The sequence below is a fragment of the Stieleria varia genome, from assembly GCF_038443385.1.
Classification (GTDB): domain Bacteria; phylum Planctomycetota; class Planctomycetia; order Pirellulales; family Pirellulaceae; genus Stieleria; species Stieleria varia.
Genome location: NZ_CP151726.1, coordinates 7785338 through 7843008 on the forward strand (window position 1 = coordinate 7785338; position 57671 = coordinate 7843008).

The window sequence follows — 57671 nt, forward strand, 5'->3', positions numbered from 1 at the left end:
AACACCATCGTGGTGCTGTGGGGCGATCATGGGTTTCACCTTGGTGATTTGGGGATATGGACCAAGCACACCAACTACGAACAAGCCAATCGAATTCCGATCATCATCTCTGCTCCTGGGGTGACAAAGCCGGGGACGTCTACCAAGCAGCTTGCCGAGACAGTCGATTTGTTCCCCACTCTTGCTGAGCTAGCCGGACTGCCAGCCCCCAGCGGGCCGCAGCCGATCGACGGTCAAAGCCTCGTCCCCGTGTTGAAAGATCCTGCCGCGCGAGTTCGCGACCACGCCTACCACGCCTATCCCAAGCAGAAACTAGGTCGTGCGATTCGTACCGAACGCTACAGAATGGTCCAGTGGCTTTCCCAAGGCGAAGACCCATCCAACGCCGTGTACGAGCTATACGATTACGTCAACGACCCCAACGAGACGCAAAACATTGCGGCTAAGGAACCTGAAATACTTGCCCGACTCCAGGAAATGCTCGAAACGCATCGCCCACCCGTCGGCAAGAACCAGAACCGCCGCTAGCCCGGATTATTCATTAGCCGGCACGCGATAGCGTCCGGTTCCCGAGTATAGGCGTGAGAACCGGACGCTATCGCGTGGCGGCTGATGTGCGCAGACTGTTTTCGTGCCAATCCGCGCAAGCCGTTTCATGCAAACGTGTTGCGATGACCGTATTGAGTCGCGTGAATAATCCGGGCTAGTGGTCTGAAACAACTTAACTTCAGGGTAGTGGATCTTGTTAAAGATCCTGCAGCGGTGGGATCTTTGACAAGATCCACTACAGCCAACCCTAACTTAGATACCAGCACGACGCGTCAGCGAGTGATTCACGGCGAACAAGACCTTCCTGATGAGATTTCCAAATAGCTCTGCACGCCAAATCTTCGTTGCCCATTTGTCGCTGGGGTTGGCACTTCTGCTTGCCGTGAACGTCGATGCGCAGGAAAGTAAAGACCAGACGACTCGGCACACGTTGATCTCGGAAAGCCGCGAGCGGACTTACAACGTTTACGTGCCTACCACGCTAGATCGTGACAAACCCGCCCCGCTACTGTTGTGTTTTCATGGAGCTGGCGGAAGCGGACTCGCAGAGATGATCCCGTTTCGTCGACTCGCAAAACAACATGGGTTTCTACTGGTGGGACCGGACGGAATCAACGGCCGCTGGAACGCCGGTTGTGATGACGAAATCAAAGCGACTGCTGGGGCAGATGACGTGGGATTCGTCCGTGACTTGGTGCAGGAGATTCGAAACGACTTCAAGGTGGACTCGCGACGCATCTATGCTTATGGATTTTCGAATGGTGCTGCAATCGGACATCGGCTAGCAGCGGAACTTCCAGATACCTTTGCTGCCGTTGCCGCTGTTGGAGGAACGCTTGCACGCAACAGTCGTGACGCCATCGTCCCCGGGCCAGCAGTGTCGATGCTGATCATGGTGGGCAGCGAAGATTCCATGTTCGGAACGAACGGGGATCTGCGTAAAGGCACGTTTTTCACGGCAACCGAAACGGCTCGCATCTGGAGTGAACGCAACGAATGCAGCGTGTCGGTTGACGTAGAGACGCCGGTTCCCTTCACTCGCTGGACGAATCCGACCGACAATGTGGAAGTGGAGCTTTGGATCGTGCAAGGTGCTGGCCACACTCCGAACATGAGCAAAGCGTTTGATACCGCAGAGGAAAGCTGGAAGTTTCTCTCTCGCGAAAGATGAAAGACGAGAAATAGCGGCGAGGGGTTTTAAACGGGTTCCACCGCATCCAACGAAACCACTTATGTTGGAGTCCAGGCTTTAGCCGCTCGAACCTGAACTGTACCAGTGCTCAATCGCCTAAAGGCTAGACTCCAACTTGCGCGCGAGAAAATGGGACGGCGCGAGAAAATGGGACGGGGGTAGTTTTGAATCCTATCGCATGATAAACGGCCTGCTTTGGAGTTGCCATGCCACGACAGAAGCGGGCCGATGAAGTTGGCGTTATTGATCACGCGATCAATCGTGGGAACGCTCGTCAGAAGATTTTCCTGAAGCAGGACGGAATCAGAAAAGGTGTCGGACACCGATTTGGTGGACTCAGCAACTCTCTTTCGGCTTGGCCGGTCCCTCGAACACGCGCCTGGATCGACCGTGTGGCTCAAGCGTTTAGCCAATCGAAGCAGGAGGAATTGCGGTGGAGCATGCGCCGCAGGGTTCCTTTTGGTGAGGAGACCTGGGTAGAGTCGACTGCGAGAAAGTTCGATCTCGAATCGACGATGCGTCCCCAGGGCCGTCCACGAAAGCTACCGCGCCCTTCTTGATCTTTGCCCATCCTTCCAATTCGGTGTCCGACACCTGGTATGTCCCCTAGATAAAAAAATCTTTTCTCCACCGCGAGTTGATCTTTGATACCTTTCCTGGGGCGCATTGTTGCCCCGGCTGTACCGCACACATTGGTTTCGACGGCATGCCCTCTCACTCGGGATTTCAGTTCTTAACAGCTCCTTTTCCTAGCTCACCTGCATCCGTGTTATCCTAGCCAAAGCTTGTGTTTCGTTTGTAAATCGGAAAGAGAGTGCTACATGATTTTTTCGCGCGTGGCCGTCTTGCTGTTTGCTGTTCATGCCTTCACGGGTCACGTGACTGCGCAAGATAGCAAGCAAGAATCAAAAGTAGATTCGCTCGTTCAAACACTCAGGGGGCGGAATGGTGAAATTCAGGTTCACAAAATATCGCTATCGGGCAATGCTAAGAACGAGCAGGGTGCGCCTGTTGCGGGCGCAACGATCATTGTCGGCTACGCGGATTTAAATCGTGCAGTTGGAAAGGATGAAACAGGCGAACAGCAGGAATTTCCGTTTGCACTGGCACGCGTAAAAACTGACCAGCAGGGACGCTTTGAAGCTGACAATCTGATCGTGCCTGCAAAGAAACGAGTTGGGAATACTCCTGAGAGTGTCCCACTGCATGGAACGCTGACCGATCAAGCGGGCAGCCCAATCCCAGGTGCCGTTGTCCGTGCAGGCCAAGTCAACGATGCGAACGATGCGCCAGACGCCAAGCCACGCATGACGATTTTCAATTTCCTGGATAGCTCCCCAAACGCTGGAGTGGGCTATCCCCGGATGCATTTGATCCCCGAAGAGATTCGAACCACCACGACGAACGCAAAGGGTGAATACCGATTTGACTACATTCCTTATGGCGTTCGTATGGCTGTTAGCTTTTCACATTCCAGCTTTCTGTCGCACGTGCTGAGGAGTTTCAACACATCGCCCGGCGAAAAACAGGGCAAGTTCATTGGTCCTGACTGCGAATTGAGTGCGACGGTTGATCGTGGGCAAACGATTGCGTTGCAGGCGGTTGACCCCAAGACGGGGAAACCAGTGCCAGGAACCAAGTTTGAGCTTCCCTACTCACGTAACATTCAGCAAGGCTCGGTGGCTACGGCAAACGAGGACGGTATCGCCAGCCTGCGAATCTTGGCTGGAAGTTACACGCTGCGAATCATTCCGCCGCCTGGCAATGACTACTGGGTAACGACCGACGTTTTGAACATAGAAGAGAGTCACGCGGGCGGAGATCCGTTGGCTTGGGAGTTGATGCCAGCTATCGGAATCCGATGCAAGGCTGTTGCCGGTGACAAGCCTGTCGCTGGCATTTCTTTTGAATACAGCACAGACGGTGTAAATTGGAGGACGGCCGCGACGCAGGGCAGCTACACCGAGTATGCGACGACCGACAATGGCGGGGTCATGAATTTGGTCGTTCCGGCGGAAACTCAATCGATCCGCATCAAAGGCGACGATCTGAATCAGACGGCACAGAAGATTGACGGAAAAAGCGAACTGCTCTTCAGCGTGAATGCTAAGACAACAGATGCCGATTCTCGAAAACTGGCTTACCTGAATTCAGTGACTCCACTGAACGGTGTCTATCGATATCGATCCAACAATCATCTGATGAAAGAGGTGTCATCCGAAGACTTTCGCGACAAAATCGAATCGCTCCTCGACATGAATGCGGCGCAGATCGAAGATGAACTTCACGCCTATTTTGGCGAGTTACCGATGTCGGAGATCGTGTTGACGCAATTCGGCGACCGGCGGCGAGAAGAACGCACACACACCTATGGCGATAAAAAGACGACCGACTGGACGGTTTCTGATGGTCAAAATCGAATCCGATTCGACGCTGCCAATCGACAGTGCAACGTCGAGCAGGAGATCAACTCGCGAATGCACATGGCAAGCATCTCCAGCCTGATTCTGTTGCCGATGGAATTGGAATCGCAAGGGGCGATCCGAGAAGGAAATCGCATGGTGTTAACGAAAGAGGAAGCAGGTCAATCTATGCGTGTCGAGCAAGATGCTAAGTCTGGATTCGTCTACGTGCGAGATTTTTCATCCAGCAGATACGGGAAGAGTTCATGGCAAATCGGAAAGCGAGAAATCAATGGCCAAGTCTTACCCAGGATCAAGGTGGAAGCACGCTATCGTGACGAACAGTTGGACTACGCGGGAGTGATCTTCCTGGACGACGTTCAACTGAACGACGAGTTGCCCATCGAAACTTTTGCGATGGATTTGCCAGCGGGTACGAATGTGTTTGACGAACGCTCAATCGATTCCAATGCCGTCTCACGTCGTGGTAAGTTTACGGGAATCAAAACCGACTGCGTCGACTTGATTGCTCGATTGGGAGAACCAGATCGAGCAGAGGTCGCGATGAAACATGGCGACCCCGCACCTGAGCTGGAAATACAAAACTGGGTTCGTGGCGGGCGAGTGATTGAGGCCCCTGATTTGAGGGGCAAACGTTTATTGCTTTTCTTCATGGGGTCCGATCCAGACGATTTTGTCACCGAGTTACCAGCTCTCAGACGCGCCTGTGAAGCGTTTGCAGGCAGAGATGACCTTGCAGTAATCGCTCTGTTTTCCCCACCCCAAACAGCATCCTCCCTTGCGAAGCTATCGATTGTTCGGGACCTGACTTGCTTGGTCGCCGTCGACAGCCAAGCCGAAGAAGGCCGGCACAAGGGAAAGACACGTGCCGCGTACCCAGGATATTCCAATCAAATCAGCGTCGTTGTGGACCCACAAGGCAACGTGCAGATGCTCGCCAGCTACAACGACAACATCGATTCGACGATCTACTGGATCAAACGATCCACGAAATAGTCCGGACTGCCCCTAGCCGGATGCTGACACCTTTTTCTCGACGCTCCGCTTGCCTTACGACTTTACGACAACAGGGAATACACGCCAAATCGAGTGTCCATCACTGTGGGTCCCCCCTTATCACCGAGCCGAGCACTGCACCGAATACTGCGCGATCCTCATTTTTTTGCCCGACAATCCGCTAGCCCGGATTATTCATCAGCCGGCACGCGATAGCGTCCGGTTCCCGAGTAGAGGCGTGAGAACCGGACGCTATCGCGTGGCGGCTGATATGCGCAGCCTGTTTTCGTACCAATACGCGCAAACCGTTTCGTGCAAACGTATTGCGAAGACCGTAGTGGGTCGCGTGAATAATCCGGGCGAGCGGTCTGTCAAGGTTTGTGATGGGTGTTTCCCCCGTCTACAATCGTGATTGCTGGATCTGCTTCACAATTCGTCAGGCGGCGGATCGCCACCGATTCTGATTGTTGCGACTTTGTGTCGTTTTTCCAACCATTCCCCCCAAGACTCAACCTTTACTCCTCATTGAACGGCCATGAAACGAATTCTCCTTCTTACTTTTGCTTGCCTCTGTCTTGCTGCGCCTGGCATCTCCTCGGCTGATACGCCGGCAAAGCCGACGGCCGAGGACTTTGGCAAGACAGCCGATGGCACTCCCGTGGAACTCTACACCCTCAAGAGTTCCAAGGGGCTGGTGGCAAAAATCATGACTCGCGGCGCGACGTTGGTGCAGTTGCATGTCCCGGATTCCGACGGAAAGTCTGCCGATGTGATCTTCGGATTCGACGACGTTGCCGGCTATGAAAGCGAAGACAACCAGTACTTTGGATGCACCACGGGACGAGTTTGCAACCGAATCGCCAAAGGCAAGTTTTCATTGGATGGCAAAGACTACACGCTGGCGATCAACAATGAACCGAACCATCTCCACGGTGGCGTCGAGCGGAGCTTGGACAAAGTTGTGTGGAAGGCCAAGCCGTTTGCCAACGAAAAGGGAACCGGTGTGACGTTCAGCTACACCAGCCCCGATGGCGAAGAAGGCTATCCTGGAAACTTGGACGTTACCGTTCGTTTCTTCGTGCCTACGGATGCCAATCGGGTTTCGATCACGTACACCGCAAAGACCGACAAAGCGACGCCAGTGAACCTGACCAACCACGCTTATTTCAATCTCGGCGGAGCGGGCAGTGAAACGGTGCTCAACCACAAGCTCATGTTGAATGCGCCTCAATACACGCCCGTGGACGATACCCTGATCCCAACTGGTGAAATCAAAGACGTGGAGGGCACCGTGCTTGATTTCCGCAAACCAACCCGCATCGGCAAAGGCATCGAAGAGCTCACCGACACGGCAGCACTGGGCTATGACCACAACTTTGTGTTGGCCGAGATCCCCGAGGGCAAGAGCATGCGGATGGCCGCTCGTTTGGTGGACCCCGATTCGGGGCGAACGCTGACCATCTCCACCGATCAGCCAGGAATCCAGTTCTACTCGGGCAATTTCCTGATGGGACAAACCGGCAAAGATGGCAAAACGTATCCTCACCGCAGCGCCGTGTGCCTGGAAACGCAGCATTATCCTGACAGCATCAACCAGCCAAAGTTTCCCTCCACCGTGCTAAAACCAGGAGAAGAGTTCAAATCGACGACCGTTTTGAATTTTGGCAATTGATTTATTTTTTGTCGGAAACATTTCCAGAAACGCCCCGCTTGGCTAGGTAAGAAGTTGACTTTCATTACCAAGCCACGGGGAGTCTGGGTCGATGTGTCTCAAAAAATCACTGTTTTCACTCGCGTTTTGCGTCCTCTGCCTCACAGCCATCGCCAACGGGCAGTCCACCGAGAGCGGGTTCTATCGTCCGTCGCACCACTGTGACCGACACGCAAATCACGATTGGCGATCTCACGGTCACGCTGTTCGGGTTGTCGGCTATCGATATGCCAGCCCCTATTACGGGTATCGGACCACTGGATTCGAACTGGCGTCGGTGATTCGTGCTCAAGGCGAATTCAATTTGCTGACGGCGCAGGCAAGATCCGAGAATGCCGCTGCGGTCCAACTCGAGCTGCAAAACAGCGTTGATGCTTTGGCCGCCCGATTGGAACGACGACGCATCAACACGGAGTCCCGTTTCGGACACTTGCATGCCGCAGCGGAGGAGCGTCGTTTGGCAAGCGAACTGCGAAAAGCAGAGCAGCCAGTGGCGGTCGCCCCTGCAGACGGCAGCGTTCAGTGGCCGCTGATTCTCGCCACCACTCACTTTGCCAGAGCTCGCAGACCGGTTGATCTGGTTTTTGCTCAGCGAGCCCACGATGGGGCGATCAATCCAGATCACTACCAACCGCTGTGCGACTGGATCGAACAGATTCGCTGCGAACTGAAGGATCACATCCACGAGTATTCCATGGACGACTATGTTCAAGCCCAGTCGTTCCTGCGAAACCTGGTCGATGAAGCGAGGCAGCCGATTTCACCGATGAGCCAGTCCACGCAGTTGGTCAATATCAGCCGCTGAAACGTCCGGTATCCAGCGGATTCCAGGCGATCGCTGGTCGTCGACTTTCTCAGACGCACGTTGACTTTTCGCAACAGACGATGCACCCGGGCACCGTGTCCCATTTCAAAAAGAGCCGAATTGACGAAAAAAAAGCGTGTTCGTGTGATTGGCACTCGGATTGCGATGTTCGCGTCGGATGCCAACCAAAAAACATCATCACGGATTCAACGCACCTCTGGTGACTGTGTCCTGCAGCCTGATCTTACTGGGTTCTGTCTCAGCGAATTTTGCCGTGGACACGGACCGGTCATCGGTCAGCAGTAGCGTTCAACTCGCTTCGGCAGAAGCGACCGAGCAGTTGCCGGCAGGCGAAATCCCCTCAGGTTGGCGTCGGACGGCACATGGCTGGGAGGATGCTTCGAAATGGCGAGTCCCAGCAGGCGGCAGGCAGCAGAGTCTGGACGAATGGATCTCAGCAACACAAAAGCAAGAAATCCCGTGGACCCGGGCGTTGTTTTCCCGCTTGCGGCGAATTCCTCCCTTGATGATCGCAACGATTCAGATCTCGCTCGTTGCCGTGATTTATCGCATCTCTCTGGGCTCCAAGTGGAATCAGGAATCAGCGACGTCGTGACGTTGAATCGGTGATCCGTTAGAGTGCTGCCAGAATCATCTCAAGGAGTTCGAGCCAGCAGCCGGGTTCCTTGGATTCACTTGGACGTTGAACGAAACATCACGACGGTGGGATTTGAATCGAATGTTACATGCAGTGATCATGGCTGGTGGCAGCGGGACGAGGTTTTGGCCGGCGAGTCGAAATGCTTTGCCGAAGCAACTGCTTGCCTTGTCGGGTGAGCGTACGATGATCCAGGCAACCAGCGACCGCTTGGAGGGACTGGTTCCCGCCGAGCGACGGATGGTGTTGACCAATCAGGCATTGGTCTCAGCGGTGCTGGAACAACTGCCTGAGTTCCCCAACCAGAATGTTGTCGGAGAGCCATGCAAACGTGACACCGCACCATGCGTGGGTCTGGCAGCGGCCATGATTGCGAGAAAGGATCCCGAGGGCATCATGGCCGTGATGCCCTCGGATCACGTGATCGGAACTCCCGATCGATTTCGTGACGCTATTCGAGCGGGTGAAAAACTGGTGCAGGAAGATGCCAGTCGCATCGTGACCTTTGGGATCAAGCCGTCCTATCCGGCCGAGTCGTTCGGCTACATCGAGCGTGCCGAGCCATTGCAAGCCGCTGGCGTGGCAGCCTTTCAGGTCGCGAGATTTCGAGAAAAACCCGATCGTTTGACCGCTCAGCAGTACCTTTCCAGCGGCAGTTTTTACTGGAACAGTGGCATCTTTCTCTGGAGAGCCTCGACCATCTTGGACGCGTTGAAGTCCCATCAGTTGGAGATGTACGAGCACCTGGATCGCATTGCCCAAGCAATGGAAACGGACAAGTTCCAAGAGACGTTGGCGGTTGAGTTTGCGGCGATCAAGGGAACATCCATCGACTACGCCGTCATGGAAAGTTACCCCAATGTCGCCGTGATCGAAGCTCCCTTTGAATGGGACGATGTGGGCAGTTGGCAGGCCTTGGAGCGTCTCAATCCATCGGATGAACATGGAAACACCGTTGTGGGTTCGCACTATGCCATCGATACGAAAGGCTCGATCATCTTTGGCCAGCCCGGCCATGCGATTGTAACCATCGGGATTGAGGACATGATTGTAGTCCAAACACCTGATGCCACGCTGGTTGCTCCCAAATCGGCGGAGGAGCGTGTGCGTGAGGCGGTCCGGTTGTTGCTCGAAAGCAACCGAAACGATTGTCTGTAGCGAAAAGACAACGTTCTTTCCCTCAAGAGGGTTGAATTGTCCGCAAAAACGCGGCGACACGCACCGCGTTTTCTTGAATTCAGTGCGCACACATGGCATTCCTGAGCTAGGTTTCCTTTCATAGGGGGATCTCCGTCAGACTCAGGAACCAATGCCCATCACCATGTTCACCCGCACATCCAAGCGACACAAACATCACTCAGCCAAAGGCCGGCGACGCGATCGTCGCGCAGCCGCGACGGTGGAGTTTGCTTTCTGCTTGCCGGCTCTCGTGATGTTGACCATCGGGACCATCGACATCTGCTCGATGTTGTTCTTGAAGGAATCCATCAAGCTGGCCGCCTACGAGGGTGCTCGTCGAGGCGTCAATCGTGGCCGCACCAACGCCGAAGTCGTTCAGCGTGTGGAGCAGTTCTTGGCGGAACGCGATATCCAGTTCACCCCCGGGGCTGCGGTGACGTTCAGCAACCCGGACTTCACCAGCGCCGCAACTTTGGACAACGTCACGACGACGGTAACCGTTCCGTGCGCAGGCAACCTGCTGATTCCTTCTGCCATGTTCAGTGACATGATGATGTCCGCAGATGTCACTCTGCGCAAGGAATACCAAAATCTCGATACGGGCCCTTAACGTGTCGAGCAACCAACAAGCGATCGATCGCAACGAAATCACATCTCACGTGGCTTTCCGAGACAGACAAACCCAACCTCAGGCATTCAAGATGCTTCACCGACAACCGCGATCAAATCGCAAGAACCGAAAATGCAAGCAGCGTCTGGGCGCTGCGGCGGTGGAGTTCGCAATCGTCGCAAACATCATGTTCATGATGATGTTCACCTGCATGGAATTTGCGCGGATGAACATGATCCGAAACTTGGCTCAAGACGCGGCCTACTTTGCCGCCCGTCACGCAATCGTACCCGGTGCCACGGCCGACGAGGCCATCCAAGTCGCGTCGGACTTGATGGATTCAATGGTCACGACGGGGTACACCGTCGATGTGTCGCCGCTGGGCAATGATTCCGAGAACGTCGTGGTCACGGTCACGGTTGACTTCGACGAAGTTGCGTTGTTTGCGCCTCGATTCATGCCCAACGCCACCATCACGACGACTGCCAACGTGAAAACCGAACGCTACGACGGTTTCTTTGAGCAGTAAACAACAAACCTTTTTGCTTCTGACCAACCATTTCAACGAGTCTCTCATCCGCGTCTGTGATCAACACCATGAATACCTCACTACCATTGGGCATGAAAAGCCAACGTTCACGACGACGTGGCTCTGTGATGGCCATGATGGCGATGCTCCTGCCCTTGCTCGCGATCTTGGCTGCCTTTGCCGTCAACACGGCGCACATGCAATTGACCCGAACGGAATTGTCGATTGCGACCGACGCGGCAGCCCGGGCGGGCGGCCGTGCCTTCAGTGAATACCAGGAAGTCGATGCGGCCAAACAGGCCGTTCGAGTGACGGCGGCGCTGAACACGGTCAATGGCGACCCCTTGCGCATCCGTGAAGACGACGGTTCAAACGAAATTGAGTTTGGACGCACTCAGCAGTATGACGGATCTGAAAGTCGATACCACTTCATCAAAATCCCCACCTCGGATGTGTCGTCTGGTAATATCGTGGCCAGTGCCATTCGTGTGAAAGGCAATCGCAACGCAGGCTCGCTTTCAGGACGAGTTCCACTGATCATCCCAGGACTGCTGGATGCCAACGATTTCGAAACGACGCAAGACTCTGTCGCCATGCAAGTCGACCGTGACATCTCGCTGATCCTGGATCGCAGTGGTTCAATGGCTGAACTGGACATTGATTTCCCATGGAACAAGGACCCCTATTCGAGCAGCGCGATCTACGCGGGCTACCAAGCCGGTCTGTTGGGGCGGTACTACAGCAACGGTTGGCGGTACTACTACAATCCCGGTGTCGATGCGACCACTTATCAACAATGGGCGTATGAAGACTACTACGGGCTCGGTGAAGCCCCTCACACCCCGTGGCAAGACTTGTTGCTAGCAGTCGACGCCTTCTTGGACGTTCTGGAAGGCACCAGCCAGGAAGAACAGGTCTCACTGGCAAGCTACGCATCGTATGGTTCGCTGGATACCAACCTGGAAAAGAATCACCAGATCGTTCGCAATACGGTCATGAATTTGTCCCCCACTGGAGCCACCGCGATCGGACGAGGCATGCAAGAGGGAATCCAAGCGTTGCTGGATAGCTCGGCACGCCCCTTTGCGGCCAAGACCATGGTGGTGCTGACCGACGGCATCCACAACACGGGAGTCAGCCCTGTCAGCGTCGCGCAAGGATTCATGAATTCGTACAACCTGACGATTCACACCGTGACGTTTGGTGAGGGTGCCGATCAAAACCGAATGCAGCAAGTTGCGGCAATCGGTGGTGGCAAACACTATCACGCTGCTGATGGCGACCAACTGGTCAGCATCTTTGAAGAGATCGCCAACAACCTGCCCACCATCCTGACAGAGTAGGCAGCATCGTCGGTGCAAATCGCAAAACATTTCGATCGTCCGGGATACGCAATGTGTCCCGGATGATTTTCGTATCAGAAACATAACTTCCAAAGTTTACAAATTCGCTCAACGGGGAATCATCCATGGCTGCTCCACTGCCACCGTCCAATTCAAATCCAGAACCCATCTCGTCACCCCCAGAAACGGAAACACTCAATCGCCGAGAAAGCGATCGTGGTGGTGACGAAACAGGGATTCGATCCGGAGGTCGGCGAACATCGGATCGCAGGCCTTTGGCAAGACAGTCCAAGTGGGTGACTTACGCCATCATCGGTTCCTTTGTTTTCTCCGGCGGGGTGCTTACTTGGGCATTCACACTCCCCTTTCGCCACGCCAATCGTCCCGTCACGGTTGATTCCGTGACCACGGGGGCTGACGATCGGCACCCCGAGGCCAGCATGACCAACGAGCAGTTTGTGGCCATGATGGTGCGAGAAGAGCAGGAGTTGAAAACAAAGCTCCAGCGAAAGTACGAGCCACCCAGAAATCTCCCTGATCTCTCCGATTCCAAGCGACACTGGGAAGAATCACGGCAACGGAAAGAGCGGATGGTGAAGAAACTGCTCGCCAACGTCGAGGGTGTTCCCGAGGAAGGGTCATTGGAGTGGGAAACAGCAAAGCAACTGGAAGCCGTGCTGGAGGACGCCCCGCCAGAGCGTTACCGAAACCGGTGATCCAACGGCGGAAGCATCATGTTCCCGCGTCCCGGCCAGCGATTATGATGGGTGCAAGCCCGTTTGAGCGTTTTGGCTCCTCTCGACTCTTTGATTCCCGGCCATGCTGATGCGACCTCGTTTCTTTACGTGTTCTCTGCCCGCGACCATTCTCTGTTTGGGAATGTTGTTGATCCCGGTTCTGCCAAGACACGCGTCCGCTCAAGGGCTGTTGGCCCCGGCCCCTGCGACGCCCGATCCCGTCGACACCAGAAACAGCGATCTGCTCGAAAAAGCGGATCCTTTGGTCGACCAATTGAACGACCGGGCTGCGCTAGGTGGAACGGACCTCGCCGTCGCGATCGCCTCACTGGTACGCATCGGAGAGTGGCCGGCGGCACTGAGATGGCTTGCGAAAGTAGACGGCGTCCAGGACCAAAATCAGCTTGCCCAGATGGCGAAAGTCATCGGCCCAAACGTCTTGCTCAAACTTTCATCGCGAAGGGAACTAGGGGACGCGGAACGTTCTACCATCAAGAAACTTTTCGATGCGGCGAAGTCCAGCGCAGAGGACAAAGGCAAGATCGCAGCGGCCATTACCGACATTGCCTCCCCGTCGGTCGATAAGCGTCTTGCTGCAATCCGGACGCTGCTGCAGGGAGGCAATGCATCGGTTGCCGCGTTGGCTGCCGCCGCTGCAAAGAACCAGTCGCCCGAAGCGAGAGATGAAATCCTCCGCACTCTGCTGGCGATTGATCCGCGGGGAATCAACGCGATTGAGCAGTTGGCGATGTACGGACCGCCAGCGGCACGTGAAAATGCACTACTGAGCCTGATTCGTTTGGGCGCATCAGAATCACAATCGCATTGCGTCTCAGCGTTGTACGCCCAAGAAGCGACGAACAGAGAACGTCAGATCGCAGCCGACGCCCTTCGCGAGGCTGGCGTTTCCGTGGGACGTCAGCAAGCGGTCACGTTCTTACTGCATGAACTGGAACGACTGTCTGGGATCGCAGAACAAACCCCCAATGATCCGCAACAAACCATGCTTTGGAGCTTGGCCGAGAACCGCACAGAAGTCGTCGTCCAGCGTTGTCAGCAAATGCTGGCGGCTTATCGAGATGTTTACGACGCCGCGGCGAGACTCAATCGGCTCGGCGGTCTGCCGATCGATGTCGCTCGCCGAGCCTTGCTGGGGGAACTGAGCTACCAAGTCGTGATCGACGCGGACTGGGGGATGCCGGATCAGATCGCAGCGATTTCGGCCAAGTACCCTGAAAACACCTCCGCAGCAGAATTGCTGACGGGCTTGGCAATGGCAAACGCTCAACAGAACGTTCCCGTCGCAGTCGGGATGCTGCGTCTGCTCTCAAATCCTGCCGGTGGACTGTCGCCGGACGAGTTGCTGCGAGCGGACGGTGCTTCGATGACACCGCTCGTCCAGTCCGTCCAAAACCCTATCCCTAGGGTCCGCTACGAAGCAGGCGAGGTCATCGCCGGATTGGACGACAGCCTGCCCTACGCAGGCAGCAGCTACGTGCGGCAATGTTGGGCGGAAATGAGCCGATTGGGAGATCGCCCCGTCGCGATTTTGGTCGAAACCCGACCGGACGTGATTTTGCAACAGAGCAGCATTCTAGCGCAGATGGGCTTCCGTACCGAGCCTGTTCAGAGCGTTCGAGAGCTGGAGAGGGAAGTGGCATTAGGGGGCGACCTGCGGATGATATTGGCCAAAACGGAACTGTGGGACATGCCGCCGGTCGAGCTGATCGATCGCGTTCGCAGACTTCCTGAAGGTCGCCGTTTGCCCGTCGTGTTTTATGGGCAAGAGTTCGATGGGATCGACACGGGACGATGGGACGCCGAGAGTATCTTGGTCGAAATGCCGGCCACACCATCGGCGTTTGCAGAGATTCGCAGCCGGATTTCCACGCTCCAGCGTTTGCCGGACCTGACCGTTCTGGACAGGCAGCACTATCGCCAAGTCGCCACAGAGGCCATTAAGGCCTCAGCAAAGTGATCGCGGATACCGTTGCATGCCGGTAGCGTCGTCGCGTGAACTGAAATCGAACCGGCCGGACTTTTCGACCACGGATCATTTGGCGAAAATGGCGGGCGTGATCCCGTTTTCAGACAGCATCTCAGGTATTCGGCCAGCGATTTTACGGGTATCGTTTTAGGACTTGCTCAGAGTCAGGCGGAATGAGCGGGGACGATTGCTTTCACCACGCGTCACGAGTTTTGCGTCGACGTAATCATTCAGGAACGGTGCTCCAACCACCGCTTAGCGGAGCGAGATGGCGATTCTCGGCAACTCACAATCCATCGATCATCCACCGCCACCGGGAATCATTGGTAATTCACCGGCGATGCAGGAAGTCTATCGCGTCACCCGATTGGTTGCCGGCAGCAATGCGTCGGTCCTGATCCTCGGGGAAACGGGCGTGGGCAAGGAGTTGATCGCCAGTGCGGTACACCAGTTGAGCCATCGCAGTGGTGGCCCCTTCGTCCGAGTCAACTGCGGAGCACTGAGCGAGAGCTTGCTGGAAAGCGAACTCTTTGGCCACGTCCGTGGGGCTTTCACGGGTGCCGTTGCCAACCGCACCGGCCGATTCGAGGCCGCCGATGGAGGATCAATCTTCCTCGACGAGATCAACAGCACGTCACTGACATTGCAAGTCAAACTGCTGAGGGTTCTGCAAGAAAAGGAGTTTGAACGCGTTGGTGATACCAGCACCTTGAATGCGGATGTGCGAGTCATCGCGGCGAGCAATCGTGACCTGATGGGCCAAGTCAAACAAGACCTATTTCGCGAGGACCTCTATTGGCGTTTGAACGTCGTTCCCATCGAGATTCCTCCGCTACGAAAACGCAGGGAAGACATCCCATCTTTGGTGTCGTACTTTTTGGAATACTACAACGAAATCAATGATCGCTACGTCGTTCACATCGGCCCGGGAACCATGGAAGCATTGCAGCAGTATCATTGGCCGGGAAACGTCCGTGAGCTGCAAAACTACATTGAACGCGCCGTGGTAATGGCGGATAACGATGAATTGACGCTCGACCTGTTGCCGCGGTGCGTGACAAGCGACTCACCCGATCACCGTGACTTGGGCATCACCGGAAATGATGCCGCCTCGCTGACGCGACAGGTTGTGATGCAAGGACTCGGAGAAGTAGGCAGCGAATCCACCGACGTTCACAGCAAGATCGTCGATCGTGTCGAAAAGGAATTGATCGCTCAAGTACTGGAGGCCTGCGGAGGGGTGCAGACGAAAGCGGCTGTTCGGCTCGGAATGAATCGCAACACCCTGCACAAGAAGATCAGGGACTATGGACTGGGCGACTGAGCCATGCGGCAATGATCATCAATGCAATGATCATCAACGCAATGCTGGTGAACAAAGATTGACCATGCTGCTTCATTTCCTTTCATTGCAGATTATTTTTCCGATTCTGGTGCGGGAATACGGCAAAAACACGCGTGTTCATTTGCGGGGGCACTTGATTTGGCGGTACTCTCTGACAGACGACCATTTGATCTCATGTGGATCTCAAGATCGCCCTTGGCCTCAAAATCATTTCCTAGCTTGGGACTTAAAAATGAGACTGGCGAGTTACCGACTAGAGCTTCCTGACGGAACGTTTGTCGATGTCCGTGCTTCCACGCAATCCGGCTACCCCGATGTGAAGGTTACTGATGTCCCGGTGGGAAAGATTGCTCCGTTCTCCTTGTCCAATCCTCCCAAGGGAGTTGGCAACACGAGACCACAGGTGAGCGACCTGTCCCGCACCGCTTGACGAAGCAGGGACCCTATTTCGCGATGTGCTCTACCAACATCGCGATCGCCGCACTGCACATGGGTGTGCTCATGCTGGCCAAGCGGCTGCCATCCCTGGCGACCTGTCCCGGCGTCAACGGCAGGTGGATGAACAGGCTCTTGGTAGGTAGTCCCATTTCGCTGCAATAATGCTGGCTGAGATACATCGCAGCATTACAGAGATAGGTGCCCGCGTGATGGGATACTTCGCTGGGGATTCCGGCATCAGCAAGAATGGACGAGCATTCAGCAAGATTGAGTGAAGAACGATAGGCTTGAGGCCCTCCACCGATCAGCGGGCTGCCATCGGTTCTGACGTTGAGTCCCATCGATTCGAGCTTGATCACGGTCGCCCCCGGGGACTGTCCCAAATGGATGGCAAAATCATAACCCGACCTCAGCTCATCCCTGAGCATCTGGCTCATCCGGGTCAAGTCGACCGGGTAACGGCGAGTCACCAAGTCCAAATCACCGTCGTACCAGCTCGTCAAATCGATCAGCGACAACCAACTGGAGTTGTCTGGCCACCGATCATAGGCCTCGAAGGCGGTCAGCAATATTCGAGTCACAGCGGATCGGCGTGATGAATGGAAGTGGTCGGAGAATTTTGAATCTCTAGATCATAGTCCATAGAAAACGACGCGTCGCAAATGACGGCCGCTCCCGCTTGCCTATTTGGCGGCCGCCCCCTTTGCCGATTTTTTGGGGTTCGCTTTTGGCTTCAGACGAGACTTGTATTCCCAACGATCGGCCCACTGCTCCAAATAGGGCTGATACTCCTCGGTCTGCGTCCAAAATCGAGGCTCAGGCTCACCTGCGTCGACCTTTCCAGAGGGATAGTCACGACCGCTCACGCTGGCATCCACACCTTCGCTCCATTGAGTGAAGGCGTGCACCATATCGCCGGCCAAATCCGAGCGATCCGAGAACAGGTCCTTTGTCTCATTGGGGTCTGACTCCAGATCATACAACTCGTATTTGCCTGAATCCATTTTCGTGGTGAGCAGTTTGTACCGATTGTCCACCCAAGCCGCTTTGCCCCCCTGACGAAACGGAATCGGCTTTTCACGGCGTGCCGGCTCCTGGTCGAAAACCGTCACCAAGCTGAGACCATCCAAGGGTCGTTGAGGATATGGATATGGCGTCTGCGTCAGTTCCAGTACGGTGGGCAAGATATCCAAGACACTCGCCGGATAGCGGCTGATTCGAGGATCGATCCTGCCTTCCCATTCGATGATCCCGGGGACCCGCAAGCCGCCTTCGTAGACTGTGCCTTTGTTCCCTCGCAAACCGCCGACGGTGTCTGGCTTGATCTTTGGCAGCCCACCATTGTCACTGCAGAACCAAACCAATGTTTCCTTTTGGATACCTAACTCACGCAAGTTTTTCCTCAGCGTTCCGACGCTGCGATCCATCGCGACCAGTTCGCCGTAATGATGCTGTGACGGAGGGTCAAGCTCGGAAAACTCTCCACGGTCATCATCCGCGGCCAAGAACGGATCGTGCGGAGAACCGAACCACAGCACCGCCAAAAACGGCTTGCCAGATCGAGCTTGCCGCGTGATGAACTTGGACGCTTCGCTGACAACGATCTCAGACGAGTCTCCTTGAAACTCTTCGAATTTCCCTTTGCGACTCATGATCGGATCACGATCAAAAAAATTGGTGACGGACAGCCAGTCGTCAAAACCAAACTCACCAGGGTTGTGGTCATCACTGTGCAGAATCGGCGCACCGGGACCGCGATATCCATTCAAGTGCCACTTGCCGAAATGCCCCGTGGTGTAGCCGTGCTGGCGTAGGATCTGAGGCAACGTGATTTCTTGACGTCGCAACGCGTAGCCATGACTGAGAACACCCGTGCGATCGTTCGCTCTGCCCGTCAGTACGCAGGCGCGTGTCGGAGAGCATACCGGAGCACCGGCATAGAAGCGATCAAAGCGAAGACCGCTCGCTGCCATCGCATCCAAGTTAGGTGTCTTGAGTACCGGGTGGTTGTAGTAACCCGTCTGCCCCCAACCCTGATCATCCGTCATCACCAAAACGATGTTAGGGCGTTGGACGGACTCGGCACTCGCAGAGAGCGCGAGCGGAGACTGCAGCACCAGGGATTGGAACAACAAAGCGGCAACGACGACGGATGCGTTTGTGCTTGTTGTCAGCCGCAAATGAAGCAGAAACGACCGAAGGCAATCGGTACTCGTCCAAGCAGGGAACTGAATCATATTGACTCCAATTGATGGGGATGCAGTCCAGAGGGTGATGGTCGTGAGACGATGGGCAAGACACACTCGGATCATTTCAGCGATCACTGATGAATTCTACATGCCCAGCATTTCGCCATGCACAGTATGACCTACGATTGCTGTCAACGCGTCTCTGGGGGCTTGCTTGCTCCGATGCTTTTCGCTTGATATCTTGCTCAATCGGGCACTGTTTCGAACCTGGCTCTATTTGCCGAGGACTGGCGGGATGGACGGTAAAGATTGGAAATGGTGGTACTTCGTCGTCGCCGGTTTCCTGATCATTGCTTTCGGATGCTATCAGGTTTACGAGTTGCGAATTGGAAAATCGATCGGCTCTTTCTTGCTCGGTTTCCTGGCGATATTTGTGGGTTTTGCGTCGCGTCCCGATGGGCATGAACCCGCAGAAGTAGATGATAATGATGAAGTGATTCCGGTTGAGGTCATCGAGGAATAGTTTGATGCAGAACATGGTGGAAATGGAATTCTGTTGGGACGATGGCGGTCGTGCCTCTTGTGGGTTCGTCGGGCTTACGGGCGACTGTGTGGCACGGTCGATCGCTATCGCGACGGGCTTGGTTTATCGAGATGTCTATCGTGATCTCGGGCAGGCTGCGGAGAAATCGCCCAGGGACGGCGTGCGGATTGATATCGCCGATCGTTTTCTCAGTGGTCATGGATGGCGTCGCCACCGAGTTGCCGGCAGCTACCTGCCATGGTGTGACTTGCCGTCGGGCGTCGTCATCTTGCACGTGGGTTCGCCCAATCATCGATCCACTCACATGTGCACCGTCGTCGATCACACGATCCGTGACACTTGGAATCCCAGTGACGATTCCGACATCGAGATCATGGACTACTGGAGCCCGGATCCAAACATCGCGGTCACGATTCGACGAGACGTTCAAAGTGTTTCTGGTGTCAATGCGGGCATCGATGGTGCCACGGACGAGACGCTGACTCAGTCGCAATTCGACAAAATTCTGAAGCGATTGGTTGCCCTGGACAAAACGGCTCAGAACGATGCAAGCACCGAAGGCGAAAAGCGAAACGCCTTGCGGATGATGCAGACTCTGATGCTTCGTCACAACTTGACCCGTCAGGACATTCATGAGGATGACAATGTCGATTCGGTTCAGTTCACGCGGATTGCGTGCCCTGTCAATGGGAGCCGGGCGTGCAACTGGGAGAAAGACTTGGCGTCCTACGTGACGCACGAGATTTTTCCGACGGTACAGTGGTACTTTGACCGCAAGGGTCACCGGACTTGGTTTTGGTTCTTTGGTCCCAAAGACGATGTGCAGAACAGCATTGCATTGTTTCGTGAATTGTTAGTGACGATCGCAACGGCCGCTCACTTGCAGTACGGAGGCTATGCTCGAGGGAGCGGTGCATCGTACGCGGAGGGCTACGTCAGGGGATTGCCCAAGTCGGGCGATCAGCAAGCCGAAGGTGTCGACCAAGTTGGCAACGCCATCGTTAGCGAGCAAGCGTTGATTCACGTTCGGACTCTGGCGATCCAAAACGCATCATCGCAGTGGTTGGACATGGAATGTGGGATGCGGTTGGTCACCGTGCGCGGCAGTGGGCGTTACAAACATGATCCAGACGCTGCGGACCGCGGCAAGCAGCACGGTTCGCAGCATGAATTGCCCCAGGGCGGCAAACGTCAGTTGCGAATCGGCAACTGACGCAAAGAGATCCTGTCGTCCTTGGTTCAAGCTATGGCCTAACAAGGGCTCATCCAGAATCATCAGTCGTCCGAAAGTCCTCGTCGGCTTCTCAATCGCAACACCATGGCGATGGCCGATAGAACCAGCAGGGTTGCGCTAAACGCAAAGTAGCCCAGGACGATGGGGAGATTGCCTTGGTTGACCGCCGGGTTGTCTTTGACCAGATTCGTGTCCAAGGGCAATGAGAACAACGCGGCGAACGGACTGGCAACGCCGGTCCAGCCGAGCATCTCGGAAGTGGGCTCAGTGAAATCAAGTGTCTTGGCCAGTGTGCTCAATGCCACGGGGACGACGTACAGAAACAGCAGCACCGCGTACGTCGTCAACAAGGCGATCGATGTCTTGCGTTGAAACAGCGAGCAGGTCAAGGCAACGACCGCATTGACCAAGCAGACCATCAGCACGATCGCAAACATCGCCGCGACAGCCGCCAGATTGGTCCAAAACATGTGATTCAGTGCGCTGCCCAGCAGCAGCGGCCACAACAGGAACCCTGTCAGCACGGCGGAAACTCGGAACCCCACAACGAACTTGCCCCACAAAATCTGCGTCGGCGTCAGAGTGGTGGTCAGCAACAGGTCGAGTGTTTGTCGCTCGCGTTCGCTCGTCATACTGCTGGCCAAGAACACCGGACCGACCAACATGTTGAAAACGATCACGTAGACGGAAAACCAAGGTGCTTGCTCGGCACGGAAAAACAGAAAAACGCCCATCAGGGGAATTGCGAGCACCATGCTGATCTGAATGACCAGCCGCAGCATCAACGTTCCTTGGCTAAAGATCTCGCTATGGATTTCTTTGTCGTAGACCGGGTTGGCACCGTCTGGCATCAATTCTTGCTTCTTCGGAGGCGCGAACAAGCGATCGGGGAACTGATCCGGCTGGATCACCAAGCCGACTGCCTCCTCGGCTTCTTTCTCCAAATCGATCACTTCCTTGCCTTCGCTGCCCACATCCGGTGGATACAACATTCGCCCGGCGGCTGCGGCCCCCATCAGGATCACACCTGAAAGTCCGAACGCTGGAAAAACAAGCACGGCAAGTTTCAACCGCAAGTCTCCGTCGGCCGAGAGTGAGTTCCAAAACAAAACAGCCAGCATCACCAGCGGCAAGATCGCCAGGTAACTCACCACAAGCGAACTGGCGGTGCGTGTGAAATAGCTGCTGGAAAGCACACCGATCGCGCCGAACAGGATCACCGACACGATCAATCCCAGATACGCGGCCAAGACCTCATAAACACTGACGCCGCCCAGCGGCAGGCAGAGCACGATGATCGGCAGCGACCCGACGATCAGCATGCCGATGTGTGTCAGAGAAGCAATCATCTTGCCCAGCACGATCGCTCCAGGCCGCAACGGACTGGCCAACAACATCTCATAAGTCTTGCGTTCTTTTTCGCCCGTGATCGTCCCGGCGGCAAAGCTGGGGGCCATCAGTGACGCGATCACGTACTGGCCGAGAAAGAACAGGTTGACCAGTTTGGTTGCCGAGGGCGGGCTGCTGGACAAGTCCAGTCGTTCGTCGGTCGGCCACGCGATCAAGACGACGGCGGCAAGCAGGATTTGGTAGATCGCCAACAAAAAGAAAGCACGCTTGGTGCGTAAGTTGACCAGCAGCTCGCGTTGCAGAACGGGATTTTCAAAGAGATACATAGAGCGAAACGCACCGTGGCTTGGCAATGTTTGACGACTCAGGGATTGGCCATTTGAGTTTTGGCCACTCAGGGGCGAGCGGTCTCGCGTATAGAGTCTAGCGACTGGCGCGTCAGCGGTGTTTTCGAAGGCTGGCCTTTGTGTTCGGCGACAAAAGTCGGCACAGCGTAGCCGGGCAGGACGCTTCTGAGATGCTCGATCAACCGAATTCCCATGTCCGGCGGCACCCAAAAATGACTGGCCCCACGGACTTGGTCCAACTGGTGCAAGTAATACGGCTGGATCCGATGGTCGATCAGTCGACGCGACAAGGATTCCAGGGTCTCCGCATCGTCATTGACACCGGCCAACAGCACGGACTGGTTCAGTACCGGAATGCCGCCATCGATCAAACGGTCGGTGGCGGCGAAAACCGCTTCGTCCAACTCGGCGGGATGGTTGCTGTGAATCACGGTCCAGACCGTCAGTCGGCTGTCACGCAAACGTTCGACGAGCGGCGGCGTGATGCGTTGGGGAATGGCGATGGGTAGTCGCGTATGGATCCGCAGACGTTGGACATGATGGATCGACTCGATTTCCCCGATCAAACCAAACAGAGCGTCGTCCTGCAGTGTCAGCGGGTCGCCGCCACTGAGCAGGACTTCCGTGATGTCCTCGTGCTCTGTCAGGTACTGCAATGAGGGTTGCCAGCTCAGAGCACGCGACCCGGCGTCAGAGTAAGGGAATTCGCGTCGAAAACAGTAACGGCAGTGAACCGCACACGCTCCGGTCGTGATGATAAGAGCCCGGCCGTCGTACTTGTGTAGGATGCCTTGGGCGGCCAAGGCTGGCAGGTCGCCGACGGGGTCACTGACGAAACCTGCCGCTGGGGCCATTTCCTGTGACACCGGCAAGACCTGACGAAGGATGGGGTCGTCGGGATCACCGGGGCGGATTCGCCTGGCCAGTTCCAACGGCACAAAGGTCGGAAATGCTTCGCAGCCTGACGGCAGATCATCCTCCCTCAAGCCGACATAGCGTTGCAATTCGCCGGCAGTACGAATGGCGCGTTTCATCGCGGTTTGCCAAGAAACCGATTCGCCCGGTGGCGACGGGAGCGAATTATCACCGTGCGAGAGCGCTCCGGCGGCGAGTGAGCGCGGTGCCCCGGCGGCGAGTGAGCGCGGTGCCCCGGCGGCGAGGGCGTTGGACGAACTTTGGTGGACGGGCAAATTCATTGATTTCTTGCTGCGAACAAATGCGACTTACCGGTCGGGACAAAAACGATGGCGGTCGTTAAACTTGCCGTTTTCCCCGCTTTCCTCCTCATTCCCACCGCAAACACACTGACGGAGCTGAGGCCACTATGGCAACTTACAACACCAGCGATTTCCGAAAAGGCCTGAAGGTTCAAATTGATGGCGAACCATACCTGATGTCGGAGATGCAGTTCGTCAAACCCGGCAAGGGTAACGCGCTGTACAAGTGCAAGCTCAAGAACCTGATCCGCGGCACGACATTGGACCGAACCTACAAGGGTGGCGATTCGCTGGAATCAGCTGACGTCGAGACCACCGACGTGTCGTTCCTGTATCGTCAAGGCGAAGACTACGTGTTCATGCATCAAGAAACCTTTGAGCAGTACGAAGTCCCTGAAAAGATCGCCGGCGACATCTGGAAATACCTCAAGGACGGGATGATCTGCTCGATGACGTTGTACAACGGCAACGCCATCATCGTCGAACCGCCCACCATGGTCGAGCTGGAAATCACCGAATGCGCCCCCGGCACCAAAGGCGACACGGCGACCAATGTGACCAAGCCCGCGATCGTCGAAACGGGGGCTGAGTTCATTGTCCCCGGTTTCATCAAACCCGGTAACGTGATCAAGATCGACACGCGAACGGGCGAGTACAGCGAACGCGTCAGCAACTGACGTTTTCGTTACTCCGCACGAACCCGATCGGACACCACGCAACGCTTGATGGTCAACACGCTCTTTTTGCCTGAACTTCGCGAGATGCTGGCCGAGAACAATCGGGCCGAGCTGGAGGAGTTCTGCGTCACGCTCAACCCGGGACGCACGGCGGAGTTCATGGAAGGGCTCAGCAATGACGAAGCGTGGCAGGTGCTGCAGTTCGCTGAAGCGGATCGTCGCGCGGAGATCTTTAGCTATTTCGAGGAAGACCGGCAGCTTGAGTTGCTGGAACTCCAGTCGGCCAAACAGGTCGCCAAACTTGTTGAGGAAATCCCTCCCGACGACCGCATCGACCTGATTCAACAACTCGGCGACGAGCGTGTCGCCGAGATCATGCCGCTGCTGCCGATCGAGGACCGTCGCAACATCCAACGACTGGGTTGCTACGAAGACGAATCGGCCGGGGGTCTGATGACGACCGACGTGGCCATGTTGACCGAGTCCCTGACGGTGCGTCAGGCGCTCGACGAATTGGCCAAACAAGCGAGTGACTTGGAGACGATTTATTACCTCTACGTTGTCGACAACGACCGCTCGCTGCGAGGAATCGTATCTACCAGACAGTTGATTTCATCGCTCAATCATCCCGAGCGGACACTCGGCGAGATGATGGAATCGGATGTCGTCGTCGCATTGGTCACGGAAGACCAGGAGTCGGTTGCAGAGAAAGTCGAGCGATACAATCTGTTGGCGATTCCTGTCGTCGACTCTCGCCACAAGTTGCTGGGAATCATCACTCACGACGATGTGATCGATGTCCTCCGTGAGGAATACACGGAAGACGCCCAGCGGATCGCGGCGGTCGCACCACTGGAAGAAAACTATCTGCAGATCGCCCTGTTCACACTTTCGTGGAAACGCGGACTTTGGCTGACGATTCTATTCTTTGCCGCCATCTTGACCGCCGTCGCGTTGGAGCATTACCACCAAGAGACTGAGAAGTACGGTTGGCTGGTTGCCTTCATTCCGCTGATCATCAGCGCAGGCGGCAACTCGGGCAGCCAGAGTGCGACCCTCGTCATCACCGCCATGACCAGCGGTCAGCTTGCCCTGAAAGACTGGCGAACCGTGATGCGACGCGAAGTCATCGTGTCGCTGATGCTGGGAGGATTTCTGGCGTTGATCGGATTCATCGTTGCCACGTTGTTGGCACCGAGTCTGTACGCATCGCTGGTGATCCCGCTGACGCTGCTCGCGGTGATCATGGTCGGCTGCTTCTTTGGCGCATTGCTGCCGATGATGTTTCAGCGTCTGGGGCTCGATCCGGCGATGATGAGCAATCCGTTCGTGGCTGGAATCGTCGATATTCTCGGCATCGTGATCTACATCAACATCGCTCGTCTGATGCTCGGGTAGAATGCAATCAGCCGCACAACCGCGTCGCTTTTCGATTTGATCGATTGCATGTCTCGAACCAACCGCGTCAAGGATCCTGAGTCGTGAAGCTGCTTTTCCAGGCCATCCAAGAAGGAAGCTGTCTGCTGAATCTGGACGCGCGCAGCATGCGCGAGATCGTCTCGGAGACGGTCGAGTTCTTGGTGCAGACCGGGCGTCTGCCGGAAAATCAGGCCAGCCAGGTCATCGAAGGCATCCTGGAACGCGAGCGAGTGGTCCCCACCGTGATCGGGCACGCGTGTGCCGTGCCTCATTTGTACACCGATTTCATCGACGAGCCGGCGATGGTCTTTGTGCGGCTCAAGAACGCGGTGAACTTGGGGGCACCCGACGGGATAGCGACTCGCTACGTTTTTTTGCTGATCGGATCGCTAGAGGATTCCGGACGTCATCTCGACACGCTGGCATCGGTTGCCCGGTTGATGTCGGACAACGTGTTTCATTTCGAAGTCACCTACGCGGCCAATCAACAAGACGTGTTGGACGCGATGGAGCGTCACGTCAATCGCAATGTGCTCGCCAAGCCGCCCAAGCCTCGTGAGGTCAGCGAAGGTTTGCGGAGTGGCAGCAAGCCGTTTGCCGGAATACGCCGAGACCTGGCTCGCAAGCTGCCGCACTACATCCTGGATTACAAGAACGGGTTGCGTACCAAGAGCATCGCGTCGATCGTGTTCATGTTCTTTGCCTGCGTCGCCCCTGCGGTGACTTTCGGCGGCTTGATGGGGCGAGAGACGGGCGGATTGATCGGCGCGCCCGAGATGCTGCTTTCCACGGCGGTGTGCGGGATCCTGTACGCAATGTTTGCCGGCGGTCCTTTGATCATTCTCGGCGGCATCGGGCCACTGCTGATCTTTACGATCATCCTGTACAAGCTCTGTCAGGACATGGAACTGGGCGGACAGTTCCTCGGCGTCTATGCATGGGTCGGACTTTGGACGGCATTGATGACGGTGGCTCTGGCGATCACCAACGCCAGCAACCTGATGAAGTACTTCACGCGGTTCACCGACGAAATCTTTTCCGCCTTGATGTCATTGATCTTTATCTACAAAGCCGTCGAAGCATTGATCGAAACATTCCGAAACGGTAACGCGGACAGTTCCGGTGAAAAAGCGCTGCTGGCTTTGGTGCTGGCGGTGGGCACGTTTTACATCGCGATGACACTGGCCGGATTTCGACGCAGCCAGTATCTGTTGCCCTGGATGCGTGAGTTCCTCGCGGACTTTGGTCCCTCCATTGCGCTCGGGGCCATGATCGTCGTGGCTTGGACGCTCGGTGACCGAACGACCCTGGACACGCTCAAGGTATCCACCGACGTTGCGGCGTCGGCGACCGATTCGGCAGACTCATCTTGGATGGTCGATCTGTGGGCCGTCCCCAATTGGGTCAAGCTGGCCGCAGCCGGGCCGGCTGTTTTGGCGACCGTCCTCGTGTTCTTGTCGCAAAACATCACCGCGAGGCTGGTCAACAGTCCGCAAAACAAAATCGAAAGCGGGGAATCCTACCACTGGGATTTGGCAGTGGTCGGCTTACTGATCGGCCTGGCATCCTTGTTCGGCTGGCCGTGGATGGTTGCGGCGACCGTCCGCTCCCTAGCCCACCTAAGGGCATTGTCCGAATTCGAGGACGTCACCGCCAACAGCAAAAGCCCCGAGAAGATCATCCACATGAATGAGAATCGCGTCACCGGGATCGCGATTCACGTTTTGATTGCCGGCACGCTGCTGGTGATGCCCTATTTGGAATATGTGCCGATGGCGACGCTGTACGGAATTTTTTTGTACATGGGCTTCGTTTCGCTCAGGGGCATTCAATTCATCGATCGCCTGGGGCTATGGTTGAAAGATTCGGCACTGTATCCGATCAATCACTACACTCGACGCGTTCCGACCCGAACCATTCACCTATTCACACTTGTCCAACTGGTGTGCTTGATCGTACTGTGTGTCATCAATGTATTCCCCTCCCAACCCGTCCGGATTCTTTTCCCCATCTTCGTGGCATTGCTGGTCCCCGTTCGAGCAATCATGTCGCGATTCTTTGATGACGACCACTTGGCATTCTTGGATGCCGACGAAGACCCCGATTCCGAAGAATTGCACTGGGTGTGACGTTCGCATCCCCTCTGCCACCACTGACGTTCAAACTGATCATGAAATTCATCAAGATGCACGGCGCGGGCAACGACTACGTCTACGTCGATTGTTTCTCCCAGCCCGTTCCGGAGAACCTGCCGGAGCTGGCTCGCGACATCTCGCATCGTCACTTCGGTGTCGGCGCCGACGGGTTGATTTTGGTTCGACCCAGTGAAGTCGCTGATGCTCGAATGCAGATGTTCAACGCCGACGGATCGGAAAGCGAAATGTGTGGCAACGGCATCCGCTGTGTCGCCAAATTGGTCCACGATCACGGCATCGCGGTGAAAGATCGACTCAAGATTGAGTCCGGCGCTGGCGTTTTGGACTTGCAGTTGTCCGTCGGCCAAGATGGCAAAGTCGATCGAGTGACGGTCGACATGGGAGCACCCATCTTGAACGCTCCCGACATCCCCACGACGTTGGCACCATCGGGTCCTGTCATCAACGTTCCATTCATGGTGACCCTGCCGACCAACCACCATTTGGGAAACGCGAAGATGACCGTCGAGGCCACATGCGTTTCGATGGGCAACCCCCACTGTGTCATCTTCGTCGATCGGGCAACCGACGAATTGGTTCTGGAGCTGGGACCATTGATCGAAAACGATGCCAGATTTCCCAGACGGGTCAACGTGGAGTTTGTGGAGATCATCTCGCCAACGGAAGTCCGCCAGCGAACTTGGGAACGAGGCAGCGGTGAAACATGGGCGTGCGGCACGGGCGCCTCGGCCGTTTGCGTTGCAGGCGTTTTGACAGGCAAAACCGAGCGACGCATTCTGAACCACTTGCTCGGCGGCGATCTGATCCTGGACTGGGACGCGGAGACGGAGCACGTGATGATGACGGGCCCTGCCACGGAAGTCTTTCAGGGTGAGTGGGGGATGTCGTGAGTGATGCATCGGGGCGCGCCGTCTCCGTCTCCGAGCTGACCGGACACATCAAAGCCGTCATGGAGGCGACGTTTCCTCCGTTGTGGGTGGCGGGGGAAGCGACCGATGTGGCCAAACCTCGTAGCGGCCACATCTACTTCACGCTCAAAGACGACGATGCACAGATCCGCGCCGTGATCTGGCGCGGTGTCGCCACCCGATTGCCGTTCGACATCGAGAACGGTCAAGCCATCCTGTGCTACGGCCAGTTGGAAGTCTATTCCGTACGCGGCACTTACCAGCTGGTCGTTCGCAAAGCGCAGCCTCAAGGCATCGGTACGCTGCAGCAAGCTTTTTTGAAACTGCAGAACAAGCTCAACGCGGAAGGACTGTTCGACGCGGACCGCAAGAAACCATTGCCCTCGCACCCGAAACGCATCGCCCTGGTGACCAGCCCCAGCGGCGCAGCCGTGCATGACTTTTTGGTGGCCGCCCAGAATCGCTGGGTGGACGCCGAGATCCTTGTGATCCCGGCACAAGTCCAAGGCAACACGGCGGCCAAGACGATCGTCCGAGCCATCGCGGCGGCGCAGCGTCTCAGGCCGGCACCGGATGTCGTGGTGGTCACACGCGGCGGCGGAAGTCTGGAGGATCTGTGGTGCTTTAACGAAGAGCCCGTGGTCCGCGCGGTTGCCCAATGTACGATCCCGACGGTCTCCGCGATCGGGCACGAAGTCGACATCACGCTTTGCGACCTCGCTGCCGACCTGCGAGCGTTGACGCCCACCGACGCGGCAACTCGCGTGTTTCCCGACAAATCGTCATTGCGTCGCCGCGTCGACGATCTCGGGCAACGACTGCATCGTTCGATTCGACAGTCGATCGCGCAGCGTCAAATGCAACTGCACGCACTGTCGTCGCGGCCGATCATTCGCAAACCGCTGGAAATCATCCACCTGCGTTCGCGTCACCTCGACGAGTTGGATCAACGAGCCCTGCGAGCCATGACGTCTTGCATGCAACGCAGCGAGGCGAAACTGGCTACCGTCGCGGCCAGCCTCTCTGGACTCTCGCCCCTGGACACGCTCAGTCGTGGCTACAGCGTCACGGTGGACGAGCAAGGACGTGCGATCACCGATGCTCAGGTGGTGCAATCCGGCGACGTCATCACCACACGTTTGCACCAAGGATCCGTCCGTTCTCGCGTGCTGGATTGATCGACGAATGAACTTTTGGGCATCGCATTTTGTCATTTTTGCCGATCAAGTTCCGCGTTGTCCCGAAACGCTGAGCGTCTGAAAATATTTCAAATCGTGTTTCACGCAACGCGACACGTGTTAACCGGCTGTGTTTCACGCAACATGCGTATCGTCTCGGCACCGATCTTGCACTGAGTTGCTCTCACGAGCTAATGAGACGACGGGGCAGTCGCGCCGTCGTCATTGATTCGGCTCCACGAATGCCCTCTATCGTACTTGCTTGCCCAAGGTTGGATATTGCCATGAACTCTCCACATCCACGTCATCTGCCCCGTAGGGGATCGTTGACCCGTTGGAAAACTCTGCACAGCAGGCTGGTCAGCGCCGTTGGCGTTTCGGCATTGCTTGTTTCCTGTGGCGTGATCGGATCAGCCTCCTCCGCGTGCGGGCAATCGTACGGCGGGCAATCGTACGGGCAATCGTACGGGCAATCGTACGGGCAATCGTACGGGCAATCATTGAGCCAGCCTCAAACACGATTACGACCATTAGGTGCACCCAGCGCAGTGGATCAGTATCGAACGTCATCAGCGCAAAGGACATCACCGGACGCTGCGTCTGGAATCATGCGAACCGCTAGCACTTCAGGGGATGCGCCGACGATTCGCCGTACAGTGTGGATGCAGAACACCATGCCGGAGGCAGGCGGGTTCGGTCTACCGGCAGAGTTGCCAATGCCACCTGCAAGCAATGCTCCGATGAACAGTCCGCCGATGACCAGTGCGCCGATGAACAGTCCGCCGATCAATTCCGCTCCTCGTGGATTACCCTCACCCAATTCGGTCGCTCCCAATTCCTTCCCCAGCAACGCAGCGCAGGTTGGCATCTCCGGGCCAAACAACTCGACGATTGTCAGCCCGAGTGACATGACGCAAATTCCGCAGCCTCAGTTGGGCGGCTTTGCGACGGCCAGCAATTGCAATCTTGTGACGGGGCCGAGTTCCTACTCCGCAGCCAGTGGCATCGGATACGGTTGTGGCCAAGTCATGCCCACCGGCTACTATGCTCAACCCGTCCAGTACGTCGCGCCTCCGGCACAGATCGCCGCTCCCGCTGTGATGCCACCGGTGGGAGCACCGATTTCACAATACCAAACCGGCACGGGTGGCTGTCTGTCAAATCCTACAACCGGAGCCCCTGCGCCGTCGCTGTTCACCTTGGGGCAAGAAAGATTTCCGGTCCAAGTCGGGCAAGGCCTGTGGGGACAACCCGTTGCCTACGTTCCAGGCCAAGGCCTGCGAAACTGGATTCGCTACATGTTCCCTTGATCGCATCTTTGATCACTCGCGATGTCGATTTTTGCGATGTCGATTTTTGCGACGGGAATTCTGGTGAGTCCCATTACCTTGAGTAGCAAGACCGCGGGTAGTTTTTCTAGCCGTCTCGACGGCGGAAAGCACGGGCGAACGCCGAGACGGTGATCAGCAAGCCTGCTGCCGGTATCGCTGCAATCGCAAGCCGAGGGTTGGCAGCGATCACAATCAATGCGACAACGCCTATCATGGCCGCTCCTGCAGGCAGCCATTGCGAGGGGCGACGAAGCGACGGCCACGCTAAGAACAATGCGAACATCACGATCCCCACTCGTCCCAACCCCGCTGCAGCAAAGCCCGCGCTGTTGCCTGAACCAAACAGGTACGCCATCAAGGCACCCACGAGCATCAAGATTGAAAATCCCAACGCCAACAGGCGACGGGGATCGGCATCAAAAGCGGTGGGTGGTTTCGCCATGTCGTGTGGGGTGTTCTTGTTCGTGGTGACTGCTGTGGGTTCGCAGACGTATTAGACTAGTCTCTCCAACGCTTTCGACCGATCCCCCACTCTTGTCTTGATGCACCGACATGCCCCCCCGTTTCACGATGCTGCTGTCACTTTTTGCCGTAATTTCGATCGCGACGAAAACCTTGGCGGACGATTCTCCGTCTGTGGGTCGACCGAACATCGTGTTTCTATTGAGCGATGACCAGTGTACCTACTCGGTCGGATGTTATGGCAATCCCGATGTTCAAACGCCACACATGGACCGCTTGGCTGCCGATGGCATCGTGTTCGATCGACACTACGTCACGACCGCGATCTGCATGGCCAGTCGTGCCACGATCATGACCGGCAAATACGAATACAAAACCGGGTGCAACTTTGAACACGGTGCCTTGATGCAACCATTGTGGAACGACAGCTATCCGATGTTGCTGCGCAAGGCAGGCTATGTGACAGCGATGGCCGGCAAGATCGGTTTGGAGGTGACTCAGACGCCGGGAAAAAAAGGCGAGCTACCCGAAGACGATTTCGATGCGTGGGGCGCCGGTCCGGGACAAACCAGCTACAAAACCGCCCAGAACAAATCGATGCAGAAATACGCCGAGCAATACCCACATAGCACGCTGTCCTACGCCGCGTTCGCGGACGACTTCATCGCGTCTGCCGCAAACGGCGACAAGCCATTCTGTCTCTCGATCAGCTTCAAAGCGCCCCATCAGCCCGAGACGCCTGACGAACGCTTTGATCACGTCTACCAAAACAAGACCTTCACCAAACCAGCAAACTTTGGTCGCGAATTCGGACAACATTTCTCACTGCAAAGCCAGCAAGGGCGTCAGTTCGAGCGTTTTCATTCCTGGCACTACAGCGACCAGTACGATCAAGTCATGCGGAGATACCATCAGCAGGTGTACGCGGTGGACGTCGCCTTGGGAAAGATCCGCCAGTCATTGGTCGATCACGGCGTCGACAAAAACACGATCGTGATCTTCACCTCCGACAACGGTTTCTTGTGTGGCTCGCACGGCTACGGCAGCAAAGTGTTGCCGTACGAAGAAAGCTCCCGCGTGCCGTTGATGATCTACGACCCTCGGCATCCCAACAGTGGCAAGGGAATCCGGTGTAAAGAATTGACCGGCAACATCGATTTCCTGCCGACGATTCTTTCGCTCGCCGGCGTGGAGTTGCCCAAGGACATCGACGGACGTTCGCTGACGATGCTCTACGATGAACCGGAGACGCCGATCCACAAGTCACTGGCGTTGATCAATGTTTGGGGACCGAAGAAAGTGCACAGCCTGTCCGTTGTCACTCGTGACTGGAAGTACATTCGCTGGCCTTACGCGGCTGGCGAATTCAAAGCGACGGACGAACTGTACCACATCGCCGCCGACCCGATGGAGCTACAAAACATGATCGATTCGGCGGCATCCGCCGCGCAGTTGACGCACATGAGGGCGATTTATGATTCCGCCGTCGCCAAGTGGAAAGCCGACGCGGTTCCGTTTCATGGCTACCAACCCTTCGGCGAAATCTTTTCACGCTAGCGCTTGACCGACTCGTTTAACGACAAGCCGCAGGCGATCGCGTGTCATGCAATAGGACACGAGGTCGCCTGCGGCTTGTCGTTAAACGATGGGTGACGAGGTCGCCTGCGGCTTGTCGTTAAACGAGTTGGTCGCGTGTAACTTAGTGCTCCGTATCGACCAACTCGTTCAACGGTGGGGCGACTTTTCCCCATGCCAACAGCGTCACGGCGGTCACCGCGTAGGCGGCGGCGAACTCGAACACTTTGGCGCGATGTTCAATTGGCAACACGAGGTGCTCCCATTGTTGTGGCCCGAATGGTAGGAACATTTGATTGCCGTCCAGAGGCGAATGAATCAGCCCCAGCAACGTCAAACCCGCGCAGGCTGCCAACACTGCTGCGGACACGCCCAGTCGACGATCGATGGCTGCCGCCAAAGCCCAAGCCCAAAACAGACTGACCAGGATGAAACCGTTGCTGAGCATCGTGGTCGTGTGATAAGTGTCTTGCAGCACGGGAGAGAACGACTGGACCGTCATGCCGGCGTCACGCACCGCGTCCTCATTGATCACTTGATTGGTCAGGATCAACGCGAGGTAGGCCAACGCGGGCAAACAAGCAAAGGCGACCGCCGCGTAATGTCGTCGCGGTGTCGCAAAGAAACTTTGTGCGGTGATCTCCAAACCGACGAAGACAAGAATCGGCATCACGACCGGCTTAGGGATCAACGCGTTGATCCACGCGAAGTAGCCGATCAGTCCGGCCGAACCGATTAGCAACGCGGTGCCCAGAGTGTATCCCGCACGTCCCCCCATCGCCTTGTATGCCGGATGACCGATGTAAGGCGTCGTTTGGATCACGCCGCCCGATAGCCCCGCGATCAATGTCGCAACGGCTTCCACACCGATCACCGTTCGCGTGTCATAGTCGTCACCCGCCGCCGCCGCGCTCTCGGTGCAATCGATCCCGCCGACGACGGTGGCAATGGCAAAGGGCAAGGCGATGGGAAAGTACGGCAGGGCATCATCGAGCGACGCGACCCAGGCAAAGTTCCAGCTTTCCAACCATCGCGTCGGAAACCATTGAATGGTGGGCACCTCGGGAAAGTGATACCCGGGCACTCCCGCACCACACATTAGATAATACGCCAGTCCTGCGATCAGCAACGCGCCCAGCGTGCCGGGCATATTCCCGGGCAACGGGACCCGGGCGATCAATGTGGTCAAGACGATCACCAGTGCGAGCAACCCAGGCAACGGATGGGCAAAGATCTCGCTGAGTGGCAAGTAGCTGATCAACACCAACGCGATCGCGGCGAGTGATCCGAGAAGTCCGGCGCGGGGCACGACGCGCCGAACCCATTGCGTCATCGGCGCCATGACGAGCTTGACGCAGCCGCTGAGCACCGTGCACCAGATCCCGATGTGCCACGCCCGATAGGCGGCCGCCGTCGGATCCAGTTCCATCACATTGACACCGTGCGCGTAGGCCGGCCCCAAAATCAGCAGCGTGACACCAAAGACCGACGGCGTATCGAGCCCCAGCGGCATCGCAGTGACGTCAGAACGTCCGGTACGCCGCGAGAGCCGAAAGGCAAAGTAAACGAATGCCAAGTCGCCGATCAGGACCCCCAACGCCGTGCCCGGCACCATCGCAGAAACGATGAAATCACCCGGAAAACCGAATTTCAAGCTGAGCAACAAGAACAGCAGAAACAGACCCGTCAGGTTGTCCAGCATCAGGCCAAAGAAAGCATTGACGTCGCCCTTCCGCAGCCAGTCGTAACGGGAGCCGCACAGCGGTTTTGAATCATTCAACGGATCTGGCTCTCTGTATGGGGACGACGGACAACGTCAATGATGACGCGTTTATTTCTCAACGGGGCATCGCATCGCCGGGGGATCAAGATCTTGATGCAATCATCATCTGCTCGGAAATCACTCGGCGATCGCGAATTTAATGGTGTAAAATCGGTTTCACCAGACACCCCCGATTTGGGTTGTTCGCTTGGAATGCCAAAAATCGCTTTGACGAATGGCCCGAGTTACGTGACAATACGTATCAGTGAGCCCAATAATGGTTTTCTTGGCGGGATTTTCTTCCCGTCCACGCATGGTTGGTTGTTCACTGATCCCTTATTCAAACTCTATTTCTTTCATCACCGGCCCATCCGATGACCCATTCAACCGCCTTGGATCATTCCATTGATGACGTTTCGTCGGAGATCGGCGACGAAGAGTTGTTGTGCCAGTACCGCGAAACGGGCGATCGCAAGCTGTTTGAGCAGTTGATGCGTCGTTACCAGCGCGAGGTCTACAGCTACTTGCGCCGCTACATCGGCAACACCGAGATGGCGGAAGACGCGTTTCAGGGGACTTTCTTGCAGGTTCACCTGAAATGCCGCCAATTCGATTCGTCACGCCGATTTCGGCCCTGGATGTACGCGATTGCCACCAATCAGGCCATCGACGTTCAACGTCGAAACAAGCGGCACCGTATGGTCAGCTTGGATCGCACGCCCAATGACGCCGAAGGGCGCAATGTGAGTTGGTCGGAAAAACTGGTCGGCGGCACCCCCGATCCATTGGCGGTGGCCTCCCAACAGGAAAACGGCCGCTGGATCAGCGAGGCGGTGGAGACCCTGGGCGAGTCGATGCAGCAGGTCATCCACCTGGTCTATTACCAGGGACTCAAGTATCGCGAAGCCGCCGAAGCGCTCGGCATCCCGGTCGGAACGGTCAAAAGCCGTTTGCACGCGGCGGTCCAACGCTTGGGGCTGATTTGGGACGAAACCCACGAATCCGCCGCCGAGTGATCGCGTCCTGGATTCCCGCAACCTGGTTGGTAGCGTTGAAATATACTGACCGGCGGCGAACTGTCTCGAGACCAGCCTCGTATCAAAACCAGGACTTAGGTGTGTGAGACGTCCGAGGCCGCTGAAAACGTTTTTTGGCAGACGTCTTGGTTCGATTTTGACGTGGCGATGCACAAAGATTTGCTCGGATATTTGCTGGGAGCGTTGGAGCCCGACGAAATGCGTCGTGTGGCCCAATGGGTTCGTGAGAACCCCGCCGCTCAGCAGCAACTGCGTGAAATCGAACAGATGCTCCGTCCGTTGGACGAATTGGACGCCGACATTGAGCCTCCCAGTCACGAGGCCGAGGAAGACCTCATCGCGCGGACCATGGCCAGTTTGCCTCCGCTGCCGCCCGTGCATGAGCCTCTTGAGGCACTGCAGGAAATCGATGAAGCGGCACTCACCGATGACCAACACCACTCATCACGAACCTTCGAACTGAATTCGCGTTTGACACCGGTCGGTATGACGGAAGGACGCAAGAGCCATCGCGTCGGCTGGATGGATTGGGTCGGTGGCTCGGTCGCCGTAGCGATTTTGTTGGGGCTGCTCGTTCCTTCACTAGCCGAAGGACGTTTCGAGGCACGCAAGATCGCTTGCCAAGATAACTTGCGTGAGTTCGGAACCGCCTTGATTCAGTACGTGACCCGCGGTGGTGGAGAACGATTGCCGGCGGTTCGTCGCGAAGGCCCGGAAGCCTTTGCAGGGGTCTACGCAATCCGTTTGGCCGATGCCGGTTTGATCGAGTCTCCCCAGATCCGCTGGTGCCCCTCGGTGGGCAACCCCATTGACTTTCAACCGGTTACCCGACGCTCGACGAAATCGGTCGACGCGCCAATCCAGCCCGCGCAGCAAGTGCAATCAGTGGTGGTGAACAAGCTCGTGTCACTGGAGCAGCTTCGATCGGCACCCGTCAATGAACTGCACGAGATCCAACGCTATTCCGGTGGCCACTACGCCTACAGCCTGGGCGTCGTCGATCACCAGCAGTACACGTCACCCAAGTTCGAATCACGAAGCTCGTTTGCGGTGATGTCGGACGCGCCGCTGATGATATTGACCGGCGGTGATCTGTCCAACGAGTTCGTCGGTCACAGTGGACGTGGCATGAACGTCCTGTACGAAGACGGTCGTGTTCAATTCATTGACATCGATTCTCTCGATGCGTTGCCCGATCATCCGATGATGAACCACGCCGGACAGAGCGAAGCCGGAGTGCACCGCGACGACGCATCCTTGGCCCCCAGTTGGAGCCCACCGTTCGCAAATTCTCCGCAGCGCTGAACCCGGATTATTCACGCGACTCACTGCGGTTTTCGCTATGCGTTTGCACGAAACGGTTTGCGCATATTGGTACGAAAACAGTCTGCGCATATGAGCCGCCACGCGATAGCGTCCGGTTCTCACGCCTATACTCGGGAACCGGACGCTATCGCGTGCCGGCTGATGAATAATCCGGGCTAGCGGTCTGGGACAGCTCGATGTTCGGGTTTGCCGTAGTGGATCTTGTTAAAGATCCCACCGCTACAGGATCTTTAACAAGATCCACTACTCTAAAAATAAGTTGTCACAGACCACTAGTGTGACAGCGAACGCAACAGTTTCGGTACTTCGATCGATGCTTTTCCACGAATCGTCTGATCAAAGATACTGCTTTGAGGCGTGTCATCCAAATTGATTTCGATGCGTCGGCAATCGGCACGCGTAGCCGTCACAATACCAGCCGCGGGGTAAACGACGGCGGAGGTTCCGATCGCGAGAAACAAATCGGCTTCGGCTGCCGCGTCGGCGATTTGCTCCAAACCAATCGGGATTTCGCCAAACCAGACCACGTGTGGTCTCAAGCATCCCAGCCATTGAGGGTTTTTGGGATGAGGCGTGGACGTGGAAAGGTCATCCGTCCAGGGAAAAATCTCGTCCGTCTTGGTGCAGCGGACCTTGAGCAGCTCGCCGTGCATCGGCAAGACGTTCCTACTGCCTGCTCGCTGATGCAAGTTGTCGATGTTTTGAGTGACCAACAAGATGTCATCGTTGTGTTGCTGCTCGAACTCGGCCAAGGCGAGGTGTGCCGCGTTGGGCTGGATGTCGCTTTCCTGCAAGCGGGCACGACGCGCGTTGTAGAACTTGTGAACCAGCGACGGGTTTCGAGCGAAACCCTGAGGCGTGGCCACTTCTTCGATCGCGTGGCCTTCCCACAATCCATCGTCACCACGAAAGGTCGGGATCCCAGACTCGGCCGAGATTCCCGCACCGGTCAGCACGAGTATTTTCATCGTATCGATTTCATTGATCGGTTTAGCGAACGACGCTCATGTAGAAGCTAAAGATTCGCTTGTCGTCGGTGTCCGCCATCGCAACGGGGAATGCAAAGTCGAATGCGAGCGGCGCGGGGCCGAGAGCGGGAATGGCGACCCGCAAACCGGCACCGGGTGCGACTCGGAACGAATCACTGTTCAGCTCGATGTCTTGCTCGACGGTTCCAAAGTCAACAAACGTGACTCCACGGAACGCGTCGTCCGCGGTGATCGGGAACATGTACTCGACGGAGTTGAGCCATTGAAAACGACCACCCGCTTCGATCCCGTCGACCACCGGGCTGGCACCCCGAAAATCGAAACCTCGGATCGTCGCGTAGCCACCGGCAAAGAAATTTTCGAAAATGGGTGTGTCGTTGCCACTGAAACCGAGCTGCGTGGAATACGACAAGGTTTGCTTGCCCGAGTTGTCGGCTCGTGAAGTCAGCAACCAATACTTGCGATACTCGGCTTCGATCTTGGAGTAGTCAAAGTCACCAAAGACTTCTTCGAAACTGAGCTGAAAGTAGTGACCGCTGCTGGGCTGGATCGGGCTGTCACGCGTGTTGTGCGTCAAGCTGATCAGGCCGCTGTAGAGTTCGTTGCGACCGACGGCATCAGCCAGAATGGGTGTTTGAGTCAATCCGCCGCCGCCATCGGGAACGGTTGCACGTGCATCGTCGAGCTTGACCCGTTGTCCACTGATGCCGACCGAAAGCGAAAGGTCAGGTGTGATTCGATAGCCCAAGCTCGTTCGCATCCCCAACCGGTTTTCGTCCCAGTCGCGGAACCGTCGATCATACAAGAACCCGCTGACCGAGAAACTCAGTGGCAAGTAACCCAACAGATTGGGAGTCGCCCATTGAGCTGAGTAGCGGTCGAACTGACTACCGGGCGCCATTTCCAATCGGAATGTTTCACCTGCGCCACGAAACGCAGTGCCGCCCAGCAGGTCTCGGAAAGATCGAGGCCATCGGGTGATGTCAAAGTTCCGCTCATCGACCGTGATTTGGCCGGTGACGCCGGCGTCGCTGTTGACCGCTGCACCAAACATGATCCGACCGGTACGTGCCGGAAACCCGTTGACGATCAAATCGGCGACGCGAACATTGGGCGAGTACACAGGGTCGGTCCCGATCGGCGGGAATGCCGGCCCGAGTCCAGGGATGGTGGACGGTTGAGGCTGGACCGTTCGTGGTCCGAATTGAGTGGGAGGGAATGTCGTCGTGCTGTTGACCACCGGCGGCGGTGGCTCGGCTAAGTATCCACCCTGCGGGTACTGCTCGGATGGATATTGCTCAGCGGAATACGGATTCCCTCCCGCGTTGGGCTGGACGGCGTATCCATTGCTATCGACCAATGGAACGGGGGCCGGCTGAGTGTAGGGTTGGTTGGTGCCCAAAGTGTAGCCCGGCTGTGGTGGCTGCGGGACGGATTGTCCGGAATATTGATTGGGGTATTGGCGAGCTACATACGGCTCATCAATAGCTGCCGTTTGAGCGACCAAACCGTTGATTGCGTTCTGTCCGTCCAGTGGTGCCGAGTGAATGGCGTGAGAAACGCCTCCGGGCATTGGGTATCCACTCTGCTGCACTGCTTGGGTGACAGGGTTCACGGTGGTCGCATCAGCTACCGTCGCCACCGCCCCGCTACCTGGAGCGGCATTGCTGGCGGACATGCCGCCTGATTGGACTGCGGGGAATCTCGGATTCAACTGGGCGCACCCCGTCAGCGTCGCGGTGAACGCCATGACGATCACGCAAGCCAAGTATCCGCAGCGTCGGTATGTGAAAAGTTCCATTCGGTCCGTTGCACGTGAAAGGGAGCGAAAGAGTGATCGGTAAAAGTGCCCGAGGATGAGCAACACGGTTCTGAACGACAAGTGATTCATCAGCGGTACCTGCTTTCAGCCGGCTCGACAATGATGTCCGGCGGATCGGCGACTTGGGGGTTCGTCTCCAGCAGGTTGCTGCCGACCACACGTCGTCGAGCCGTCTCGAGGAACTTGCGATTGATCCAATCGCCCTCACGCATGTCGAGCATGTTCAGCATCACGGTCTCACGCATCAGGTGCGGTTCGCCTTCGATGTTGACTCGGATCTTGCCGATCTTCCAACGATCGCCTTCGGTGATTTCGTAAACGAGATCGACCGACTGATCGTCGTCACGCATGATCGTCCGCGGATTGACTTCGGCGTAGATGAACCCGAGTTCGCCGTAGCCGTAGACGAGTTCACCGACGTCTTTGCGAAGCGTGGTGCCGTCAAACATGTCGCCTGATTTGAGTGTCAGTCGTTTGAACAGTGATTCTTCTTTGACAAACTGGGTGCCGGTGATTTGGACGCTGTTGATTTTGAATCGTTTGCCTTCGTTGATCACAAATTTGACCGTCAGCCACTTGCCCGTCTCGTCGTAGAAAATTTGTCGGCCGACTGTGGCGGTCAAATATCCCAGGTTGTGATAGGTGGAGGCCAGGATGTCCACGTCGGCATCGATCTTGTTCATGTCGGCGATGTTGAACGACCAACGTCCGACGTACATGAACGGCCCTCGGCTCTTGATGATTTTTTTCAAGCGAGCTTCACTGAGCAGTTGGTTGCCGACGATCTGAATGTCGTGGATGCGTTCCAGTGGTCCTTCATTGATCCGAAAGACAACCGCGCCAGGGTCGTCTTTGAATCCGATGACCGAGGTGATGGCGATCTGATTGAAACCTTTTTCTTTGTAGAAATCGATCAGCCGTCGGCGTGCCGATTCGATCGCAAACTCGCTCAGCGGGTCGTTCACGCTCAAGCCGGTGCGTCCAGATAGTTCGCGATCGTTCAAGCCGCGTCGTCCGTGGAATTGGATGCTGGTGATCAGGGGACGCTCGTGGACGAAGAACGTGATCGCCATGCCCTCGTCGGTTTCGGTTTCTTTGAACGTGACGTGGTCAAACGAACCCATGTCTTGCAAACGTCGCACGTCACCGAGCACTGTTTCGTAATCGTAGAAACGTCCTTTGCGGGTTTGCAGTTGCTGAGAGATGGCCGCCGTGGTCAGCTTGCGATTGCCCGAGACTCGAACCGTGGCGACGAGCTTTTCGCCTTTTTCGCGAGCGATCGGTAGGGAATCGAGTGTGTGAATATGGTCACGAAACTTAGGACGCTCGGCCGGTCCCGGCACACCGCCGCCACCGCCCGCGCCGCCAAACCCGCCGCCACCGAACTGTGCAGAGGCGCGGGGCGATAGGGCTGCAAAAATGCACCCGAGGGCCAACGCCGCCAGTATTGTCAGGAAGGCTGCGTGTCGTTGGCGAGGCCGGGCCAGTTCTGAAGTGGCCAGTTCTGAAGTGGCCAGTTCTGAAGTGGCCAGTGCCGAAGTGGCCAGTGCCGAAGTGGCCAGTGCCGAAGTGGCGTGGGCCGAAGTGGCATGGGCCGTAGTGGCATGGGCACACATCGCCAGACCTGCTGGTTTGCTCGCTGGCAATCGTTCGAAACGAGTTTCCACCCTGGGATCCTCCTGGAACGCTTCTGTTCGCGGTATCTTGGTTGACGTCATGCCGTGCCGTTGACCGTAGTTACTGACCGTGGTTGCTGATCGTTTGTTGCATTTTCAATGGCCTGGACACAGAATCCGCTGCGTGCGAGGCCAATCAACCCGATACGTACCAACGCTGGCTTCATCGACACAAGGTAGATTCGCCCCTGCGGCTTGAACAAAAGCGCGTCTTTTTGACAACCTTTTCCGCAAGACGTAACCGTCTGCCGCCTGGCGGGCTCTGACGTCCTTGTCCCGCATTTGCCGATCCCACCAAGTCGCTTCCTCTTGCCGCGTCGTTGTCCATGGACGAAGTCATCATTGTGTCGAGCCCGAAAGCGGGCAGTGGAGCAGGTCGGGAACAGATTCCTCGCTTGGTCGAAATGCTGACCGAGTCGGAAATCCATCATCATTTGACCGTCTCCATCGACGAGATGATCGATCATGTTGCTCGCATTCGCAGCACGGGTGAGGCGGAGCCACTGGTCATTGCCGCCGGTGGCGATGGCACCGTCAGCTTGGTTGCGAAGCACTTGGACTGCGAAACTCGAATTCTGCCCTTGCCGTTGGGGACCGAGAATTTGCTGGCAAAATATTTTGGGCACAGTTGCAACGCGGCTCACGTCATGCAAACCATTCGGACCGGAACCGAGTTCAGACTGGACGCTGGCTTGGCGAACGGGCAGTTGTTTCTCGTGATGGTCTCGTGCGGCTTCGACGCTGACGTCGTTCGACGACTCCACCTCAAGCGGCGTGGTCACATACGCAAGTTCAGCTACGCCAAGCCGATTTGGCAGTCGTTGATGAGATATTCATTCCCAAGAATCCGGGTGAGCTTAGGTTTCAATGGAATTGACCCGCCCACTGGCACAGCCGTGGGGGACGGTGACGAAGTCGCGTGGGCGATGGTGTTCAATCTGCCCAAGTATGGTGGTGGCCTGCATATCATCCCTGATTCGGTGGGCAACGACGGCAAACTGGACTTGATCACCATGAAGAATGGTTCCGTGTTTCACGGCTTGCGATATGTCATGGGGATCGCAACTGGTCGCCACCAAACCTTTTCGGACGTGAAACGTTGCCAGGCGACCAAGCTGCGTCTGGAATCGGAGAGGCGAGTGCCTTACCAAGTCGATGGCGACTATGCGGGACGCCTACCGCTGGAAATCGAGATCTTGCCCTCACGTGTTCGTTTGCTGGTACCGGTCGAGTTCGCAAATGCACACGGTTCCTTGACGACCTAGTCAATCTTGGCGATCTGATCTCAAATGAGAGGAAACGATCATGGCACGTTTCTTTCCACCCAGCCCGAGCATCACATGCTTCCTATCGACATCGTTTCACGCGTTTTGCACGTCTTGACCGCCATCATGTTGCTCGGCGGCAGCATTTTCACGCTGCTGGTGCTACTGCCGTCGGCCAAGACATTGTCCGACGAATCTCATCAGCAACTTGCCTCTGCGGTCGGCGGTCGCTGGAAACGTCTGGTCCACGTCGGAATCCTGTTGTTGCTGGCGACGGGACTCTACAACTACGTGCGAGCCGTATCCCTGCACAAAGGGGACTCGCTCTACCATGCCCTGTTGGGAACAAAAATGCTGTTGGCGTTGGCCGTGTTCTTTCTCGCCTCAGCGCTGGTGGGACGCAGCAAGAAACTGCAGCCGATCCGAGATCAACGCAAACGGTGGATCACTGTTGTGGTCCTGATGGGCATTGCAATCGTTGCCATCTCGGGGTTTGTCAAAGTCCGCGGGGTGCCGGCAGGACTGGCGACGATTGAGAATATTTCGACAGAAGAATTTGAGCCGCAAACTCCAACTCAACCGTGAGAGACTTCAAGCCGCTTTGCGAACGGCATCGTCGACGGTTTCGTCACCGCCGGTGGATCGGTCCGCAGAGCGGCGTCGCCCTGTCAATTCTGGTTGCATCTTTTCAAACAAGCTGCCCAAGAGCTTGGGATGCGTGCATGCATAGGCCCACAGCAGACCGAACGCGGCACCACCGAACAAATCGCTGACGAAGTGAGCCCCGGTGTGCAGACGCTGCACGAATGTTCCCAAACAGATCAAGGCAAAGAGCCATCGTCCACGCGGCAACACGGCACACAAACCGATGGTCAATGCGATCGCGGTGGCTACATCTCCACTGGGAAACGCTCGCGTGCTGGCGTCGAACGTAGCAACCTGACTGAGATTCCAATCGAAAGCCCACAGCCAAGCCGAGTCGTGACGGGCCATGTCAAGGTTCAAGCCGCTGGGGCGCGGACGCAGCACGAACATCTTTACCATCGTCGCAATGGCTCCGGCACCCATCGCCATCGTCGCTAAACGAGGCAAATGCCATCGCAGTCGTGGGGCCATCAAAAAGATAGCAACGAACACGAGCAAAATACCGCTGCCGTGTGAGAACACACGCATCAAATCAATTGCGTCAGAAAGCTCCTTGGGCAACGGTTTGGACGCAAACCATTGTGCCATCGGGACATCGATCAAGGTGATCATGGGCACGGTCAGCAACATGATCGAGGCGATCCACAACAACAATGACGGGCGAATGTACCCGACACGCTGGGTGATCGTGGGGGCCCGCAACGCCATCATTGCAATGAGAGGAGTGGGCTTGTCGTCGGATCGTGTTTCACGCGGTGGCATGGACGATAACCTTGCAGACACAGTCGGTGTGGTCGCACAACATCAGTGCATCGGGAACGTAACCAAATCGCATCCCCGAGCGAAAGATCAGCGTTGCGACGCCATACTTCATCGACCAACGAGGCAGGCATTGTCCGCCCGTTTGAACAGTTTTGTTGAACTTTGACGATTAGGCGGCCGATGACGATCCTAACGAAAAAGTATTTCACTGTTCTGGACGTCTGCCATGTCACTGTTGCGCATTTTACCGTTGGTCGTACTTGGTCTTGCTACGATGGGACTCACCGGCTGCGTCGGGCCGATGGGCGTCGGGCCGATGGGCGCAGGTTGCTGTGGCCCCGCGATCGGTGGACACGGATGCTCCACGTGCGACAACTGCACTGGGTGCGGTGAGCTGTACGTCGATCCGTGGATCAATCATCCCGCCGACTGCGTCGATCCCTGTGATCAATGCGGAAACCACAACGGACAATCCTGTGGAAAATGCCGTTCCGTGTTCTCCGGCATCGGCAGCTTGTGGGGATACAAATGTGGTTGCGACGGATGCAGCACCGGGTGCGCTACAGGATGTGATGCCGGTTGCGATGCCGGATGTTCCTGCGGCAGTTGCTCAGGAGGATTTGTAGAACCCGGTTGTGGAATCGAACCTGGATGTGGAATCGAACCCGGATGTGGAATCGAACCTGGTTGCGGTTTGGAACCGGCGTGTGGCTGCGAGCCGGGCTGTGGCTGTGAGCCGGGTTGCGGAATGGAAGTCGGCTACCCGAGTGACGTTCACTATTCGACACCCCAGGTCATCGGCGAAAGCTCGATGATGCCTCCGCAAGGAGAAGTGCAAATCGCGCCTGCACCGTACCGACCACACCGAACGAGAAAGATCTTCAACCCTCGCCCTAGTGTCGCTCAAGGGCACACCAATACGACGAATCGCTAATCACGTCGCGGCAGTTCTGCTTGTCCGGCGTCGGGAACCGTCGGTGCGACCACGTCAAACTCGCTGGGTTTCGCGTTCTTGCGATTCAGATTCAAGATCACCAGCAGGGCGATGATCGGCAGCATGGCGAACACAAACACGAGCAGCGCTTTTCGAAGCGCTGATTCGATCGCCGCATTGCCCCGATCAGCAGTCTGGTCAGCAGTCTGGTCAGCAGTCTGGTCAGCAGTCTGATCAGCAGTCTGGTCATCATTCTGGGCACCATCCCGGTCACCGCGATCGAAATTTTCGGTCGCCGAGTCTTCTGTCGGTGTCTGTTTCTGCTGCCAATCATCACTCACCGGTGTCTTCTCCGTCATTTCGGCTGAGGCTGATAAAGGGTCCAGGATAGCACCCGAGGATACCAGATAAAATCGTGGGCAGAAATCGATGACAACAACCCTTTGTCGTTCATTCCATGTACGATTTCAGTTCCCCGCACCATGCTCTCCTATCCTCCAATCGACCGGACCTGCCTCCAATGAACCGTCTTGCCTGCTTTCTCGCCTTGTTCGTTCTGGCTGCCCTGCCCCTGCAAGCCGAAAAACCTCAACCGGTGCGAATGGGCGCCGGCGACATGACTTTTGACACAGTCCCTGGATGGGGACTGCGGCCAGACGGAAATTCACCATTGGGGCCCACACACGGGGCCGTCGTGATCGACAAGTCGGGCAACATTTACACCAGCGCCAAAGCCGGTGTGTTCGTGTTTTCGCCCGAGGGTCAAGTGATCCATTCGTACCTGGGGCCGGATTACAGCAACATCCACGACATGGAGATCCGCCAGGAGGACGACGGTGAATTCATCTATGGTGCTCGCAATCAGAATGCGGAAGGCATCAAGTTCAACGTGCACAACGGCGAGATTGTTCTGCATCTGCCGTTCCCCAAGGAGTCCGGGTTGGATCTCAAAAAGTTCAATCCGACCGCGATCACCGTGGCAACCAACGGCGACATTTATCTTTCCGACGGATACGCCAGCAACCACATCTTTCGGTTCGACAAGACCGGCAAGTACCTGAGTCACTTCGGTGAAAAGGGCAACGACATGCGGCAGTTCAACACGGCTCACGGGATGACGCTGGACACTCGCTACGAACCGAATCGTTTGCTGATCTGCGATCGCAATCACACGCCCAAGGGACGCTTGCTGCATTATGACTTGGACGGAAACTTTATCGAGGAAGTCATCACGGGGCTGGGGATGCCGACTTCGGTTTCCATCCAAGGTGATTTCGTTTCGGTGCCTGACTTGCAAGGTAGGTTGGTGATCCTGGATAAGTCCAACCGGATCATTTCGGTGCTGGGGCACAACCCAGACCCCAAGAAAGGCGGCAGTTTCAACGTGCCTCAATCAGAATGGATCGAAGGCATCTTTAGCGGCACCCACGGATCGTTCTGGGACAAAGACGGCAACCTGTACGTACAAGACTGGAACGTCGCAGGTCGCCTGATGAAACTCGTGAGAGTGAAGTGAATTGCCCGGCTGAGGCCGGATGGAGCCTGAACCAACGGCTAGTGCATCCTAGCCGCCGATCCCTGCTAGCCAGCTCAAGAGTGCGATGACCAAGAAGCACACGACAACGGAGATGGCAAAGCCGATCACGTCCGAGGGGCGCGGCCGCAACGCTTCGAAATCGGTCCCGGGAAAGAGCCGTTTGTCCTCGAAACGTTTGGGATTTCGGTAGGACTCTTCCAAGTTTCTTCGATCCGTCTCGGGATCAGGATCCACCTCCGTTTTCATCTTGACGTAGTAGCGGTCCAGAGCGGCTTGAGAAGTGCGTGGTGTGAGATAGCTGGCAACGATCAAGACGAGGAAGGGCAAAAGAACACGGGTAGGCAAACGCAACGTTTCGATCGTTGCTTTGGATGCGTTGGCCAGATCGACACCCAAGTAGTGATAGATCAAAAAATCGAGATTGAACTGTCCTTGCCCCTTCAATTCTCCCACGCGACGTTCGGTCAAGATCGACATTTTGCCGTCATCGGTTTGATCGACGCGTTCAAACGCAGCCTTTACCGACTCGACGCCACCACTCCAAAAGACAGATTTATCACCTGATGTGAGGACCACATTGATTTCGTCGCCCACACTGCAGTCCGGTGGTTCCACACCGATCTTCTTGAGCAACTCTGCATTTCCGTCGGCTTGACTCACAGCCTTGATCCAGGCTTCGTGTCGAGCGACGTCGGCTGGCGTCGCGGCGCGAGTGATCGTCTTGGTGACGCGATTGGTTGTCGTTGTCCATTGCGGGCTGGTCCGCATCTGAGGGGCCAGTGCAGGAATAACAATCGGCAACAGAAAAAAGACGAGAGTCGAAAAAGCGATCGTGATCCAAACCGCTGTGGCATTGGCACGACGCCAAAACATTCCGATCCAAAATGGCGCGGCGAACAAAATCGTCAACTCGATCGCAAAGGTGAATTGTGCGAAGACATCTGCCATGGTGATGGCAACGATCGACGCGCCGACGATGATCGCCAATCCGGTCACCCGAGCCACTTTGACACTCTCTCTGTCCGTGGCGTCGGGATTCACGTAGGTGGCGTACAGGTTGCGAGTGATCAATGCCGAACTGACGATCATGTAAGTGTCAGCCGAGCTCATCATCGCGGCCATCAAACAGGCAAGCATCAGTCCGACCAAACCCACGTTGAGCGGACCCAGAATTTCTCTCGCTGCAATTCCCCAAACCAAATCAGGATCTACGGCAAGCTCAGGACGGCCGGCCAGTAGGGCCAGTGCGATCAATGCGGTCAATGCCCAACCGACCGTACACAGACGCTTTAAAAAGTTGCCCACCACCAGTCCGATTCGAGCTTCGTTCTCACTTTTAGCCGAACCGCCGCCGGTCGCGATGAAGTGAGGTTGAACGACAATCCCCACCAAGGCCAGCAGCGTCAAGGCAAAGATGTACTGCGGCGGGAACTCTCCTGCGCTGGGTCCGGTAAACAGATTGAAATAGTCCCCCGAAACTCGCTGGTGCATGATCGTGAATCCATCCATGAATCCTTGCGTGGAGGGATCGCCGAACTGCTCCACAAGTGCCCACAGTCCATACGGAATCAGCAGCACGCTCAACAGGATGATGAAGACACCCTGGATCAAGTCGGTCCAATAAGCTGCAGTCAACCCGCCCAGAACACCGTAACAGATCACGATCCCAGCCAATCCAGGAACCAGGATGTACTTCAAATCCAGACCCGCGATTTCATCCGTTCCCATCAAGGGAACGGCAAACTTTGCAATCGCCGACAGCATGGTTGACAGGTAGAACATGTAAAACAGAATCGCAAACACGGCGTAAGCGGCACCAAGTGCTTTGGACTCGTAACGTTCCACGAACCAATCGCCCAGTGTCAGGTGACGCATGCGTCGGTACCAAACCGCCGTGATCCAGTACACGGGGGTCACGAACAGCCACATCAGTGCCGACCAAACGCCGCTCAATCCGCTGGTCCATCCCGTTCGCCCTACTTGGATCGGCTCGTGCGCGCCGGTGCCGGCACCAAATGCGGCGAACGTCTGCAGGAGCTTCCCGAACCCACGGCCGCCCATGAAATAGTCCTCTTGGCCTTTGACTCGCCCCATCGCCCACAGACCGATGGCGATCATGATGATGAAGTAGACGGCAACAACGACGTAGTCGATCCAGGACATCTGCGATACTCAGGAAGGTGGGACTGTGGTGGGCGAGATTGAGAGAAGGTGGCCAGGTGGCAAAATCGCGAGTTGAGCCTTGATACCAGCACGACGCTGGAGAGAATGCCATGGCTCAGTTTAGCTGACCGACCTTTTCGCGTGTGGGTACCACTTGGCGATGGAGGGCGAAACGGTTCCGCCTGCAATCGGTGATGAACGTTGATCGACTATCTCCCGACGCTCCACGTTTTGCACAAAGGTCATCGCCGGTGGAGATGCCGGTATATTCAAGGCTCTCCTTCACACTCACTCGCCTTCCAAGCCCGCTTCAACGGACAATCCGAGATGCTCAAGATTCTGTACACCGTAGCCGTTACCGCTTTGTTGATCGGACTGTTGCCCGCGAAGGATGCCAACGGCGATACGACAGGTGACCGCCCCAATGTGCTGATCATCTTGGTCGATGACATGGGGTATGGTGACCCGCAATGCTTTAACACAGAGTCCAAGATACCCACACCGAACATCGACTCGCTGGCAAAGTCCGGCATGCGGTTTACCGACGCCCACGCACCCGGACCGCTTTGCCACATGTCTCGCTACGGCCTGATGACAGGACGCTATCCCTTTCGCATCAATGTGAACAAATGGCCCAAGGAGCCATTGATCGACGAAGGGGAAACGACGATCGCTTCACTGATGTCCGATGCGGGTTACTCGACGGCGATGGTGGGCAAGTGGCACGTCGGATTCGACGAACAGGGGTACGATCAAGATCTCAATGGCGGTCCAGTGGATGTGGGCTTTGATTCGTTTTTCGGCATTCGCGCGTCCACGGACATTCCTCCGTATTTTTACATCCGTGATCGGCGAGCGGTCACTCCTCCGACTCAGACGATTGAAGCGAGCCAGAGCGAAGGCTGGTCGCCGATCCAGGGTGCGTTTTGGCGAGCCGGCGGCATCGCACCGGATTTGCGATTGCACGACGTGTTGCCGCGGTTCGCGGACGAGGCCTGCAAGGTGATTCGCGATCATCAGACGGCGACAGAACAGAAACCGCTGATGTTGTACGTGGCGTTTCCAGCGCCGCACACGCCATGGCTGCCCGACGAAGCGTACCGGGGGAAGAGCGGTGCGGACATGTACGGTGATTTCACGATGATGGTCGACGCCATGGTCGGCCGGATCCTCAAGCAGCTCGACGAATCGTCGATGTCGAACGACACTCTGGTGATCTTCACCAGCGACAACGGGCCGACTTGGTACGAGGCCGACGTGAAACGACTGGGACACGACAGCTCAGGCGGATTGCGAGGGATGAAAGCCGATGCGTGGGAGGCCGGTCATCGAATGCCTTTTGTGGTGCGTTGGCCGGGTGTGGTGAAGTCCGGCACGGCGAGCGATCGCTTGATCAGTTTCTGTGATCTGCTGGCGACCTTGGACGAAATGGTTTCGGCTGGAAGAGTGTCCTCGGAGTCGACAAGCCAGGCCGGCCCCGACAGCTTCAGTTTTCTCTCCGAGTTGACGGGCAAGCCAGCGGGTGACCGCTACCCGGCCAGAGAATCACTGGTGCTCAAGAGCGGCCGCGGATTGATGACCATGCGTCGGGGGCAATGGAAGTACATCGACGGGAAAGGCTCGGGAGGTTTCTCCGAGCGAGACCCCGACGCCGGGTTGGCAGATGAATTCCCCGGACAGCTTTATGACTTGCAGTCCGACCGCGGAGAAACCACGAACGTGTACGCGGATCGCGCCGAGGTCGTGGAGACACTGAAGGCGGAAATGAAAGCGATCGTCCAGGCTGGTCGAAGCCGCAACTAGAAGTTTGGGTTTGCCGATAGGGGATCTTGCCAAAGATCCCACCGCTACAGGATCTTGAACAAGATCCACTACCCTAAAGATAAGTTATCTCAGACCACCAGCACGAAGCGCAAACGAGTGATTCACGGCGTTTCATTCACTCGCTTGCGCTTCGTGCTGGTATTTGCATCTTTTCCAATCAAGGGCACACAAGGCGTCTTTCACCGACTGGTGATTTTAGCGGAATCGATCTTGCTCAATCTTTGCTCCTCGCCGTCCCTTTGCTTGACGTCTTGTACGCCTCGTTGATCCAGAGGAACGACAACGCCGCAACTGACGATAAACTGAATGGCTTCGTCGATCGTCATGTCGACATCGATCGCCTCGCTACGCTTGACCGTGACGGTGAATCCTGTCATCGGCATCGGGCTGGTCGGCATCAAGACGCTCAGCATCGGCTCACCGGTCGCTTCGGCGATTTGTCGGATGCTGTTGCCCGTAACGAAACCGAGCGACCAGATGCCCGCACTGGGATACTCGATCGCAACGACACGGTTGAATTCGATCTCGCGTTCGCTGAATGCGAAATCCGTCACTTGTTTGACGCCGCCGTAGACCTTGTTGACGATTGGAATTCGCAAGACCGCTGCATCAAAAGCGCGAAAGAACCATCGTCCCAGTCCAAACGTGAACAAACGGCCAAGGAAGTACAGGACAGTCAAGAACACGATCAAGAAAACGGGCAGGACGATCTTGCGAGGCATCCATTCGGTTTCGACGTATCGATGCCAGTAGGCGTTTGCGCTGGCCGGTTTGGGAGAATCCGGCCCAAAATAAGCCGCGTTGTCGTCGACGACCTTGACGACATACTCGGGCAAAAACCGGCGACGGGTGGGATCTGGTACGTAGCGAACGCCTTCGTAGGTAAATCCATCCAGCCTGCGGGTGCCTTCAGCGGTCGCGACCGCATCCTTGGGGACTTCCGACTGAGTGCCGCCTGTGGTTTCGCAGTACAGCACCAATCCACTACGGAGTGTGGATTCGATCGGACCGAGCACGTAGCTCTCGATCGTGTTCCATGCCCAGATCAGAACAACAATGGTCAACAGTGGTGGCAGGACCACGCCTAATCCACGAAGAACCGCGCTGCGGAAACCCGCAGCGCGTCTTTTGGGTTTCGGTGGAGGCGTCAGGGTGGGATCCATTTTGAAGAGAAGCCTTATTGGCTTGGATGGCTTGGCGTTTGTGTCGCGCGAGTTGTGAAATGCCTGAATTTGGACGGCCGGTCAACCCCAGACAGCTCTGGCCAGGACCGCCAAGGTCACCCGTCGTGCTCCCGCCTGAATCAGCACCCGCGTGACTTCGTTCGCCGTCGCCCCGGTCGTCAGGACATCGTCCACCAACAATACGTGTCGGCCATCCAATGGTCCATCGTGGCCCGGCAAAAAGCGCCTGCGCAAACCATAGCCCCTGGATAGCGCAAATGCACCTTGAACATTTTTTCGGCGCTCTGAGTCGTTGAGCCAAGCCTGTTTTTGGATTTTACGGGTTGTACGCAGAGGGTAAATCAAGGGCACATCGCCACCGGAATCTTCGGCACATTGGGACGATAGCAGTCCGGAAACCGCTGCAGCGATGGTTTGGTTGCCGTTTCCACGTCGCTGCATCCTTCTGATCCAGTGCGACGGCATCCCGACCACCTCGTCTGGAGGGTCCTCGCGAGTGAACTCCCACACCCGTCGGGCCAGTCGGGTCCCCAGGGCGTGCCCCAACGCCAATTGATGGCCGAATTTGGCCGCCACCACCGCATCGCAAACCATTCCCTCATAAATCCACAGCGGAATCACTCGGTCAAATTCGTAGGTTTCCTTGCGGCACTGGGAACAATCCTGGTGATCGTCCGTTTGAAACGGCGATGGCAATTCCGAATCAGCCCCCAGTAGTCGACTGCCCTGTGGTCGCCCGCACCGGGAGCATGCCGAACGCATCAAGGACTCCGTGATGGTCAGTGATTGGTGGCAGGAGAGGCAAAAATCTGACGTCGAATCGACGGATTCACCGCATAATCGGCAGGTTGGAGGAAACACCAAATCCAGCAGCAAACGGCTACTTTCGCGGGCAAGATCACGGGAACGAGCAAGAAAATGCCACATGAGCAACCGGATCAAAACCCTGGACCAAATGTCGAATCAAATTTTTTTGTTTTTCAGTGCGAACCTACAGTGGGGCACGGCGTCTAAACGATCATCTAAAAGGCAGGCGGAAATTCCGCTGGCTTTTGGTGCCGATCTGGAATACGTTTTATCCAGGTGGGCGATCCCCGTCAGGGTGGCGAGCAGAGTTTTCTAACATAGAGATTTCATCCTGTTCCCATTCCACCGTGACGGAACCTATCGTTCAGGTCTTTTTTCTGTTGTCCGCGCCGCATCCTGACGGGTGCCGGGAGGATTGAAATGCGTTTCGAACAAATCACCGCAGCCATCACACGCTTCGTGGCCGTAACGGTCGCCCGTGGATTCATTGGCACAGAGGCGATTGTCCGCGCATTGCACCTCCATCTACCGATGGCGCGGATGCCTCTGGGGATGTTGTGTTATTCGGGCTCCGGTTCATCGGGCGGCTATCCGCTGCCAGTTGACCTGAGAAGTCTCGAGTTGAAACGCAACATCGAGCTCGCGATTGACAAACAGGGCGTCAGTCCGTGGCAGCGAATACTGCCATCGACCCAACGCCCCGAGGCAGGACTCCGCTTAGCAAATTGCTGAGCAAACGGTCTTACCACGTTAGTCGCGGCGGGTGTCGGTTGTCTGTGCAAAACACGTTTTGCGGACAACGGATCGCTCGTTTGCAACTGCCCTGTCAATGACCTCGCCAGCGGACATTGGCTGAATTTTCCAAGCTCGCTTTGAACACGACCTCGTTTCCCAAACGCTGTCGCATTTCAAAAACACGGCTCCTGAATTCAGCGATCACCGCAAAGCAACGTCGGACTCGGCATTTCCCCGTCCCGCGTGTTCCGACTTTCCCTGCATCTCCGCACGTACGTGCGTCGGATCGCTCAGGAAAGAAAGACTCGCTCGCAGAAACCGAATCATCGATCCGAAGTCACCCGATTTCGGGTCGCGACCATCCCGCGAACTGAATCCGCACCGGTCGAGTTTTTCGGAAGGAACCTGATCATGACTGATAACAGCACTTTGTTGACTGACTACCAAAACTTGACCATCGTCGACTTGGTCCGCGCCGCTCAAACGGGCGATCGAGACGCGTTCGGCGAATTGTTCGATCGCTACCGAGGCGGAATCGTCGCCTTGGCGATGCGTCGTGTCCGAAACGCCGATGAAGCCGAAGAGTTGGCTCAAGACGTTTTCATCCAAGCGATGCAAAAGATCGATCAGTTGCGTGTCCCCGAAGCTTTCGGTGGATGGTTGCGTCGAATCGTTCATCGCATGGCGATCAATCGCGTGACGCGAAACCGTTACGCGGTGGCGTGCGACCCGGAGACCTTGGAAGCCACTTGCTTGGCCAACGGTTCGCCCGACGGCGATGCGGAAGATCGCGAGGAAGCTGCGGCGGTTCGCGACAGCATCGATCGCTTGGGTGCGTTGGATCAACAAACGTTGACCGCGTTCTACTTGCGTGGTCGAACGTTGATCGAAATGAGCAACGAATTCGATGCTCCGATCGGAACGATCAAGCGTCGTTTGCACGTCGCTCGTAAGCGATTGGCAAAGGAAATGGACGTCCTACAAGCCGTCTGAATCTTTACTGCGTGCGGGTCAGCTTGGCCCGCACGCTGTAGGACCAGCGGTAAGTCTTGGACCCTAGAAGCGGCTCGACGGGATGCACGGAGACGAACCCTGCGTCCTGTTCGACCCGCCCGTCCTGGCCAACGCTGAATTCAAAATCGTCGGACAGACGATACCGGGTGCCAAGTGATTGCGGCGTTTCCTTGGACTTGCACGCCCAGTCAAATCGAAAACCACCTTCGATCGGCTCGACACTGACGCTCCAGTGGCTCGTTCCGGCACAGCCGACTCCCAGAACTACATCGCACTGGCCAATGCTTTCGAGCGAAAGTTGCTGCAGGGGTGGAGAACTGGGCCAAGCCTGCTGGCAGTCGCCCGGGACCGACTGCAGTACGGCTGCCGCTGCATCGACGAGGCGATGCACGAATCGGTCATCGCTCCAATCGAATTGCAGCGTCAATCGCCGCGTAAAATCTTGTAGCTGGACGGAGTCCGGTGTCACGACGGAACTCTTGGTTGACGCATTCATTCAGCCGTTACCTTGCTCTGGGTGGAAAGACCATTGAACGCAGCGAGCAAGGCCAAACCGTCGGCTTGGCTCTTCTCAGGGTGAAACTGCGTCGCGTAAAGATTGTCTTGCCAAACCATGGCGCAAAAAGGCCCCCCGTAGTCGCACCGCAGCGCCACGACGGATTCATCCGCAGGCCGAACGAAGTAGGAGTGCACAAAATAAAAGTGTGTGCCGTCGGAGACATCGGCCAGCAATGGCGAATCCGAACACTTGGTGACCGTGTTCCATCCCATGTGGGGCACCTTGTATTTCTCCGGCAATTCAAACCGAACGACTTCGCCGGGCAAGATCCCCAGACCATCGTGTGTTCCGTGCTCAAATCCTTTCTCGAACAGCAACTGTAGCCCAAGACAAATTCCCAAGAATGGCCGGTCCGTCGCCACAAAATCCTTGATCGCCGAACAGAGGTCTCGCCGCCGTAATTCCGCCATGGCATCGCCAAACGCGCCGACGCCGGGCAGGACCAGCTTCTCCGCGGATGCGATTTCGTGGGGATCCGACGAAATCCGAGCCGACCCTCCGATCCGCTCGATCCCCTTCTGCACACTGCGAAGGTTCCCCATTTGATAGTCGACGATTGTGATCATGTTGATGTACCAGCGGCGAGTGGAATGAGCCCAGACCTGCTGGCCCGGATTACGCATGGGCCGCAGCGTGAAAGCGTCCGGTTCCCGATTGTAGGGGCAAGAACCGGACGCTATCGCGTGGCGGCTGATATGCACAGCCTGCTAGAGATGACACGGAGACAAAGGTCTGAGCAGTCCGTTTGTCGAGACGTTTTATCGTGGCAACGGGTTCACCGTCCACCGGGCACACCGTCCACCGGGCAACTCTTGCCCGCCTGAGTGATCACTGTCGGCCAAACGTGACCAACCGAACCAAATCAACAACCGGCACTACAAGCCAGCGGTGATGACAAAGTCGCCAGCTTCAGTTGACTAGGCCGAATCGAACGGCGCGGACCGCGGCATCGGTCCGATCCGACGAATTCGTTTTTCGCAGAATGTTTTGCACGTGTTCCTTGACCGTTTCCACACTGATTTCCAGGGAACTGGCGATTTCTCGATTGCTCAGCCCCATCGCCACATGTCGCAACACCTGCGCTTCACGCGACGTCAGCGGAAATTCAGGTGGCAAGACCCTGGTGTCCACGGGAGCCTGCAGCGTACTGCGAATCTGATACAGCAATCCGTCAGGGTGAGGCCCGGATCGCTCGACCGCATAGCTGATTGCTCGAATGATCAACGGAGGTGGATCGGATTTCAGCACAAAATCATGAGCTCCGTTTGCACTGGCCCGCGCCACGTAGATGGGATTGTCATACGCGCTGAGCATCACAATGGGTAGAGCCGGGTAGTCAGCCCGAATCTTGACCAGCGTGGTCAACCCGTCTTCGCTGGGCATTTGGACATCTAGCAGCACGATATCCAATAGGCCGGGTTCACTCGCCAAACTCGGGATAAGCGACATCGCCTCCTGCGAATCGCCGGCTTTACCGGCAATTTGCACAGAAGTTCCCTCGAACATGTTGACCAAACCTTCTCGCACGGCCTCGTGATCGTCAACGATCAACGCTTGCAGCGGCATCCGATTCCTCTTTGTTTGCCCTTATTTTGACGCCAATTTCACCTCGCCGAAGGATGCCCCACAAAATCGGCGCGTGGCGGAAAAACGCCATATGAAAGGGAAGATTCTGTACATATGCTGACTAACGCATACCCCGCCCCCCCGAAATAGCGGCGAGATGGGTGCCGATACGCCTTCTCTTTTGCCCGCCACGCAATCGTGACCTACGTATCACTGTGCCGTTGCGTCACTGTGCCTTCACGTCACCGTCCCTTCACGTCACGGCGCCTTCACGGCGTCGCATGGGTTCTCAGTCCCATGTGCCCACCACCGCCCAAGAATCGCCATCAAGTACCCCATGTCTGAGTCAGCCAACATCCTGCTCGTCGATGACGACCGTCATTTGGTCCAGTCCATGGCCGAGTGGCTGCGCGAGCTCTCTCACGATGTGGCTGTCGCCCAAAGCGTCTCAGAAGCGAAACAAAAACAAACGCAGCAGCCGTTTGATTTGGTGATCACAGACCTGCGATTGGGTAACGAAGATGGATTTGAGCTGATCCATCACACTCACCAGCATCATCCCAACACAACTGTCCTGGTGATGACGGGTTACGCGACGCCCGCGACAGCGGTGGAAGCGGTTCGCGCGGGGGCGTTCGACTTGCTCACCAAGCCACTCATCGACGACGAACTGAGTCTGGCGATCGAGCGAGCCGTCTCGCAACGCGACATCACTCAGGAAAACGAGCGACTGCGTCAACAATTGGACAAACGCAGCGGCCTGGAAAACATCCTCAGCCACGACTATCGAATGATGAAAATCTTTGATGTCGTCGACAGTGTGGCGGATGCCCGTGCGTCGATCCTGATCACGGGAGAAAACGGAACCGGCAAGAGCATGATCGCGCGGGCGATTCACGCACGCAGCTCACGTCGAGGCAAACCGTTCGTTGAAGTCGCCTGCGGAGCGTTGCCCGACAATTTGCTCGAGAGCGA

Annotated in this window: 52 protein-coding genes (2 of these 52 running past the window's edge); 34 read left to right on the top strand and 18 right to left on the bottom strand. The window is 56.4% G+C overall.

Translation table 11 applies throughout. The features are described 5' to 3' along the window. The 14 genes from Pla52nx_RS26140 to Pla52nx_RS26205 form a co-directional block, all read left to right on the top strand. On the top strand, positions 1-528 hold the end of the coding sequence (locus Pla52nx_RS26140) for a sulfatase (RefSeq protein ID WP_146519614.1). The gene continues 942 nt to the left of window position 1, outside the view; 528 of the gene's 1470 nt are visible here — the last part of the coding sequence; its start codon lies off the left edge, out of view; its stop codon occupies positions 526-528. Positions 529-856: 328 nt separating this feature from the next. Continuing rightward, a complete protein-coding gene (locus Pla52nx_RS26145) occupies positions 857-1720 on the top strand; it encodes an alpha/beta hydrolase family esterase (RefSeq protein WP_146518851.1) in 864 nt (287 codons plus the stop codon). Between the two features lie 842 nt (positions 1721-2562). After that, the gene (locus tag Pla52nx_RS26150; RefSeq protein WP_146518853.1) at positions 2563-5160 is read left to right on the top strand and encodes a hypothetical protein; all 2598 of its coding nucleotides are present in this window, start codon (positions 2563-2565) and stop codon (positions 5158-5160) included. Between the two features lie 535 nt (positions 5161-5695). Continuing rightward, the gene (locus Pla52nx_RS26155) at positions 5696-6832 is read left to right on the top strand and encodes an aldose epimerase family protein (RefSeq protein ID WP_146518854.1); all 1137 of its coding nucleotides are present in this window, start codon (positions 5696-5698) and stop codon (positions 6830-6832) included. Between the two features lie 91 nt (positions 6833-6923). Then, on the top strand, positions 6924-7676 hold the full coding sequence (locus tag Pla52nx_RS26160; protein ID WP_146518855.1) for a hypothetical protein: 753 nt from the start codon (positions 6924-6926) through the stop codon (positions 7674-7676). A gap of 178 nt (positions 7677-7854) precedes the next feature. Then, a complete protein-coding gene (locus Pla52nx_RS26165) occupies positions 7855-8292 on the top strand; it encodes a hypothetical protein (RefSeq protein WP_146518856.1) in 438 nt (145 codons plus the stop codon). Positions 8293-8415: 123 nt separating this feature from the next. After that, entirely contained in the window at positions 8416-9492 is a 1077-nt protein-coding gene (locus Pla52nx_RS26170; RefSeq protein ID WP_146518857.1) for a mannose-1-phosphate guanylyltransferase, read from the top strand. Between the two features lie 163 nt (positions 9493-9655). Next, positions 9656-10123, top strand: a complete 468-nt coding sequence (locus Pla52nx_RS26175; protein ID WP_231741777.1) for a TadE family protein — start codon at positions 9656-9658, stop codon at positions 10121-10123. A 91-nt stretch (positions 10124-10214) separates the two neighbouring features. After that, on the top strand, positions 10215-10652 hold the full coding sequence (locus tag Pla52nx_RS26180; RefSeq protein ID WP_146518859.1) for a TadE/TadG family type IV pilus assembly protein: 438 nt from the start codon (positions 10215-10217) through the stop codon (positions 10650-10652). Positions 10653-10720: 68 nt separating this feature from the next. Then, positions 10721-11995 carry a vWA domain-containing protein gene (locus tag Pla52nx_RS26185; protein ID WP_231741779.1) on the top strand — a complete coding sequence of 425 codons (1275 nt, stop codon included), beginning with the start codon at positions 10721-10723 and terminating at the stop codon, positions 11993-11995. Positions 11996-12120: 125 nt separating this feature from the next. Next, entirely contained in the window at positions 12121-12711 is a 591-nt protein-coding gene (locus Pla52nx_RS26190; protein ID WP_146518860.1) for a hypothetical protein, read from the top strand. Positions 12712-12814: 103 nt separating this feature from the next. Continuing rightward, positions 12815-14710 (top strand): hypothetical protein, encoded by a 1896-nt coding sequence (locus Pla52nx_RS26195; protein WP_146518861.1) that lies wholly within the window; start codon positions 12815-12817, stop codon positions 14708-14710. 349 nt (positions 14711-15059) lie between these two features. Next, positions 15060-16043, top strand: a complete 984-nt coding sequence (locus tag Pla52nx_RS26200) for a sigma-54 interaction domain-containing protein (RefSeq protein WP_231741900.1) — start codon at positions 15060-15062, stop codon at positions 16041-16043. A 64-nt stretch (positions 16044-16107) separates the two neighbouring features. Beyond that, complete coding sequence (locus Pla52nx_RS26205; protein ID WP_146518863.1) at positions 16108-16494, top strand: hypothetical protein; 387 nt, start codon at positions 16108-16110, stop codon at positions 16492-16494. A 13-nt stretch (positions 16495-16507) separates the two neighbouring features. On the opposite strand, the gene Pla52nx_RS26210 is transcribed toward Pla52nx_RS26205, so the two are convergent. Then, positions 16508-17083: a pyroglutamyl-peptidase I gene (locus tag Pla52nx_RS26210; RefSeq protein ID WP_146518864.1), complete on the bottom strand. Its 576-nt coding sequence runs from the start codon at positions 17081-17083 to the stop codon at positions 16508-16510. Positions 17084-17185: 102 nt separating this feature from the next. Continuing rightward, entirely contained in the window at positions 17186-18739 is a 1554-nt protein-coding gene (locus tag Pla52nx_RS26215) for a sulfatase family protein (RefSeq protein ID WP_146518865.1), read from the bottom strand. A gap of 247 nt (positions 18740-18986) precedes the next feature. On the opposite strand from Pla52nx_RS26215, the gene Pla52nx_RS26220 reads away from it, so the two are divergent. Both Pla52nx_RS26220 and Pla52nx_RS26225 read left to right on the top strand, forming a co-directional pair. Beyond that, entirely contained in the window at positions 18987-19214 is a 228-nt protein-coding gene (locus tag Pla52nx_RS26220) for a hypothetical protein (RefSeq protein WP_146518866.1), read from the top strand. A gap of 4 nt (positions 19215-19218) precedes the next feature. Further along, positions 19219-20448 (top strand): DUF2786 domain-containing protein, encoded by a 1230-nt coding sequence (locus Pla52nx_RS26225; protein WP_231741781.1) that lies wholly within the window; start codon positions 19219-19221, stop codon positions 20446-20448. 62 nt (positions 20449-20510) lie between these two features. Here Pla52nx_RS26225 and Pla52nx_RS26230 read toward each other — a convergent pair whose 3' ends face one another. Then, a complete protein-coding gene (locus Pla52nx_RS26230; RefSeq protein ID WP_146518867.1) occupies positions 20511-22145 on the bottom strand; it encodes an ABC transporter permease in 1635 nt (544 codons plus the stop codon). Positions 22146-22213: 68 nt separating this feature from the next. Continuing rightward, positions 22214-23362 carry an EF-P beta-lysylation protein EpmB gene (epmB, locus tag Pla52nx_RS26235; RefSeq protein ID WP_146518868.1) on the bottom strand — a complete coding sequence of 383 codons (1149 nt, stop codon included), beginning with the start codon at positions 23360-23362 and terminating at the stop codon, positions 22214-22216. A gap of 128 nt (positions 23363-23490) precedes the next feature. On the opposite strand from epmB, the gene efp reads away from it, so the two are divergent. The 5 genes from efp (at position 23491) to xseA (ending at position 29721) form a co-directional block, all read left to right on the top strand. Continuing rightward, a complete protein-coding gene (gene efp / locus Pla52nx_RS26240; protein ID WP_146518869.1) occupies positions 23491-24060 on the top strand; it encodes an elongation factor P in 570 nt (189 codons plus the stop codon). A gap of 48 nt (positions 24061-24108) precedes the next feature. Continuing rightward, positions 24109-25458 (top strand): magnesium transporter, encoded by a 1350-nt coding sequence (mgtE, locus tag Pla52nx_RS26245; protein WP_146518870.1) that lies wholly within the window; start codon positions 24109-24111, stop codon positions 25456-25458. Between the two features lie 83 nt (positions 25459-25541). Next, positions 25542-27608, top strand: coding sequence for a PTS sugar transporter subunit IIA (locus Pla52nx_RS26250; RefSeq protein ID WP_146518871.1), 2067 nt, complete (start codon positions 25542-25544; stop codon positions 27606-27608). A gap of 41 nt (positions 27609-27649) precedes the next feature. Further along, positions 27650-28525: a diaminopimelate epimerase gene (dapF, locus tag Pla52nx_RS26255; RefSeq protein WP_146518872.1), complete on the top strand. Its 876-nt coding sequence runs from the start codon at positions 27650-27652 to the stop codon at positions 28523-28525. Further along, positions 28522-29721, top strand: a complete 1200-nt coding sequence (gene xseA / locus Pla52nx_RS26260) for an exodeoxyribonuclease VII large subunit (protein WP_231741791.1) — start codon at positions 28522-28524, stop codon at positions 29719-29721. Before dapF ends, xseA begins: the two co-directional genes overlap by 4 nt. Before the next feature lie 553 nt (positions 29722-30274). Here the strand turns inward: xseA and Pla52nx_RS26265 are convergent. Further along, on the bottom strand, positions 30275-30631 hold the full coding sequence (locus Pla52nx_RS26265) for a hypothetical protein (protein ID WP_197454355.1): 357 nt from the start codon (positions 30629-30631) through the stop codon (positions 30275-30277). On the opposite strand from Pla52nx_RS26265, the gene Pla52nx_RS26270 reads away from it, so the two are divergent. Beyond that, complete coding sequence (locus tag Pla52nx_RS26270) at positions 30630-31031, top strand: hypothetical protein (protein WP_197454356.1); 402 nt, start codon at positions 30630-30632, stop codon at positions 31029-31031. The genes Pla52nx_RS26265 and Pla52nx_RS26270 overlap by 2 nt on opposite strands. Positions 31032-31137: 106 nt before the next feature. Here Pla52nx_RS26270 and Pla52nx_RS26275 read toward each other — a convergent pair whose 3' ends face one another. After that, a complete protein-coding gene (locus tag Pla52nx_RS26275; protein WP_146518874.1) occupies positions 31138-31494 on the bottom strand; it encodes a hypothetical protein in 357 nt (118 codons plus the stop codon). A 110-nt stretch (positions 31495-31604) separates the two neighbouring features. On the opposite strand from Pla52nx_RS26275, the gene Pla52nx_RS26280 reads away from it, so the two are divergent. Further along, positions 31605-33071 carry a sulfatase family protein gene (locus Pla52nx_RS26280; RefSeq protein ID WP_146518875.1) on the top strand — a complete coding sequence of 489 codons (1467 nt, stop codon included), beginning with the start codon at positions 31605-31607 and terminating at the stop codon, positions 33069-33071. Positions 33072-33213: 142 nt separating this feature from the next. Here the strand turns inward: Pla52nx_RS26280 and Pla52nx_RS26285 are convergent, their stop codons facing one another. Continuing rightward, positions 33214-34869, bottom strand: coding sequence for a permease (locus Pla52nx_RS26285; RefSeq protein ID WP_315854992.1), 1656 nt, complete (start codon positions 34867-34869; stop codon positions 33214-33216). 39 nt (positions 34870-34908) lie between these two features. Between Pla52nx_RS26285 and Pla52nx_RS26290 the strand changes: the two genes are divergently transcribed. The 3 genes from Pla52nx_RS26290 to Pla52nx_RS26300 all read left to right on the top strand — a co-directional run bounded on the left by Pla52nx_RS26290 (position 34909) and on the right by Pla52nx_RS26300 (position 37193). After that, positions 34909-35229 (top strand): hypothetical protein, encoded by a 321-nt coding sequence (locus Pla52nx_RS26290; protein ID WP_146518876.1) that lies wholly within the window; start codon positions 34909-34911, stop codon positions 35227-35229. Continuing rightward, complete coding sequence (locus Pla52nx_RS26295; protein WP_146518877.1) at positions 35226-35867, top strand: RNA polymerase sigma factor; 642 nt, start codon at positions 35226-35228, stop codon at positions 35865-35867. The genes Pla52nx_RS26290 and Pla52nx_RS26295 overlap by 4 nt, the downstream gene beginning before the upstream one ends. A 99-nt stretch (positions 35868-35966) precedes the next feature. Beyond that, on the top strand, positions 35967-37193 hold the full coding sequence (locus Pla52nx_RS26300; protein WP_146518878.1) for a hypothetical protein: 1227 nt from the start codon (positions 35967-35969) through the stop codon (positions 37191-37193). 293 nt (positions 37194-37486) lie between these two features. Here the strand turns inward: Pla52nx_RS26300 and Pla52nx_RS26305 are convergent, their stop codons facing one another. Genes Pla52nx_RS26305 through Pla52nx_RS26315 form a run of 3 tightly spaced genes read right to left on the bottom strand, consistent with a single transcriptional unit; the run spans position 37487 to position 41692 of the window. Next, entirely contained in the window at positions 37487-38182 is a 696-nt protein-coding gene (locus tag Pla52nx_RS26305) for an SIR2 family NAD-dependent protein deacylase (protein WP_146518879.1), read from the bottom strand. A gap of 22 nt (positions 38183-38204) precedes the next feature. After that, entirely contained in the window at positions 38205-40094 is a 1890-nt protein-coding gene (locus Pla52nx_RS26310) for a BamA/OMP85 family outer membrane protein (protein WP_231741796.1), read from the bottom strand. Then, positions 40094-41692: a BamA/OMP85 family outer membrane protein gene (locus tag Pla52nx_RS26315; RefSeq protein ID WP_231741797.1), complete on the bottom strand. Its 1599-nt coding sequence runs from the start codon at positions 41690-41692 to the stop codon at positions 40094-40096. The genes Pla52nx_RS26310 and Pla52nx_RS26315 overlap by 1 nt, the downstream gene beginning before the upstream one ends. A gap of 335 nt (positions 41693-42027) precedes the next feature. Here Pla52nx_RS26315 and Pla52nx_RS26320 point away from each other — a divergent pair, with 335 nt between their 5' ends. After that, positions 42028-42966: a diacylglycerol/lipid kinase family protein gene (locus Pla52nx_RS26320; RefSeq protein WP_146518880.1), complete on the top strand. Its 939-nt coding sequence runs from the start codon at positions 42028-42030 to the stop codon at positions 42964-42966. Positions 42967-43041: 75 nt separating this feature from the next. After that, the gene (locus tag Pla52nx_RS26325; protein ID WP_342190264.1) at positions 43042-43551 is read left to right on the top strand and encodes a hypothetical protein; all 510 of its coding nucleotides are present in this window, start codon (positions 43042-43044) and stop codon (positions 43549-43551) included. A gap of 6 nt (positions 43552-43557) precedes the next feature. Here the strand turns inward: Pla52nx_RS26325 and Pla52nx_RS26330 are convergent, their stop codons facing one another. After that, positions 43558-44373 (bottom strand): phosphatase PAP2 family protein, encoded by an 816-nt coding sequence (locus Pla52nx_RS26330; RefSeq protein WP_231741799.1) that lies wholly within the window; start codon positions 44371-44373, stop codon positions 43558-43560. Between the two features lie 226 nt (positions 44374-44599). Between Pla52nx_RS26330 and Pla52nx_RS26335 the strand changes: the two genes are divergently transcribed. Beyond that, positions 44600-45307 carry a hypothetical protein gene (locus Pla52nx_RS26335; protein ID WP_231741801.1) on the top strand — a complete coding sequence of 236 codons (708 nt, stop codon included), beginning with the start codon at positions 44600-44602 and terminating at the stop codon, positions 45305-45307. Here the strand turns inward: Pla52nx_RS26335 and Pla52nx_RS26340 are convergent. Further along, the gene (locus Pla52nx_RS26340) at positions 45304-45666 is read right to left on the bottom strand and encodes a hypothetical protein (RefSeq protein ID WP_146518881.1); all 363 of its coding nucleotides are present in this window, start codon (positions 45664-45666) and stop codon (positions 45304-45306) included. The two genes, Pla52nx_RS26335 and Pla52nx_RS26340, sit on opposite strands and share 4 nt — an antisense overlap. Positions 45667-45827: 161 nt before the next feature. Between Pla52nx_RS26340 and Pla52nx_RS26345 the strand changes: the two genes are divergently transcribed. Further along, positions 45828-46823, top strand: a complete 996-nt coding sequence (locus Pla52nx_RS26345; protein WP_146518882.1) for a 6-bladed beta-propeller — start codon at positions 45828-45830, stop codon at positions 46821-46823. Positions 46824-46871: 48 nt separating this feature from the next. Here the strand turns inward: Pla52nx_RS26345 and Pla52nx_RS26350 are convergent, their stop codons facing one another. After that, complete coding sequence (locus Pla52nx_RS26350) at positions 46872-49007, bottom strand: sodium:solute symporter family protein (RefSeq protein WP_146518883.1); 2136 nt, start codon at positions 49005-49007, stop codon at positions 46872-46874. Positions 49008-49334: 327 nt separating this feature from the next. Here Pla52nx_RS26350 and Pla52nx_RS26355 point away from each other — a divergent pair, with 327 nt between their 5' ends. Further along, on the top strand, positions 49335-50810 hold the full coding sequence (locus Pla52nx_RS26355) for a sulfatase family protein (protein WP_146518884.1): 1476 nt from the start codon (positions 49335-49337) through the stop codon (positions 50808-50810). A gap of 200 nt (positions 50811-51010) precedes the next feature. Here the strand turns inward: Pla52nx_RS26355 and Pla52nx_RS26360 are convergent, their stop codons facing one another. Both Pla52nx_RS26360 and Pla52nx_RS26365 read right to left on the bottom strand, forming a co-directional pair. Beyond that, positions 51011-51994, bottom strand: coding sequence for a DUF502 domain-containing protein (locus Pla52nx_RS26360; protein ID WP_146518885.1), 984 nt, complete (start codon positions 51992-51994; stop codon positions 51011-51013). An 81-nt stretch (positions 51995-52075) separates the two neighbouring features. Next, entirely contained in the window at positions 52076-52942 is an 867-nt protein-coding gene (locus Pla52nx_RS26365) for a ComF family protein (protein WP_146518886.1), read from the bottom strand. Between the two features lie 300 nt (positions 52943-53242). Here Pla52nx_RS26365 and Pla52nx_RS26370 point away from each other — a divergent pair, with 300 nt between their 5' ends. Together Pla52nx_RS26370 and Pla52nx_RS26375 are read left to right on the top strand one after the other, a co-directional pair. Beyond that, complete coding sequence (locus Pla52nx_RS26370; RefSeq protein WP_146518887.1) at positions 53243-53554, top strand: hypothetical protein; 312 nt, start codon at positions 53243-53245, stop codon at positions 53552-53554. A 414-nt stretch (positions 53555-53968) separates the two neighbouring features. Beyond that, the gene (locus Pla52nx_RS26375) at positions 53969-54550 is read left to right on the top strand and encodes an RNA polymerase sigma factor (RefSeq protein WP_146518888.1); all 582 of its coding nucleotides are present in this window, start codon (positions 53969-53971) and stop codon (positions 54548-54550) included. Between the two features lie 4 nt (positions 54551-54554). Here Pla52nx_RS26375 and Pla52nx_RS26380 read toward each other — a convergent pair whose 3' ends face one another. From Pla52nx_RS26380 to Pla52nx_RS26390, 3 genes are all read right to left on the bottom strand, one after another. Next, complete coding sequence (locus Pla52nx_RS26380; protein WP_146518889.1) at positions 54555-55067, bottom strand: hypothetical protein; 513 nt, start codon at positions 55065-55067, stop codon at positions 54555-54557. Then, the gene (gene hisH, locus Pla52nx_RS26385; RefSeq protein ID WP_146519622.1) at positions 55064-55696 is read right to left on the bottom strand and encodes an imidazole glycerol phosphate synthase subunit HisH; all 633 of its coding nucleotides are present in this window, start codon (positions 55694-55696) and stop codon (positions 55064-55066) included. The genes Pla52nx_RS26380 and hisH overlap by 4 nt, the downstream gene beginning before the upstream one ends. A 343-nt stretch (positions 55697-56039) precedes the next feature. Next, complete coding sequence (locus tag Pla52nx_RS26390) at positions 56040-56696, bottom strand: response regulator transcription factor (protein ID WP_146518890.1); 657 nt, start codon at positions 56694-56696, stop codon at positions 56040-56042. A 337-nt stretch (positions 56697-57033) separates the two neighbouring features. Here Pla52nx_RS26390 and Pla52nx_RS26395 point away from each other — a divergent pair, with 337 nt between their 5' ends. After that, positions 57034-57671: the 5' portion of a sigma-54-dependent transcriptional regulator gene (locus Pla52nx_RS26395; protein WP_146518891.1), read on the top strand. The gene runs 838 nt beyond the window's last position; 638 of the gene's 1476 nt are visible here — the first part of the coding sequence; its start codon is at positions 57034-57036; its stop codon lies beyond the right edge, outside the window.

Bases quoted from the DNA above. Each gene is read 5' to 3' on its own strand.
- Pla52nx_RS26145 (WP_146518851.1), top strand. From the start codon at position 857: ATGAGATTTCCAAATAGCTCTGCACGCCAAATCTTCGTTGCCCATTTG.
- Pla52nx_RS26150 (WP_146518853.1), top strand. From the start codon at position 2,563: ATGATTTTTTCGCGCGTGGCCGTCTTGCTGTTTGCTGTTCATGCCTTC.
- Pla52nx_RS26155 (WP_146518854.1), top strand. From the start codon at position 5,696: ATGAAACGAATTCTCCTTCTTACTTTTGCTTGCCTCTGTCTTGCTGCG.
- Pla52nx_RS26160 (WP_146518855.1), top strand. From the start codon at position 6,924: ATGTGTCTCAAAAAATCACTGTTTTCACTCGCGTTTTGCGTCCTCTGC.
- Pla52nx_RS26165 (WP_146518856.1), top strand. From the start codon at position 7,855: ATGCCAACCAAAAAACATCATCACGGATTCAACGCACCTCTGGTGACT.
- Pla52nx_RS26170 (WP_146518857.1), top strand. From the start codon at position 8,416: ATGTTACATGCAGTGATCATGGCTGGTGGCAGCGGGACGAGGTTTTGG.
- Pla52nx_RS26175 (WP_231741777.1), top strand. From the start codon at position 9,656: ATGTTCACCCGCACATCCAAGCGACACAAACATCACTCAGCCAAAGGC.
- Pla52nx_RS26180 (WP_146518859.1), top strand. From the start codon at position 10,215: ATGCTTCACCGACAACCGCGATCAAATCGCAAGAACCGAAAATGCAAG.
- Pla52nx_RS26185 (WP_231741779.1), top strand. From the start codon at position 10,721: ATGAATACCTCACTACCATTGGGCATGAAAAGCCAACGTTCACGACGA.
- Pla52nx_RS26190 (WP_146518860.1), top strand. From the start codon at position 12,121: ATGGCTGCTCCACTGCCACCGTCCAATTCAAATCCAGAACCCATCTCG.
- Pla52nx_RS26195 (WP_146518861.1), top strand. From the start codon at position 12,815: ATGCTGATGCGACCTCGTTTCTTTACGTGTTCTCTGCCCGCGACCATT.
- Pla52nx_RS26200 (WP_231741900.1), top strand. From the start codon at position 15,060: ATGCAGGAAGTCTATCGCGTCACCCGATTGGTTGCCGGCAGCAATGCG.
- Pla52nx_RS26205 (WP_146518863.1), top strand. From the start codon at position 16,108: ATGCTGCTTCATTTCCTTTCATTGCAGATTATTTTTCCGATTCTGGTG.
- Pla52nx_RS26215 (WP_146518865.1), bottom strand. From the start codon at position 18,739: ATGATTCAGTTCCCTGCTTGGACGAGTACCGATTGCCTTCGGTCGTTT.
- Pla52nx_RS26220 (WP_146518866.1), top strand. From the start codon at position 18,987: ATGGACGGTAAAGATTGGAAATGGTGGTACTTCGTCGTCGCCGGTTTC.
- Pla52nx_RS26225 (WP_231741781.1), top strand. From the start codon at position 19,219: ATGCAGAACATGGTGGAAATGGAATTCTGTTGGGACGATGGCGGTCGT.
- Pla52nx_RS26230 (WP_146518867.1), bottom strand. From the start codon at position 22,145: ATGTATCTCTTTGAAAATCCCGTTCTGCAACGCGAGCTGCTGGTCAAC.
- epmB (WP_146518868.1), bottom strand. From the start codon at position 23,362: ATGAATTTGCCCGTCCACCAAAGTTCGTCCAACGCCCTCGCCGCCGGG.
- efp (WP_146518869.1), top strand. From the start codon at position 23,491: ATGGCAACTTACAACACCAGCGATTTCCGAAAAGGCCTGAAGGTTCAA.
- mgtE (WP_146518870.1), top strand. From the start codon at position 24,109: ATGGTCAACACGCTCTTTTTGCCTGAACTTCGCGAGATGCTGGCCGAG.
- dapF (WP_146518872.1), top strand. From the start codon at position 27,650: ATGAAATTCATCAAGATGCACGGCGCGGGCAACGACTACGTCTACGTC.
- Pla52nx_RS26270 (WP_197454356.1), top strand. From the start codon at position 30,630: ATGACGCAAATTCCGCAGCCTCAGTTGGGCGGCTTTGCGACGGCCAGC.
- Pla52nx_RS26265 (WP_197454355.1), bottom strand. From the start codon at position 30,631: ATGTCACTCGGGCTGACAATCGTCGAGTTGTTTGGCCCGGAGATGCCA.
- Pla52nx_RS26275 (WP_146518874.1), bottom strand. From the start codon at position 31,494: ATGGCGAAACCACCCACCGCTTTTGATGCCGATCCCCGTCGCCTGTTG.
- Pla52nx_RS26280 (WP_146518875.1), top strand. From the start codon at position 31,605: ATGCCCCCCCGTTTCACGATGCTGCTGTCACTTTTTGCCGTAATTTCG.
- Pla52nx_RS26290 (WP_146518876.1), top strand. From the start codon at position 34,909: ATGATGACGCGTTTATTTCTCAACGGGGCATCGCATCGCCGGGGGATC.
- Pla52nx_RS26295 (WP_146518877.1), top strand. From the start codon at position 35,226: ATGACCCATTCAACCGCCTTGGATCATTCCATTGATGACGTTTCGTCG.
- Pla52nx_RS26305 (WP_146518879.1), bottom strand. From the start codon at position 38,182: ATGAAAATACTCGTGCTGACCGGTGCGGGAATCTCGGCCGAGTCTGGG.
- Pla52nx_RS26310 (WP_231741796.1), bottom strand. From the start codon at position 40,094: ATGAATCACTTGTCGTTCAGAACCGTGTTGCTCATCCTCGGGCACTTT.
- Pla52nx_RS26320 (WP_146518880.1), top strand. From the start codon at position 42,028: ATGGACGAAGTCATCATTGTGTCGAGCCCGAAAGCGGGCAGTGGAGCA.
- Pla52nx_RS26325 (WP_342190264.1), top strand. From the start codon at position 43,042: ATGCTTCCTATCGACATCGTTTCACGCGTTTTGCACGTCTTGACCGCC.
- Pla52nx_RS26330 (WP_231741799.1), bottom strand. From the start codon at position 44,373: ATGCCACCGCGTGAAACACGATCCGACGACAAGCCCACTCCTCTCATT.
- Pla52nx_RS26335 (WP_231741801.1), top strand. From the start codon at position 44,600: ATGTCACTGTTGCGCATTTTACCGTTGGTCGTACTTGGTCTTGCTACG.
- Pla52nx_RS26340 (WP_146518881.1), bottom strand. From the start codon at position 45,666: ATGACGGAGAAGACACCGGTGAGTGATGATTGGCAGCAGAAACAGACA.
- Pla52nx_RS26345 (WP_146518882.1), top strand. From the start codon at position 45,828: ATGAACCGTCTTGCCTGCTTTCTCGCCTTGTTCGTTCTGGCTGCCCTG.
- Pla52nx_RS26350 (WP_146518883.1), bottom strand. From the start codon at position 49,007: ATGTCCTGGATCGACTACGTCGTTGTTGCCGTCTACTTCATCATCATG.
- Pla52nx_RS26355 (WP_146518884.1), top strand. From the start codon at position 49,335: ATGCTCAAGATTCTGTACACCGTAGCCGTTACCGCTTTGTTGATCGGA.
- Pla52nx_RS26360 (WP_146518885.1), bottom strand. From the start codon at position 51,994: ATGGATCCCACCCTGACGCCTCCACCGAAACCCAAAAGACGCGCTGCG.
- Pla52nx_RS26365 (WP_146518886.1), bottom strand. From the start codon at position 52,942: ATGTGGCATTTTCTTGCTCGTTCCCGTGATCTTGCCCGCGAAAGTAGC.
- Pla52nx_RS26370 (WP_146518887.1), top strand. From the start codon at position 53,243: ATGCGTTTCGAACAAATCACCGCAGCCATCACACGCTTCGTGGCCGTA.
- Pla52nx_RS26375 (WP_146518888.1), top strand. From the start codon at position 53,969: ATGACTGATAACAGCACTTTGTTGACTGACTACCAAAACTTGACCATC.
- Pla52nx_RS26380 (WP_146518889.1), bottom strand. From the start codon at position 55,067: ATGAATGCGTCAACCAAGAGTTCCGTCGTGACACCGGACTCCGTCCAG.
- hisH (WP_146519622.1), bottom strand. From the start codon at position 55,696: ATGATCACAATCGTCGACTATCAAATGGGGAACCTTCGCAGTGTGCAG.
- Pla52nx_RS26390 (WP_146518890.1), bottom strand. From the start codon at position 56,696: ATGCCGCTGCAAGCGTTGATCGTTGACGATCACGAGGCCGTGCGAGAA.